The sequence below is a fragment of the Cellulomonas cellasea genome, assembly GCF_030372105.1.
Classification (GTDB): domain Bacteria; phylum Actinomycetota; class Actinomycetes; order Actinomycetales; family Cellulomonadaceae; genus Cellulomonas_A; species Cellulomonas_A cellasea_A.
The window spans coordinates 1-56,750 of sequence record NZ_JAUDBQ010000003.1 but is presented as its reverse complement, the minus strand read 5'-3'; the positions used below and the strand labels follow the sequence as shown (position 1 = coordinate 56,750).

Sequence of the window (56,750 nt, the reverse complement as noted above, 5' to 3'; positions counted from 1 at the left end):
TGCCCGCAGCCATCAGTGGTCGACCTCGCGGAGACGGAGATCGTCGCGACGTCGACAGTCGCCATCCCCACCGGCAACGGCGAGAGCACCTCGACCCGCGTGGTCAAGCAGCGCCTGCTCGTGCAGCCCAGCGGGTCCACGCAGCCGGTGTTCGCCTACGGGGTCTACAGCGGCGACAACCTCACCACGACGAACGGCTTCGAGGTCGATGGTGGCGACGTCCACACCAACGGCAACTACGCGTGCTCGGTGCTCGGCACGATCATCGGCAATCTCACGGCCGTGGGATCCGTGAGCCTCACGAACGCCTGCGAGATCAAGTCCGTGCACAGCGGGGGGACGTTCACCTGCTCGTCTGGCGCCAAGGTGGGTGGCGACGTGGTCGCTGCTGGCACCGGCATGTCCAACATCTCGAACACCTGCACCGTGGCTGGGAAGTTGGTCACCGGCGGCAGCATCAAGGCGCCGAACTCGCTCAAGGTCGGCGGCAACATGATCTCGGCCACCGGCTCGATCTCGATCGGGCCGGCCGGGCGGGTCCTCGGGTACGGCCAGGCGGCCGGCGCCATCTCGCTCGACGGCGGCGGCTCGCTCGCCACCGTGTTCTCGAGCGGTCACACGCCCAACGCCCCCAGCGGGGTCCCGGATGCGCCGTCGCCCATCACGATGCCGTCGATCACATGGACGGACGTCGTGCCTCCTGGCTCGCCGACGCCGAAGCCCTTCGGCGAGTGGACGAAGGAGAACGCCGAGGCGAACAACGCGCCGAGCTGGTCTGAAGTCCGATCGGGCACGAAGTGCGACGTCGCGAAGGCGAACTACAGCCTCAACGGCCGGCTCGTGAGCCCGCCGGCCGCGACAGTGCTCGACGCCCGGGCCTGCGATGTGAAGCTGTTGGGCGGGAGCGCGAGCGACCCGATGGAGCTCGTGCTGCAGGACGACCTGACGATCGTCGCGCGGTCCTTCGAGAGCACGAACGGCTTGCACGTCAGCTCGACGAAGGTCGGCAGCGACGCCAAGCTCCGCATCATCGTCCCGCTGCCCACCGGCGCGGCGAGCTGCAGCGGTGTCGCCCAGGGGGACATCGTGGTGCAGAGCGGTGGTGTGGTGTTCGACAGCAACGTGGACACGTTCTTCTACACGAACGGCACCGTGCGGCTGACGAACGACGTGAATCTCGAGGGGTCCATCTACGCGTGCAAGACCAACTTCTCGGTCAACACCAAGGTCAAGTACAAGGACATGACCCCGCCCGGCATGGTGAACCCGCCCTCGCCGCTGTACTCGTTCAGCCCGACCGTCCGCCACGACGTGCGCAACTGACGGCGCAGCCGCCGACTGTGCCACCCTTCCAGCCGTGATCGTCGCTCTCGCCGCACTGTTGGGCCTGCTCGTGGGCTCGTTCCTCAACGTGGTCATCTGGCGGGTGCCGCGGGGCGAGTCGGTGGTGAGCCCGCCGAGCGCGTGCCCGCGGTGCGGTGAGCGGGTGCGCTCCCGCGACAACATCCCTGTGCTCTCGTGGCTGCTGCTCAGGGGCAGGTGCCGCGATTGCCAGGCGCCGATCGCGGCGCGCTACCCGCTCGTCGAGGCGGCCACGGCCGTGCTGTTCGCCCTCACAGCCTGGTACGTCGGCGCCTCCTGGGCGCTGCCCGCGGCCCTCTACCTCGTTGCTGTGTCCATCGCGCTCGCGCTGATCGACATCGACGTGAAGCGGCTGCCGAACGCCATCGTCTTGCCGTCCTACCCGGTCGCCGTGGCGTTGATCGTCCTCGCGACCTGGGCTCCTGGCGGCAGCGGGGACGGCGGCGCTGTGGTCCGGGCGCTGCTGGGCTGCGCCGTCATGTTCGGCGTCTACTTCGCGCTGTGCCTGGCCTATCCGCGCGGCATGGGCTTCGGCGACGTCAAGCTCGCCGGGCTGCTCGGGCTCTACCTGGGCTGGGTCGGATGGCCGGCGTTGATCGTCGGGTGGTTCGCCGCCTTCTTGCTCGGCGGGGTCTTCTCGATCGGCCTGCTCGCGATGCGGCGGGCGGGCCGCAAGACCGGCATCCCGTTCGGCCCGTGGATGCTCGCCGGGGCGGCGGTGGGTGTCGTCGCGGGCGCGGCGGTCGCCGACTGGTACTTGGCGCTGCTGTCGACTTCCGCCGCCTGAGGGCTCAAGGACCGCACGCCGCGACCCGATAGCAAGGGGGTCACACCACGGCGTCGGAAGGATCCTCTGTGGCCACCACACGAGTCATCGGACTCGATATCGGCACCACGTGCGTCCGGGCTGCAGAGCTTGAGTTCGGTCGCGGCGGGCCGGGCGGGAAGACCGTGCCGACGCTGGTGCGACTCGACCAGGTGCCGTTGCCGCTGGGCGCGGTCCGTGAGGGCGAGGTCGCCCAGCCGGCACAGGTCTCGGGAGCGCTGCGACAGCTGTGGCAGCAGGGGAAGTTCGACTCGCGTGACGTCGTCATCGGAGTCGGCAACCAGCGTGTGGTCGTGCGGGAGCTCGAGTTGCCGTGGATGCCGCTGCCGCAGTTGAAGGAGTCCCTGCCCTTCCAAGTGCAGGAGTTGCTGCCTATGTCCGCGGACGAGGCGCTGCTCGACTACTACCCGACGGGCGAGATCGACGGCCCGCAGGGGCGGATGGTGCAGGGCATGCTCGTCGCGGCGCAGCGGGACACAGTGAACGCGAACGTGCTGGCTGTCGAAGGCGCTGGCCTGCGACCTCGGATGGTCGACCTCAACGCCTTCGCGCTCGTCCGCGCCCTCGCGCGTGCGGACCTGGCCGACCGGGTCGTGGCCTTCGTCGACATCGGGGCGAGCATCACCACTGTCGTCATCTCCGATCGCGGCGTGCCGCGCTTGGCCCGGTCGCTGGCCAGCGGGGGTCACAACGTGACGCAGGCGATCGCGAGCACCATGGGGATCGCGGGCGCCGAGGCGGAAGGGCTGAAGCGTCAGATCGGCGTCGGTTACACAGTCGCTCCTGAGCTCGCCGCGGCGGCGGAGGTCGTCAACTCGATGGCACAGACGCTCATCGAGGCGATTCGCAACACGTTCGTCTACTTCGGCGCCAACCACAGCTCGGGCATCGAGGCCGTGGTGGTCACCGGTGGCGGTGCGCACCTCCCGGGCCTCGGGCAGTACCTGTCCAGCGCCAGCCGGTTGCCGGTCAGCCTGGGCGACCCCTTCGCCGGCCTGAAGGTGGCCAAGTCCTTCCCCCGCGACCAGCTCAACGGAGCCGAGTCGCTCGTCGCCCTCGCAGTCGGCCTGGCCTACGGAGCTGCCGCATGACCAGTACTGTCTCCCGCCCGTCGCCCTCACGTGGCGCCGCGTTCGGCGGGCCGCCGCTGCCACAGGTCAACCTGCTCCCACCCGAGGTGCGCGCCGGACGCCAACTGCGCCGCGCGAAGCTGTGGATGGGTGTGGGCGTCGCCGCGACGTGCCTGCTCGTCGCGGGTGGCTATGTGTTGAGCGCCGTCGGCGTCGTCATGGCCGAGCGCGAGCTCGCCGCCCAGCAGGAGCGCACCAACGACCTGCTCGCCGAGAAGGCGCTGTACGCCGAGGTGACGCCGGTGGTCACCGAGCTCGCCCGGGTCGCGGCGGCGCAGCTGGCCGTGTCCACCACCGAGGTCCTGTGGGCCGACTACCTGGGCGCGGTCACCGCCGTCCTGCCGGCCGACGCCTCGGTGGCGACCATCGCCGTCGAGGTGTCGAACGGGGAGCCCACTGACGACCCACTCGTGTCGCCGCACTTCGGCCGCGTGACGTTCACCGGCTATTCGACGACCACGCCGGACACCATCGCGTGGCTCGAGGGGCTCTCGGCCATTCCCGGGTTCGCCGACCCGACGCTGACGGTCACTCAGAAGACCGCTGTCGAGGACGTCGAGCTCTACGAGTGGACGGTGCGGGTGCACCTGTCGCAGGACAGCTTCGCGGGCCGGTTCATCGAAGGGGAGGGTTGATCATGAGCTCGCTCAAGACTTGGGTGGCGGGCACTGTGCTCACCAGCGTCCTCCTGGCCGCCGGTGGCTGGTTCCTGCTGATCTCCCCGCAACGCTCGTCAGCCGAGGAGATCCGCTCGCAGACGGAGTCGACGGCGCAGTCCAACGACGTGCTCGAGGTCGAGATCGCCGCCCTCAAGCGGCAGCACGCGAGCATCGCCGAGTTCCGCGCAGCGCTGGCAGAGGCGCGCCTCGCGATCCCCGCCGACGCGGAGATCGCAAGCCTGCTCCGGCAGATCGACGCGGTGGCGGTGTCCACCGGGGTGACGTTGATCTCCGTGACGCCGGGCGCGGGCGCGTCGGTGACGTTGGTGGCTGTGCCGAGCGACGAGCCAGCGGCGCCAGCGGCGGCCGACGGCGAAGGGGAGGCCGCCGAGGGGTCTGAGCCGGCTCCGGACGCGACTGCCACACCGGAGATCCCGGCGATCGACGGGCTGTATGGCATCCCGTTGGCCATCGACGTCATCGGCTCGTATGAGGCGACGACGGCGTTCCTCGCCCAGATTCAGACCGGTGTCGAGCGGTACATCAGAGTGGCCCAGATCTCGTCGACCGCGCTCGAGGCGCGTGCCCCCGAGGGCGGCCGCCCCGAGACCGTGAAGGGAGACGTCGAGCTCGTCGCCTCAGGCTTCGCCTACGTGGTCACGAACGCGCTTGTCCAGCCAGAGGCCGTGGCGCCGGGTCCGCTTCCCGTCGCCCCGCCCGGTCGCAACCCGTTCCTGGCCCCGGGCGGGCAGGCTGCGGGCTGACCTGGCGGCGCGTCCATCGAGCGGACCTCCGATCGGCCTGTGCCGACCGCGTGGAAAGATGCCCTCATGCTCCGTTGGTTGACCTCAGGTGAGTCGCATGGCCAGGCCCTCGTCGGCATCCTCGAAGGCCTCCCGGCCGGTGTCGAGGTGCAGAGCGCGGACATCCAGGCCGCTCTCGCGCGCCGTCGGCTCGGTTATGGCCGCGGCGCCCGGATGAAGTTCGAGCAGGACGAGGTGCGCGTCCTCGCGGGCGTCCGGCTGGGGCTCACGCAGGGCGGCCCGATCACCGTGGAGATCGGCAACACCGAGTGGCCCAAGTGGGTCGATGTGATGTCGTCTGACCCGGTGGAGGACCCCGAGCTGCTGAACCGGGCGCGCAACGCCCCGCTGACGCGGCCGCGCCCGGGCCACGCCGACCTGGTGGGCATGCGCAAGTACGCGTTCGACGACGCCCGCCCGGTGCTCGAGCGCGCGTCTGCCCGGGAGACGGCCACCCGCGTGGCGCTCGGCACGTTGGCTGCGAAGTTCTTGGAGCAGGCGGCGGGCATCCGGCTGGTCTCGCATGTCGTGGGCATTGGGCCCGTCGCTGCCCCGGATGGCGCCGACCTGCCGACCCCTGACGATGTGGCGGCGCTCGACGCCGACCCGGTGCGCTGCTTCGACGCGGCGACCTCGGCGGCGATGGTCGCGGAGATCGACGAGTGCCACAAGGACGGCGACACCCTCGGCGGCGTCGTCGAGGTGCTGGCCTACGGCGTGCCGTCCGGCCTGGGCTCCTACGTCCACGGCGACAGGCGCTTGGACGCGCGCCTGGCCGGCGCCCTGATGGGCATCCAGGCGATCAAGGGCGTCGAGGTCGGGGACGGCTTCCGCACGGCCACCCGCCGCGGCTCCCAGGCGCATGACGAGATGGAGCGGGACGCCTCCGGGCAGATCGTCCGGCGCTCGAACCGCGCGGGCGGCATTGAGGGCGGCATGACCAACGGCGAGATCCTGCGGGTGCGGGCCGCGATGAAGCCCATCTCGACGGTGCCGCGCGCGCTGGACACGGTGGACACCGCGTCGGGCGACCCGGCGAAGGCGCAGCACCAGCGCTCGGACGTGTGCGCGGTGCCGCCCGCCGCTGTCGTGGCGGAGGCGATGGTCGCCCTGGTGCTGGCTGACGCGTTGCTCGAGAAGACGGGCGGCGACTCGGTGGGCGAGGTGCGCCGGAACCTCGAGGGCTACCTGGCGGCGATCCCCGAGCTGCAGCGCTGATGCCCGCGCCGGTGGTGGTGTTGGTCGGGCCGCCCGGATCGGGCAAGTCGACGGTCGCGGCCCAGCTCGCCTCGCGGTGGGGCGTCCCCGCGCGGGACACGGACGCCGACGTCGAGGTGGTGGCGGGCAAGTCCATCGGGGAGATCTTCGTCGAGGACGGCGAGCCGCATTTCCGCGCTCTCGAGCGCGACGCGGTGCTGCGGGCCCTCGGCGAGCATGACGGCGTCCTGGCCCTGGGTGGCGGCGCGGTGCTCGACGAGGCCACCCAAGAGGCGTTGGCGGGCTACGCGGCGGGCGGCGGCGTCGTCGTGTTCCTCGACGTGAGCCTCGCGCACGCGGCCCCCCGGGTCGGCTTCAACACCGCGCGGCCGTTGCTGCTGGGCAATCCGCGCGCGCAGTGGCAGGCGCTGATGGAGGCCCGTCGGCCCGTCTACGAGCGGGTGTCGACGTTGCGGGTGTCGACGGACGCGCGGGTTCCGGCTCAGGTCGCCGCGGAGATCGACGAGGCCGTCCGGCAGCGGCCGGGGAGCGTTTCGCAGGACGAGGGGAGCGGTTCGTGAGCAGCGAGCAGGGCATGCGCGTCGTCAGGGTCGAGGGCGAGCAGCCCTACGACGTCGTGATCGGCCGGCACCTGCTCGGTGAGCTGCCCCGCCTGCTGGGCGAGGGCGTCAAGCGCGTCCTGGTGATCCACCCGACGGCGCTCGCCACGTCCGCCGAGGCGATGCGCGAGGACCTGCTGGGCAGCGGCTTCGAGGCGATCCTCGCGGAGGTGCCCGACGCCGAGGCGGCGAAGACGGCGCAGGTGGCAGCGTTCTGCTGGCAGGTGCTCGGGCAGGCCGACTTCACGCGGTCCGATGCGATCGTGTCGCTCGGCGGTGGCGCCACCACCGACCTGGCGGGATTCGTGGCCTCCACCTGGCTGCGCGGGATCAAGGTCGTGCACGTCGCCACGACGCTGCTCGGCATGGTCGACGCGGCTGTGGGCGGCAAGACGGCGATCAACACAGCCGAGGGCAAGAACCTCGTCGGGACGTTCTTCCCGCCGGCCGGGGTGCTGTGCGACCTGGCGGCGCTGGAGACCATGCCGCGCTACGACTACATCGCGGGCCTCGCCGAGGTCATCAAGGCCGGCTTCATCGCCGACGCCCGCATCCTGGACCTGGTCGAGGCCGACCCGGAGCTGGTGTGCGATCCGGTGCGGGCTGCGCAGTCGCCGGTGCTGCTCGAGCTGGTGGAGCGGGCCATCGCGGTGAAGGCGCGGGTCGTCAGCGCTGACCTGCGGGAGGCGGGCGACCGCGAGTTCCTGAACTACGGCCACACGTTCGCGCACGCGATCGAGCAGGTGGAGCGGTACTCGTGGCGGCACGGGGCGGCGGTGTCGGTAGGCATGGTGTTCGTCGCCGAGCTCGCGCGGCTCGCCGGGCGCCTGGACGACGCCGACGTGGACCGGCACCGCGCGATCCTCACGTCGGTGGGCCTGCCGGTCTCCTACCGCGGGGACCGCTGGGAGCAGCTCCTGGCGGCGATGCGGCGCGACAAGAAGACCCGCGGCGACCTGCTGCGTTTCGTGGTGCTCGACGGCATCGGCCGCCCGAGCCGCCTGGAGGGGCCCGACCCAGCGCTGCTCGCCGCCGCGTACGCCGAGGTCAGCGAGGGCGCCGCGCCGGTGGGCACGGCGATCCCGCTGTGATCGCCGCGTCCCCTAGGCTCGCGGCATGACGCGCGTCCTGCTGCTCAATGGTCCCAACCTCGGCCGCCTCGGCGTCCGCGAGCCGGACGTGTACGGCTCCGCGTCGTACACGGACCTCGTGGCCGCGGGGGAGCGGTGGGGCGCCGAGCGGGGCCTCGACGTGGTGGTGCGGCAGACGGACTCCGAGTCCGAGCTCGTCGGGTGGCTGCATGAGGCGGTCGACAGCGGCGCGCACGTCGTGCTGAATCCCGCGGCCTTCACGCACTACTCGTATGCGGTGCGCGATGCGGCCGCGCAGGTGACCAAGGCCGGGCTCGTGCTCGTCGAGGTGCACCTGTCCAATCCGTACGCCCGCGAGGAGTTCCGGCACACGTCGGTGATCGGCGCCGTCGCCACGGGGACGATCGCCGGGTTCGGCTTCGACTCGTACCGGCTGGCGCTGGACGCGGTCGCCGCGCGCGGCTCCGCGGCTCAGTCCTGAGGACTCCGCGAACAAGGCTCTACCCTTGTAACGGATGGAACAAGGCTCTAGCCTTGTGCGATGTTCGTCCTGACGATCGACCAGCAAGGCAGCCGTCGCGTCGGCGACCGTGTGGGCGAGCTGCTCGCCCACCTCAGGGCCCGCGGTGACATGCACCGGGGATCTGCGGGCGTGCTCGCCCCGTTCGAGCGCACCGTGGGCGACGAGGTGCAGTGCGTCCTCGACGATCCCGCCCTCGCCGTGGACGTGGTGCTGGCAGTGCTGCGGCTGAAGGACTGGAGCGTCGGCATCGGCGCCGGCGACGTGGACCTGCCGCTGCCCGCGTCATCACGAGCCGGGTCGGGCCCCGCCTTCGTCATGGCGCGAGACGCCGTCGAGCAGGCCAAGAGCCGCATCCGCGCGGTGCCGCTCGTGGTGCACGGCGCCGATGAGGCGCGGGCGCGCGAGGCGGAGGCGGTCCTCGTGCTGCTCGGCGCCATGGTGCAGCGCCGCACGGCAGCCGGGTGGGAGGTCGTGGACGCGGTGGAGCGCACCGGCGAGACGAGGCAGGACGTGATCGCGGCCCGCGTCGGCGTCACCCAGCAAGCGGTGAGCCAGCGCCTGCGCACGGCGCTGTGGCTCGAGGAGCAGGCCGCCCGGCCGGTGGCCGCACGGCTCCTCGCCGAGGCGGCATCGGCCCCTAGCCGTCCATGACTGACCGGCCCCGCACGTGACCAGCGCCGACGGCTGGGCACACCGCCGCTGATCCGCCAGACTCGTCCCGCCGCAGTCCGCGTCAAAGGAGATCCCGTGCACCCCCTGCTCATGCTGCTGACCGTCCTGGCGATGCTGGCGGTGAGCGCCGCGGGCGGATGGGTGCTGACGGCGGGGGTGCTGCACCTGGCGGGCCGGTCGTCAGACGCGGGGTCCCCAGAGGACGAGGCGGCGGCACACGACGACGAGGCGCCCAGGGCCACAGCCCTCTCCGACGGCCCGGACGGCGACCGGGCGCGCGCGGTCCTGCGCGGGGGGACGTGGATCGGCCTGCTGGAGCGCGTCGCCGTGACCGGGTGCCTGCTGGCGGGGGAGTCGAGCGGCATCGCGATCGTGGTCGCCGTCAAGGGCCTGGGTCGCTACCCGGAGCTGCGGGAGAACCCCGGCGCATCCGAGAGGTTCGTCATCGGGACGCTCACGTCCATGATCTGGGCCGCCCTGGTCGGTCTAGCGGGACGCGCGCTGCTCATGTCCTGAGGCTCGGGGGCGCCGCTGGCTGTACGATGGTCGGCGGTCTGGTCGCCCCCTCCTGTGCAAGGGCGGGCGTGGCGACAACGACTCGCACATTCTCAACTCGACAGGAAGCAGCTCTCGTGGCCACCACCAACGACCTCAAGAACGGCACCGTGCTGAAGATCGACGGCCAGCTCTGGACTGTCGTGGAATTCCAGCACGTGAAGCCCGGCAAGGGTGGGGCGTTCGTCCGCACCAAGCTGAAGAACGTCCTCTCGGGCAAGGTCGTCGACAAGACGTTCAACGCCGGCCTGAAGGTCGAGACGGCGAACGTCGACAAGCGCGACATGCAGTACCTGTACAAGGACGGCTCGGACTTCATCTTCATGGACACCGACACGTTCGACCAGCTCCCCGTCTCGGAGACGGTGGTCGGCGACGCCGCGAACTTCATGCTCGAGAACCAGAGCGTCATGGTCGCGACGAACGAGGGCGCGCCGCTGTACGTCGAGCTGCCCCCGTCGGTCGTGCTGGAGATCACCTACACGGAGCCGGGCCTGCAGGGCGACCGCTCCACGGGCGGCACCAAGCCCGCCACGGTGCAGACGGGCTACGAGATCCAGGTCCCGCTGTTCCTGGAGGCCGGCACGAAGGTCAAGGTGGACACCCGCGACGGGAGCTACCTCGGCCGCGTGAACGACTGACGTGGGAGCTCGCACCAAAGCCCGCAAGCGGGCGATCGACGTCCTCTTCGAGGCGGAGCAGCGCCGCCTCGACCCGGTGACGCTGCTCGCGCAGCGCATCGCCGAGCCAGGCACCGAGTCGGCCCTGCCGCAGTACTCCGTGGACCTGGTCGAGGGTGTCGCGGCCCGGCAGGCGCGCATCGACGAGCTGATCTCGACGCACGCCCACGGCTGGACCATCGAGCGGATGCCCGCCGTGGACCGCGCGCTGGTCCGGCTGGGCATCTGGGAGGTCCTCTACAACGACGACGTCCCCGACGCCGTCGCCGTGGACGAGGCCGTCGAGTTGGCCCGCTCGCTGTCGACGGACGACTCGCCGACCTTCATCAACGGCCTGCTGGGCCGCATCGTCGACTTGAAGCCGACCCTGCTGGCCTGAGTGCGCAGTCCTGCATGCGCGCCCCGGAGCCTGACGGCCCGGGGCGCGTGTGCGTCTGGGGCTCCTACCGCGCGCCGAGCGCCCCGTGGCGACGCGGTCGTGGTCCGCGCACGGGGAGCCCCGGCGCCGCCCTGCCCAGCAGGTTGCCCTGCACCCGGGAGACCCCCAGGTCGACGAGCGCGGTGAGCTGGGTGGCCTTCTCCACACCCTCGGCGACCACCTCGAGGCCGTGGGCCTCGGCGAGCCCGAGAATCGCGCGGAGCACCGCGAGGCCGCGCGGGGTGCCGATCTGCCGCACGAAGGACTGGTCGATCTTCAGGATGTCCACGGGAAGTGTCGCCAGGCGGGACAACGAGCTGTAGCCGGTGCCGAAGTCGTCGAGCGCGATGCGCACGCCCCGCTCACGCAGCGCCTGCAGCTTGATGGTCGCCGCGGCGTCGTCGGCGAGCAGCGCGCTCTCGGTGACCTCGATGGTCAGCCGCACCCACTCGCTGTCGCCCCAGGCGCGCTGCACCTGGTCGAGGAAGTCGGGCTCGGAGACCTGACGCGCCGCGACGTTGACGGCCACCGGGAGCTGGAACTTGTCGTAGCCGGCGCGGGCGCTGGCCATGAGGGCCTCGCCGATCGGGATGATGAGGCCTGACTCCTCGGCGAGGGGCAGCCACTCGGCGGGCTGGAGCATGGTGCCCCGGTGCGACCAGCGGGCAAGCGCCTCGAGCTCGACGACCTCCAGGGTGCGGGCGTCGACGATCGGCTGGAAGTGGGTGACGAACTCCCGGTCGGCGATCCCCACGTCGAGCGCGCGGCGCAGGCGGGTCTCCGACTGGACCCGGCGGCGCAGTGGGCGGTCGAACAGCAGCACGCCGACGCGGGTGCGCTTCGCCTCCAGCATCGCGGTGTCGGCGTGGCGCAGGAGTGCCTCGGCGTCCAACGGCTCACCGGGCTCCCACGCGGCGATGCCGACAGTCAGCCGAGGGGCGTTGCTGGACGGCCCCGGCCCGGTGAAGCCGTTGCGCAGCCGGTGGCCGAGCTCGCGCAACGCGTCGTCCGAGGGCGCCCGGGAGATCACCGCGACGAACTCGTCGCCGCCGAGCCGCGCGACGCTGGAGCCCGCGGGCACCTGGGACCGCAGATGGTCGGCGACCTGCACGAGCAGCGCGTCGCCCCAGGCGTGGCCGTGGTGGTCGTTGGCCTGCTTGAAGTGGTCGAGGTCACAGTAGAAGACCGCCACCCGGGTGCGCTCCACCTCGGCCTGGTCCAGCGCCCCAGCGAGCTGCTGGTCGAGGGCGTGCCGGTTGGGCAGCGAGGTGAGGGAGTCGGTGAACGCGGCCCGTCCGAGCCGGTCGGCGAGCTCGGTGCGCTCGGCGTGCGCCGAGACGAGCTGGGCGAGGTCCATCAGGAAGGCCCGCTCGCGGGGGTCGAGCGGGCGGCCCTCGAGGGGGAACAGCTCGGTGACGAACCTCCCACGCGGCAAGTTGCGCAGCGACCCCTCGATCTGCGGGTTGTCGAGCAGCTGGCGGGCCTCCTCGCGGGCGCGCAGCAGCAGCGCCTCGGGGTCCTTGAGGAACCAGGCGGCGTTGGCGATGCGCGCGACGGCGTCCCGCATGCCGTTCTGCCGGTCCGCCTCCCACTGCGAGCGGCGCAGCCGGTGCAGCGCGAGCGCCTCCAGGCCGATGCACAGCGGGATCGCCCACGAGCTGGTGAGGAGCTCGCGCAGCGCGGCGTCGGCCACGAGGAACGAGGTGACGAGCGCCAGCGTGGAGAGGGACGAGACGGCGAGGAGGGCGACGCCCATGGCGGTCAGGCGCGCCTTGCCGACGGCGACCACCACGTACACGCCCACGATCATCACGGGGATGAGGAAGGTGAGGGCGTCGACGGGTCCGCGGGTCGGCGCCGTCCCGTCGTGGCGGACCACGAGGTCGGTGCCCAGCCAGAGCCCGGCGCGCAGGAGGTACAGCCCGGTGGCGGCGAGGACGTACGCGCGCACGGGAGGCCCGGCGGAGTAGGCACGGGTGGCGGGCAGCGCCAGGACGACCGCGGCCGCGAGCAGTTGGGCGCGCACGAAGGGCAGCACCTCGCCGGCGGGCAGCACAGCCAAGAACCCGTTGGTGAGGAACAGCAGGGCGAGCGCGGCGGACCAGACGAGCGTCCACGCGGCGCCGGCGCGGCGCAGGCGCCCACGCCACCACACCCAGTGCAGCATGCAGAAGCCGCCCACCAGTCCGGCGGCGGAGAACTGCACGAGCGCCGCCCACGTCGGCGCTGAGATCTCCATGTTCGCTCAATCGGTCCATTCGCCCGCGGCATTGAGTCGGCATCTGGGTGATGACCCCTCGCGAGGCGTTGGGTGTCCAGGAAGTGGCGGCGCGTCGGGGCGCCCGCCGCGGGGCGGTATTGTCGAGTCCTGACAGACATTCCTTTAAGGCCCGTCCAGAGAGGCGGGGAAGGAGGCTGCCAGATGAGCTCTGGCACTGGTGCGCCCATTGACGGCGCACAGCCCGCAGACCTGACCGCCGCACCGGACGCCAATGTCGTCCTGGGAGCCGCTGAGATCAGCCGGGCGCTCACGCGCATCGCCCACGAGATCCTCGAGCGCAACAAGGGCGGCTCCGACCTGGTGCTGCTGGGCATTCCCACCCGTGGGCTGCCGCTGGCGCACCGCTTGGCGCAGCGCCTCGCCGACGTGGAGCCGGGGCTCGACGTCGCCGACCTGGTGGGCAGCCTCGACGTCACGATGCACCGCGACGACCTGGCCCTGCACCCCACCCGCACGATCGGCCGGACGGCGCTGCCCGACGGCGGCATCGACGGCAAGGTCGTGGTGCTGGTGGACGACGTGCTGTACTCCGGCCGCACGATCCGCGCCGCGCTCGACGCGCTGAGCGACCTGGGCCGCCCCCGTGCGGTGCAGCTCGCCGCGCTGGTGGACCGTGGCCACCGCGAGCTGCCGATCCGCGCGGACTTCGTCGGGAAGAATCTGCCGACCTCCACCTCGGAGCGGGTGCGCGTGCTCGTCGCCGAGATCGACGGCCAGGACGCCGTGCTCATCTCGGGAGGCGCGCGATGAGGCATCTGCTCTCCGCCCAGGACCTCGACCGCGACGCGGCGATCCGGGTGCTCGACACCGCGGGCCAGATGGCCGCGACCCAGGCCCGCGAGATCAAGAAGCTCCCCACGCTGCGCGGCCGCACCGTCGTCAACCTGTTCTTCGAGGACTCGACGCGCACCCGGATCTCCTTCGAGACGGCCGCCAAGCGGCTCTCGGCCGACGTGATCAACTTCTCGGCGAAGGGGTCGAGCGTGTCCAAGGGCGAGTCGCTCAAGGACACCGCGCAGACCCTGCAGGCGATGGGCGCGGACGCGGTGGTCATCCGCCACCAGGCGTCCGGGGCCCCGCACCGGCTGGCGCACTCTGGCTGGACGAATGGCGCCGTCGTCAACGCGGGCGACGGCACCCACCAGCACCCCACGCAGGCGCTGCTCGACGCGTACACGATCCGCCGCCACCTGGTGGGCGACAGTGGGCGCGCGGACGTCAGCGGACGCGACCTGCAGGGGCTGCGGGTCGCGATCGTCGGGGACGTGCTGCACAGCCGCGTCGCGCGCTCCAACGTGCAGCTGCTGCACACCCTGGGCGCCGACGTGACGCTCGTGGCGCCGCCCACGTTGGTCCCCGTCGGGGTCGAGGCGTGGCCCGCCCGCGTGTCCTACGACCTCGACGCGGTGCTGGCCGACGAGCAGCCGGACGCCGTGATGATGCTCCGCGTGCAGCGCGAGCGGATGTCGAACGCCGGCGGCGGGTTCTTCCCGAGCCCGGTGGAGTACTCGCGCGGCTACGGGCTGGACGGCCGACGCCTGCGCAACCTGGCCGAGCACGCCATCGTGATGCACCCGGGCCCGATGAACCGCGGGCTGGAGATCTCGGCGGAGGCGGCGGACTCGCCCCGCGCCGTGATCGTCGAGCAGGTCGCCAACGGGGTGGCTGTGCGGATGGCTGTGCTGTACATGCTCCTCGCGGGGGAGCAGACGACGAACGTGAAGGTGGACGCAGCGTGAGGACGACGTATCTTCTCCGGGCCGTGGCGCCCCTGGGCGGCGAGCCCGTGGACGTGCTGCTCGCCGACGGCGTGATCGCCGCGATGGGCCCCGACGCGGCGGCCCGCGCGGGCGACGACGCCGTGGTCGTGGACGGCGCCGGCCTGGTGCTGCTCCCCGGGCTGGTGGACCTGCACACGCATCTGCGCGAGCCGGGCCGTGAGGACGCCGAGACGGTGCTCACCGGCACGCGTGCGGCGGCGCTCGGCGGGTTCACCGCCGTGCACGCGATGGCCAACACCACCCCGACGCAGGACACGGCCGGCGTCGTCGAGCAGGTCTGGCGCCTGGGCCGGGACGCCGGCTGGGTGGACGTGCACCCGGTGGGCGCGGTGAGCGTCGGGCTGGACGGCGAGCACCTCGCCGAACTCGGCGCGATGGCCGCCTCGGCCGCCCGAGTGCGGGTCTTCTCCGACGACGGCAAGTGCGTGAGCGACCCGGTGTTGATGCGCCGCGCGCTCGAGTACACGAAGGCCTTCGACGGGGTGGTCTCCCAGCACTCGCAGGAGCCGCGCCTGACCGTCGGCGCCCAGATGCACGAGGGCGTCGTGTCCGCGGAGATCGGGCTCGCGGGCTGGCCCGCGGTCGCCGAGGAGGCGATCATCGCCCGCGATGTGCTGCTCGCCGAGCACGTCGGCTCGCGCCTGCACGTGTGCCACCTGTCCACGGCCGGCTCGGTGGAGATCATCCGCTGGGCGAAGTCGCGCGGCATCGACGTGACCGCCGAGGTCACCCCGCACCACCTCATGCTCACGGACGAGGAGGCCCGCGGCTACGACCCGGTGTTCAAGGTCAACCCGCCGCTGCGCACAGCCGCCGACGTCGAGGCCGTGCGCGCTGGCCTGGCCGACGGCACGATCGACATCGTCGCCACCGACCACGCGCCGCACCCGCGCGAGGACAAGGACTGCGAGTGGGCCGCCGCCGCGTTCGGCATGACGGGCCTGGAGACCGCCCTGTCGGTGGTGCAAGAGGCCATGGTCGACACCGGCCGCATGACCTGGGCGGACGTCGCCCGGGTGCTGTCCACCACCCCGGCCGCGATCGGCCGGGTCGAGGACCAGGGCCGGCCGATCGCGGTGGGGGAGCCGGCGAACCTGACGCTCGTCAACCCGTCGGTGCGCCGCACGGTGGTCCCCGAGGAGCAGGGCACCGCGAGCGCCAACTCCCCGTTCGGTGGGCGTGAGCTGCCGGGCGCGGTGGTGGCCACGTTCCTGCGGGGCCGGGCGACGGTGCTCGACAGCCGGGCGCAGGACGACCCGGACGGCAGCCAGCGCGCCGCCGGGCGTGAGGCGTCCGCCTGATGCGGACCGCGGTCACGATCGCCGTCCTGCTGGCCTTGGGCCTGCTGGTGTTGTGGTCGATGCGGCGGGGGTGGCGGAGCCGGGGCGCGAGCACGGCGGCCGAGGTCCCCGAGCTTCCGGCGACTCCTGCGGAGGGTTTGCGCGGGGCGCCGGTCACCGGGCCGATGGAGGCCACGTACATCTCCTCGACGCGGGCTGGCGACTGGCTCGACCGGGTCGTGGCGCATGACTTGGGGGTGCGCAGCGCCGCGCAGGCGCAGGTGTTCGAGCGCGGGGTCCTGCTGGCCCGGCGTGGCGCGCGGGACGTGTGGGTGCCGTCGCAGTCCCTGCGGTCGGTCGGCACGACGTCCGGCATGGCTGGCAAGTACGTCGGGGGCGACGGGATCGTCGTCCTCACCTGGGCCCTGGCGGGCGACGAGCGCGGGCTGGACACGGGTGTGCGCCCGCGTCGGGCCCAAGATCGCACGCGCCTGCTCGAGGCGGCCCGTGACCTGATCGACCCGACGTCCGCCGTGGCGCAGAAGGAGCAGCAATGACCGACGCAGTCCTGATCCTGGAGGACGGGCGGACGTTCCGCGGGCGCGCGTATGGCGCCACCGGGTCCACTGTCGGGGAGATCGTCTTCAACACCGGCATGACCGGGTACCAGGAGACGCTCACCGACCCGAGCTATCACCGGCAGATCGTCGTGATGACGGCGCCGCACATCGGCAACACCGGCGTGAACGACGAGGACCCGGAGTCGAGCCGCATCTGGGTGGCCGGCTTCGTGGTGCGCGACCCTGCGCGCCGCCCGTCGAACTGGCGCTCTGAGCGGACGCTGGACGAGGAGCTCGCCGCGCAGGGCGTGGTCGGCATCTCGGACATCGACACTCGTGCGCTGACCCGTCATCTGCGCGAGCGCGGGGTGATGCGCGCCGGCGTGTTCTCGGGTGACGCCCTGCTGGGCAAGGACGGCTCGCGCCTGCCCGACGATGTGCTGCTCGAGGCGGTCAAGTCCGCCCCGGCGATGCAGGGCGCCGACCTGGCGGGGGAGGTCTCGACGGCCCAGGCGTATGTCGTGGAGGCTCTGGGCGCCGACGGGCTGCCGCTGGCCGAGCCGGTGGCCACCGTCGCGGCGGTGGACCTGGGCATCAAGGCCATGACGCCGCAGCGGCTCGCCGAGCGCGGGGTGCGCGTGCATGTGCTGCCCTCCGACTCGACCATCGAGGAGGTGCTGGCCACCGGCGCGGACGGGGTGTTCTTCTCGAACGGCCCCGGCGACCCGGCCGCCGCCACCCATGAGGTCGAGCTGCTGCGCGAGGTCCTCGACCGCCGCATCCCGTTCTTCGGCATCTGCTACGGCAACCAGCTGCTGGGCCGGGCGCTCGGCTACGGCACGTACAAGCTGGGCTACGGCCACCGCGGCGTGAACCAGCCGGTGGTGGACCGCCTGACCGGCAAGGTGGAGATCACCGCGCACAACCACGGTTTCGCCGTGGACGCCCCGCTGGACGGCGAGTCCACGGCGCCCCATGACGGCGGCCGCTACGGCCGGGTCGTGGTGTCCCACGTGAACCTGAACGACGACGTCGTCGAGGGCCTGTCCGCCCTGGACCTGCCGGCCTTCTCGGTGCAGTACCACCCCGAGGCCGCTGCGGGCCCGCATGACGCCGCGTACCTCTTCGACCGTTTCCTTGAGCTCATGCGCGCCTCGGGCGCGCAGAAGGGTGCCGACGACTGATGCCCCGTCGCACAGACATCTCCAGCGTGCTCGTCATCGGCTCCGGGCCGATCGTCATCGGGCAGGCGTGCGAGTTCGACTACTCCGGCACGCAGGCGTGCCGCGTGCTGCGGGACGAGGGCATCCGGGTCGTCCTGGTGAACTCGAACCCCGCCACGATCATGACGGACCCCGAGTTCGCGGACGCCACGTATGTGGAGCCCATCACCCGCGAGGTGCTGACCTCGATCATCGCCAAGGAGCGCCCGGACGCGGTGCTCGCGACCCTGGGCGGGCAGACGGCGCTGAACGCGGCCATCGAGCTCGACGAGGCGGGCGTGCTCGAGGAGTACGGCGTCGAGCTGATCGGCGCGAACATCGCGGCCATCCAGAAGGGCGAGGACCGCCAGCAGTTCAAGGAGGTCGTGGAGGTCTGCGGCGGGGAGAGCGCCCGCTCGGAGATCATCCACACCGTCGAGGAGGCCGTCGCCGCGGCGGACGTGCTGGGCTACCCGATGGTGGTGCGCCCGTCGTTCACGATGGGCGGGCTGGGCTCGGGCATGGCCTACGACGAGTCGGACCTGCGCCGCATCGTCGGGCAGGGCCTGCACTACTCGCCGACCACCGAGGTGCTCCTGGAGGAGTCGATCCTCGGCTGGAAGGAGTTCGAGCTCGAGCTCATGCGCGACAAGGCCGACAACGTCGTGGTCGTGTGCTCGATCGAGAACGTCGACCCGGTCGGCGTGCACACCGGCGACTCGGTCACCGTGGCCCCGGCCCTGACGCTCACGGACCGCGAGTTCCAGCGCATGCGCGACATCGGCATCGCGATCATCCGCGAGGTCGGCGTGGACACCGGCGGCTGCAACGTCCAGTTCGCGATCCACCCGGACACGGGCCGCATCATCGTCATCGAGATGAACCCGCGCGTGTCGCGCTCCTCGGCGCTGGCCTCCAAGGCCACGGGCTTCCCGATCGCGAAGATCGCGGCGCGCCTGGCCATCGGCTACACGCTCGACGAGATCCCCAACGACATCACGGGCTCCACCCCGGCGTCCTTCGAGCCCACGCTCGACTACGTCGTGGTCAAGGTGCCCCGGTTCGCCTTCGAGAAGTTCCCGGCGGCCGACGACACGCTGACCACCACCATGAAGTCGGTGGGCGAGGCGATGGCGCTGGGCCGCAACTACACCGAGGCCCTGGGCAAGGCCATGCGCTCGATCGACAAGAAGGGCTCGACGTTCCACTGGGACGGCGAGCCGCTCACGGGCGCCGCGCTCGACGCCCTGGTCGAGTCGCTGTCGCGGCCCACCGAGGGGCGTCACGTCGACGTGCAGCAGGCGCTGCGCGCCGGGGTGAGCGTCGAGGAGGTCTACGCCCGCACCGGCATCGACCCGTGGTTCCTCGACCAGGTCGTCCTGGTCAACGAGGTCGCGCAGGCCACCGCCGACGCCCCGGCGCTCACCGCCGAGGTGCTCGCCCACGCCAAGCGGCACGGCCTGTCCGACCCGCAGATCGCGTCGCTGCGCGGCGTCACCGAGGACGAGGTGCGCCGCACCCGGCACGCCCTCGGGGTCCGCCCGGTCTACAAGACCGTCGACACCTGCGCCGCCGAGTTCGAGGCCCGCACCCCGTACCACTACTCGTCCTACGACGAGGAGACGGAGGTCGCCCCGCGCGACCGCCCGGCGGTGCTGATCCTCGGCTCGGGCCCCAACCGCATCGGCCAGGGCATCGAGTTCGACTACTCGTGCGTGCACGCCGCGCTGGCCCTCAAGGGCGAGTACGAGACCGTCATGGTCAACTGCAACCCGGAGACCGTCTCCACGGACTACGACACCTCCGACCGGCTCTACTTCGAGCCGCTGACCTTCGAGGACGTCCTGGAGGTCTACGAGGCGGAGCTCGCCGCGGGGCCGGTGGCCGGCCTCATCGTGCAACTCGGCGGCCAGACCCCGCTGTCGCTCGCGCAGCGCCTGGCCGACGCTGGCCTGCCGATCCTGGGCACGTCGCCCGCGGCCATCGACGCCGCCGAGGACCGCGGCGCGTTCGGCGCCGTCCTCGCCGAGGCGGGGCTCCCCGCGCCGGCCTTCGGCGCCGCCACGACGCTCGAGGCGGCCCGCGAGATCGCCCGCGGCATCGGCTTCCCGGTGCTCGTCCGCCCGTCGTACGTGCTGGGCGGGCGCGGCATGGAGATCGTCTACGACGAGGTCCAGCTCACCGAGTACGTCGAGCGGGCCCTCGAGGCGGCGGTCGACCACACGGGCCGCGCCGGCGCGCTGCCGCCGCTGCTCATCGACCGCTTCCTCGACGACGCGATCGAGATCGACGTGGACGCGATCTACGACGGACACGAGCTGTTCCTCGGCGGCGTCATGGAGCACATCGAGGAGGCCGGCATCCACTCCGGCGACTCGGCATGCGTGCTGCCGCCGGTCACGCTCTCCACCGCCGAGCTCGAGCGCATCCGCCGCTCCACCGAGGCCATCGCGCGCGGCGTCGGGGTGCGCGGGCTGCTCAACATCCAGTTCGCGCTCGTCTCCGACGTGCTCTACGTGCTGGAGGCCAACCCGCGCGCGTCGCGCACGGCGCCGTTCGTCTCCAAGGCCACCGGCGTCTCGCTCGCGAAGGCCGCCGCCCTGGTCATGACGGGCCACACGATCGCCGACCTGCGCGCCTCGGGCGTGCTCCCGCAGACCGACGCCAGCGTGCTGGACCTGCGCGCGCCCATCGCCGTCAAGGAGGCCGTGCTGCCGTTCAAGCGGTTCCGCACCGCCGACGGCACAGTCGTCGACACCGTGCTCGGGCCGGAGATGCGCTCCACGGGCGAGGTGATGGGCTTCGACGTGGACTTCCCCACGGCGTTCGCCAAGTCGCAGGCCGCGGCGTTCGGCGGCCTGCCGACCTCCGGGTCGGCGTTCATCTCGGTGGCGGACCGCGACAAGCGCTCGATCGTCTTCCCGGTGAAGCGGCTGGCCGAGCTCGGCTTCGAGATCCTCGCCACCGAGGGCACCGCCGCGGTGCTGAGCCGCAGCGGCATCGAGTCCCGGGTCGTGCGCAAGCACTCGGAGGGCCGGGGCGACGCGGGGGAGCCCACCATCGTCGACCTCATCACGCAGGGCCGGGTGGACATCGTGGTGAACACCCCCTCGGGCCAGGGCGCCCGCGCGGACGGCTACGAGATCCGCGCGGCGACCACCGCCGCCGACAAGGCGATCGTGACGACGGTGCAGCAGCTCGGCGCGGCCGTGCAGGGCATCGAGGCGGCCCTCGCCGGGCCGTTCCAGGTGACCAGCCTGCAAGAGCACGACGCCGCCCGTGGGGCCCGCCGCGTCGCCGGGCCGGTGGCCTGATGGGCGCCACGTTCGGCGCGCGCCTGGCCGCCGCCATGGACGCCCATGGCCCGCTGTGCGTCGGCATCGACCCGCACCCCGGCCTGCTGCGGGCGTGGGGGCTGCCTGACGACGCGTCAGGGCTGTCAGCGTTCGCGCGCGCCGTCACCGACGCGCTAGGCGGCCGCGTCGCGGCGCTCAAGCCCCAGTCGGCCCTCTTCGAGCGGCACGGCTCCGCAGGGGTCGCCGTGCTCGAGGAGGTCGTCGCGGCGGGACGCGACTCCGGGACGCTGGTGATCGTCGACGCGAAGCGCGGCGACATCGGCTCCACGATGGCCGCCTACGCCGACGCGTACTTGCGGGACGGCTCCCCGCTCGCCGGCGACGCGTTGACGGTGTCGCCCTACCTGGGCTTCGGCTCCCTGGCGCCCGCGGTCGAGGCGGCGCAGGCCACCGGGCGCGGCCTGTTCGTGCTCGCGCTGACGTCGAACCCCGAGGGCGCGTCCGTGCAGCATGCGCGCGACGCGCACGGGGTGTCGGTGGCGGCCCGGATGGCGCTGGAGGCCGGGGCCCTCAACGAGCGTGAGATCGCCGCGTCCGGCGCAGAGCTGGGCTCGGTCGGGCTCGTCGTGGGCGCCACGATCGGGGACGCGGCCGCCCGCACAGGGGTGGACCTGGCCGCCGTCCGGGGGCCGTTGCTGGCCCCCGGGGTAGGCGCCCAGGGCGCTGGCGCGGACGAGCTCGCAGCCGTGTTCGGCGCCGCTCGACGCGCTGTCCTCGCCTCCTCGTCACGCGGTGTGCTGGCCGCTGGGCCGGATCGCGACGCCCTGCGACGGGCTGCGGCCGACGCCTCGGCGGAAGCCGCCGCCGCGCTGCGATGACGTTCGCGTTGCCGACCTGTGCGAATGCTCGCTAGGTTCGGTGGACGATCACGTCCCACTGACGAGAAGGTGACTCGAGTGGCTCTTCCACCGCTGACTCCAGAACAACGTTCCGCCGCTCTAGAGAAGGCCGCCGCAGCGCGGCAGGCCCGTGCCGAGGTGAAGAACCGGCTGAAGTACTCCCAAGGGACTCTCTCGGAGGTGATCGCCCAAGGCCACGAGGACGACACCATCGGCAAGCTCAAGGTCGTCGCGCTCCTCGAGTCGCTCCCCGGGGTCGGCAAGGTCAAGGCGCGGGCCATCATGTCCGAAGTGGGCATCTCCGAGACGCGCCGCGTGCGCGGCCTGGGCCCCCACCAGATCAAGGCGCTGGTGGACAGGTTCGGGTGAGGTAGCGTCAGTGGGTCCCCCCACCACTGGCCCAGGAGTGCTGCACCCTCATGACGACGACGCCTGCCCGGCTCACCGTTCTCGCCGGACCGACTGCCGTCGGCAAGGGCACCGTGTCCGCCGATGTGCGGTCGCGGTACCCCGAGCTCTGGCTCTCGGTGTCGGTGACGACCCGGTCGCCGCGGCCCGGGGAGGTCGAGGGGGTGCATTACCACTTCGTCTCGGGCGAAGAGTTCGACGCGATGGTCGAGCGGGGCGAGATGCTCGAGTGGGCTGTGGTCCACGGCCGCAACCGCTACGGCACGCCGCGCAAGCCGGTGGAGGAGCACCTCGCCGCCGGTGAGCCGGTGCTCCTCGAGCTCGACCTGCAGGGCGCCCGCCAGGTGCGGGCGTCCATGCCCGACGCCCAGTTCATCTTCCTCGCGCCGCCGAGCTGGGACGAGCTGGTGCGCCGGCTCGTGGGCCGGGGGACCGAGGACGCCGAGGAGCGCGAGCGCCGGCTGGAGACGGCGCGCGTCGAGCTCGCCGCCGAGCCGGAGTTCGACCACACGATCGTCAACGACGACGTTCGGCGGGCGACGGACGAGCTGGTCCACCTGATGGGACTTCCGACCGGGTAACATGGCACCAGTCCCACCCCTGCAACGTGCGGAGTTCACCGTGTCCGGAACCGTCGCCGCCCCAGTCGGCATCACCGACCCGCCCATCGACCAGCTGCTCGAGCGCGCGGACTCCAAGTACGCGCTCGTCATCTACTCGGCCAAGCGCGCGCGTCAGATCAACGCCTACTACTCGCAGCTCAACGAGGGCCTGCTCGAGTACGTCGGGCCCCTCGTCGAGACCCGCCCGCAGGAGAAGCCCCTGTCGATCGCCATGCGCGAGATCGACGCCGGCCTCCTCACCGTCGAGTCGACCACCGAGGCCTGAGCCGCCTCGCCTCCGGGCAGGCGCCCTCTCGGCGGACCCACATGCGCATCGTCCTCGGCGTCTCCGGCGGTATCGCCGCCTACAAGTCGGCCTTGCTGCTGCGCCTGCTCACCGAGGCCGGCCATGACGTCCGGGTGGTGCCCACGCGGGCGTCGCTCGAGTTCGTCGGGCTGGCCACCTGGGAGGCCCTGTCCGGGCATCCGGTGAGCAGCGAGGTCTTCGAGGACGTCGCGCATGTGCCGCACGTCTCCCTGGGGAAGTCGGCCGACCTGGTCATCGTCGCGCCGGCCACCGCGGACCTGCTCTCGCGCGCGGCCACCGGCCGTGCCGACGACCTGCTGACAGCCACCCTGCTCACCGCGCGTTGTCCCGTGCTGGTCGCGCCCGCGATGCACACCGAGATGTGGGAGCACCCGGCGACCGTCCAGAACGTCGCGACGTTGCGCGAGCGTGGCGTGCACGTGCTCGAGCCCGCGTCCGGGCGCCTCACCGGGGCGGACACCGGCCCCGGCCGGATGCCCGACCCGGAGGTCGTGGCCGCCGCGGCGCTGGCCCTCGTGGCCCCTGCCGAGCAGCGCCCGCAGGACCTCGCCGGCAAGCATGTCGTCGTCTCCGCCGGAGGCACCCGGGAGCCGCTCGACCCCGTGCGCTACCTGGGGAACCGGTCCTCCGGGCGGCAGGGGTACGCCCTCGCCCGCACGGCCCAGGCCCGCGGCGCGCATGTGACATTGGTCGCCGCCAACGTGTCGCTGCCTGCTCCGGACGGCGTCGAGGTCGTGCCGGTGGAGACCACCGAGCAGCTGCGGGACGCGGTGCGCGCCGCGGCGAAGGACGCCGACGTGGTGGTCATGGCCGCCGCCGTCGCGGATTTCCGCCCGGCGACGAGCGCCACCTCGAAGATCAAGAAGTCCGGGGGCGACCCGCTCGTGCTGCGACTCGTGCAGAACCCCGACATCCTCGCCGAGCTGGCCGCCGAGCGGCTGCGGCCCGGGCAGCTCGTGGTCGGCTTCGCGGCGGAGACCGGCGACGACGGGGCCTCGGTCTTGGAGCACGGCCGCGCGAAGGCGCTGCGCAAGCGCGCCGACCTCCTGGTGGTCAACGCCGTGGGCGCCGGGCGCGGTTTCGGCACTGCCGACAACGACGTCACGATCCTCGACCGCGACGCCCAGGTCGTGGCCACGGCCAGCGGCAGCAAGGATGCCGTCGCCGACCGCGTCTGGGATGTGGTACTCGCACATGTGTGACCTTCGGCCGCATTAGGCTGTTCCGCATGACCGAGCCTGACATGCGACTGTTCACCTCCGAGTCCGTCACGGAAGGTCACCCGGACAAGATCTGTGATCAGATCTCCGACGCGATCCTCGACGCGATCCTCGAGCAGGACCCCGCGGCGCGGGTGGCGGTCGAGACGATGGTCACCACCGGCCTGGTGCATGTCGCGGGTGAGGTGACGACCAGTGCGTACGTCGAGATCCCGCAGGTCGTGCGCCAGGTGGTGCGCGGCATCGGCTACACGTCCTCCCACATCGGCTTCGATGGCGACTCGTGTGGTGTGTCCGTCTCCATCGGGCAGCAGTCGCCCGACATCGCGCAGGGCGTCGACAAGGCGCTCGAGGCGCGTCAGGACGACGCCGACCACGACCCGCTCGACCTGCAGGGCGCGGGCGACCAGGGCCTGATGTTCGGCTACGCCAGCAACGACACCTCCGCGCTGCTGCCACTGCCGATCTTCCTGGCCCACCGGCTCGCCGAGCGGCTCGCCGAGGTCCGCAAGTCCGACGTGATTCCCGGGCTGCGCCCCGACGGCAAGACCCAGGTGACGATCGGCTACGAGGGCGACCGCGCGGTGCGCCTCGACACGGTGGTCCTCTCCACTCAGCACGACCCCGACCTGAACCTCGAGTCGGTGCTCGCCCCTGCCATCGCCGAGCACGTCGTCACCCCCGTCCTGGCCGAGCTCGACCTGGACCTCGACGTGCGCGGCCACCGCCTGCTCGTCAACCCGACGGGCACGTTCGTCGTGGGCGGCCCCCAGGGCGACGCCGGCCTCACCGGCCGCAAGATCATCGTCGACACGTACGGCGGCATGGCCCGCCACGGCGGTGGCGCGTTCTCCGGCAAGGACCCGTCGAAGGTGGACCGCTCGGCCGCGTACGCGCTGCGCTGGGTCGCCAAGAACGTCGTCGCCGCCGGGCTCGCGACCCGCTGCGAGGTTCAGGTCGCCTACGCCATCGGCAAGGCGCAGCCCGTGGGCCTGTACGTGGAGACGTTCGGCACCGAGACAGTCCCGTTGGATCGCATCACGCGGGCCATCCGCGAGGTCTTCGACCTGCGCCCGGCCGCGATCATCCGGGACCTGGACCTGCTGCGGCCGATCTACCAGCGGACGGCCGCCTACGGGCACTTCGGCCGCGAGCTGCCGGAGTTCACGTGGGAGCGCACCGACCGCGCCGCCGACCTGGTCAGCGCCATCGGCTGACTCTGTGCCAGCGTGAGGGCCGTCATGGGGGCGGTCACGCGGCTCTGGCGTGTGCGGCGCACTGGTGTCAGTAGCGCGCTGGAAGATGGGACGCGCTGGAGGATGAGAGGTGTCGGTGGGCGGGCAAGGGCAGGAGCAGGGTGAGCAGCTGACCCTGCTCGACCTGCCCACCCCGCCCCCCGCCAAGGGCCGTGGCGCCCGGGCCCTCGCCCGAGACGGCGTGCAGCCCGCCGCCGAGCTGCCCGTCGCGCGGGTGTGCGTCGACTTGCCGCCCGCCCACCTGGACCGGGCGTTCGAGTACGTGGTCCCCGCCGCGCTGAGCGACGCCGCGCAGCCCGGCACCAGGGTCAAGGTCCGCTTCGGCGGCCAAGACGTCGACGGGTACCTGCTCGAGCGGATCGAGCACGCCGAGCACGACGGGACCCTGGCTCCGCTGCGCCGGGTCGTCTCACCCGAGCAGGTGCTGACGCCCGAGGTGCACGCGCTCGCCCGGGCAGTCGCGGACCGCTACGCGGGCACCCTGGCGGACGTGCTGCGGCTGGCGATCCCGGCCCGGCACGCGCGGGTCGAAGGCGCGGCGATGCCTGCGGCCCCCACCACCGCGGATGATGTGGCTGGCGAGCCCGAGCCCACCGGCGCCGACGCGCCGGGAACTGCCTCGGCGTCCCCTGACTCGACATCGGCGTCGGCCGCCGAGCCCGCAGACACGCTCGACTCAAGCGCCTGGCGGCCCTATCGGGGCGGTCCGGCGTTCCTGCAGCACCTCGGCGCCGGGGGCGCGCCGCGTGCGGTGCTGTCAGCGCTGCCCGGCCCTGCGGGGGAGCGGTGGCCCGACGCGATCGCGCAGGCGGCGGCCGCCTGCGTCGCCGGCGGGCGGGGCGCGCTGGTGGTCGTCCCGGACGCCCGGGACGTGGTGCGGGTCTGCGCGGCGCTCGACGCGGTGGGCATCGGCCCCTGGTCGGGCGGCTCCGACGACGGCTCCGCGGGCGGCTACGTCCGGCTCCTCGCGGATGACGGCCCCGCGCCCCGCTACCGGGCGTTCCTCGCCGCCCTGCGCGGTCAGGCGCAGGTGGTGGTCGGCACGCGGGCGGCCGCGTTCGCGCCGGTGTCCCGGCTAGGCCTGGTGGCCTGCTGGGACGACGGCGACGACCTGCATGTCGAGCCCCGCGCGCCGCACCCCCATGTGCGCGAGGTCCTCGCCCTGCGCGCCGCCCAGCAGGGCGCGGCGTTCCTGCTCGCGGCCCACGGCCGCACGGTGGAGGCGCAGGCGCTGGTGGAGCTCGGCTGGGCGCATGACGTGGCCGCCGATCGGGCTGTGGTGCGCGCCCGCACACCGCAGGTGCGCGCGCTGACGAGCGTGGAGCTCGCCCGCGAGGGCGCGGCCGGCGCCGCCCGGCTGCCCGGCCCCGCCGCCCGGCTCATCCGCGAGCGCCTCGCGGATGGCCCGGTGCTGGTCCAGGTGCCCCGCGCCGGCTATTTGCCGGTGGTGGCCTGCGACAGGTGCCGGGCCGTCGCGCGCTGCGGCGCCTGCCATGGCGCCCTCGCGTTGGGCTCGGCGCAGGGTGTGCCGCAGTGCGAGTGGTGCGGGCGGCTCGCGACGGGCTGGCGGTGCGCGGAGTGCGGCGCGTCGTCGTTGCGCTCGGTGCGGGTGGGGTCGGATCGGACTGCGGAGGAGCTGGGGCGGGCGTTCCCGGGCGTTCCGGTGCGCTCGTCGGGGGCGCGCTCGGCGGCCGGGGTCATCGCGACGGTGCCGGACACCCCTGCGCTGGTGGTGGCGACGACGGGCGCGGAGCCGGTGTGCGAGGGCGGGTATGCCGGGGCGGTGCTGCTCGACGCGGGGGTGGGCGCCATGTCGACGTCGCTGAGCGCGGGGGAGGACGCTGTGCGACGCTGGCTCGCCGCCGCCGCGCTGGTCCGGTCGCATGCGGACGGGGGCGTGGTGGCGCTCGTCGGGGACGGGGCGCCGGGGCCGACGCAGGCGCTGGTGCGATGGGATCCGGCGGGACTCGCGTCACGCGACCTGGTGGAGCGCCGAACGCTCGCGCTGCCGCCGGTGGTGCGGGTGGCGGCGGTGACGGGAACCCGTGAGGCGGTGCAAGCGGTGGTGGACCGGTTGGAGCTGCCCCCGGGCGGGGGAGTGCTGGGCCCGGTGCCGGTGACCGGATCGTCGCAGATCGGCGTGGCCCGGAGATCGACCCGCGCGCCCGCGCAGGAGACGCTGGACGCCGAGGTCAGGGTGCTGGTGCGCGCGCCGCTGTCCGAGGGTGGCGCGTTGGTCCGAACGCTGGCAGCCTCGCTCGCGGTGCGCAGCGCACGACGCGAGGGCGGGACCGTGCGGGTGCAGGTCGACCCGGCGGAGATGCTGTGACGTCCCTGCGTCCGCCCAAGGCGGTGGTGTTCGACCTCGGCAACGTGCTAGTCCGGTGGGACCCGCGTCTCCCGTTCGTGGGGAGCCTGACGAGCGACGAGGTCGACGCCATGTTCGAGGAGGTGGACTTCGCCGCGTTCAACCACCTGCAAGATGCCGGACGGCCGTGGGCGGTCGCGCTGGCCTCGATCCGCGAGCGGCATCCGCAGCACGCGGCGGCGATGACGCTCTATCGGGACAACTTCGCCGCGTCGTTGGCGGGCCCGGTGCCGGGCTCCGAGCGCGTGGTCCGTGATCTGCGCGCCACGGGGGTGCGGCTGCTGGGCCTGACGAACTGGTCGGCGGAGACCTTCCCGCATGCGGAGCCGGCTGCGCCCGTGATCGGGCTGCTCGAGGACGTGCTGGTGTCGGGCGAGGTGGGCTTGGCGAAGCCGGATCCCCGGATCTTCCGGCTGCTCGCGGAGCGCCACGGGCTGGACCCGGAGGCCACGGTGTTCGTGGACGACTCGGCGGCGAACGTCGAAGCGGCCGCGGGCGAGGGGTTCGACGCGCTGCTGTTCACCGATGCGGAGCGGTTGCGAGCCGACCTCGCCGAGCGTGGCCTACCGGTCTGAGCCCGCCGGCGGGCGACGGCCGCAGGCCGGGAGGCTCGGCCGAGGCACCTAGGATCGTGGGATGCGACTGCTCTTCGCCGGCACCCCCGAGGTGGCTGTTCCCGCGCTCGACGCCCTCCTCGACTCACGCCATGACGTGGTGGCGGTGCTGACCCGTCCGGACGCCCGGTCGGGGCGGGGGCGCACCCTCGCCCCGAGCCCGGTCAAGCGCCGCGCGCTGGACGCCGGGATCGAGGTGCTGACCCCCGGGAGCCCCCGTGACGTGGACTTCCAGGCCCGCCTGGAGGAGCTCGCCGTCCACGCGGCCCCGGTGGTGGCGTACGGCGCCTTGGTGCCCGCCGCGGCCCTGCGCATCCCCACGCACGGCTGGGTGAACCTGCACTTCTCGGTGCTGCCAGCCTGGAGGGGCGCCGCGCCTGTGCAGCGCGCCATCATCTCCGGCGACGAGGTCACGGGCGCCAGCACCTTCCTGCTGGAAGAGGGCCTCGACACCGGCCCGGTCTTCGGGACCCTCACGGAGACGATCCGCCCCCGGGACACCGCGGGCGACCTGCTCGGGCGGTTGTCGGTGGCGGGCGCGGGCCTGCTGGTCCGCACGCTCGACGGCATCGAGGACGGCATCCTCAGCCCGATCCCGCAGCCCCATGACGGGGTGAGCATCGCGCCGCGGCTCGAGGTGGAGGACGCACGCGTGCGGTGGCAGCACCCCGCCTACGCGGTGGACAGGCTGATCCGCGGCTGCACCCCCGCGCCGGGCGGCTGGACGACGCTGCCGGATGGCACGCGGCTCGGCCTGGGACCAGTGGCGCCCGACGCGGAGGTCGTGGACCTGGCCCCCGGGGAGGTGCGCCTGACGAAGCGGCATGTGCTGGTGGGCACGGGGACCTCGGCGGTGCGGCTGGGCGAGGTGACCCCCGCCGGCAAGCGGACGATGGACGCGAGCGCCTGGGCGCGTGGGGCGCGGCTGGCCGATGGCACGCCGCTGCGCGACGGCCTGCGGCTCGGCGACGACTCCGCCGCCCACGGCGCCCACGACGGCGCGTTGGAGGGTGACGCGTGAGCGGCGACAGCGGGCGCGGCCCGGACTCCTCGCGTCGCGACGCCCGCGGGCGGCAGCGCGGCGCCGCGCGCGTCGACGGCAGGGGTGGGCGGACCGCCAGCGCGCCGTCCCAGCGGCGCCGCGAGGCTGACGCCGCGCGCACTGCGGCGTTCGACGTGCTGCGGGCGGTGCGTGAGACGGACTCCTACGCGAACCTCGTGCTGCCGCCGCTGCTGCGCGAGCGGAGGATCAACGGCAGGGACGCCGGATTCGCCACCGAGCTCGCCTATGGGGCGCTGCGCCTGCAGGGCCGCTACGACGCGATCATCGAGCAGTGCGCCGCGCGGCCGGTCACCGCGATCGACGCCCCCGTGCTGGACGTGCTGCGACTCGGCGCCCACCAGCTCCTCGGGATGCGCGTCCCCGCGCACGCCGCGGTGTCGGAGACGGTGGGCCTGGCCCGGCAGCAGGTGGGGGCGGGCGCCGCGCAGTTCGTCAACGCGGTGCTGCGTGCCGTCAGCAAGGAGCCGCTCGAGGTGTGGCTGGAGCGCATCGGAGACGCCGCCGACCCGGCGGGCGACGCGCCGTTCGAGCGGCTGGCCGTGGTGGAGAGCCACCCGGTGTGGGTCGTGCGCGCCCTCCGGGAGGCGCTGGTGGCCCATGGCCGCCCCGCCGACGAGATCGACGCGCTGCTGCGCGCCGACAACGACGCGCCACGGGTGACCCTGGTGGCGCGGCCCGGCCTCGCCACCGCCGACGAGGTCGTCGCGGACCTTCCCGAGAGCCGCGCGGGCCGCTGGGCGCCCACCGCCGTCGTGCTCGACTCCGGCGATCCCGCGTCACTGGCTGCGGTGCGCCGTGGCGCGGTGGGCGTGCAGGACGAGGGCAGCCAGCTCACCGCGCTGGCGTTGGCCGAGGTCCCCGTCGAGGGACGCGACGAGCGGTGGCTCGACCTGTGCGCGGGGCCGGGAGGCAAGGCGGCACTGCTCGGCGCGCTGGCAGGAGTCCGCGGCGCCCGCCTGGTCGCCAACGAGGTGCAGCCGCATCGGGCCCGGCTCGTCGAGCGCGCCCTGGCAGCGCTGCCCGACGGCGCCGTCGAGGAGGTGCGTGTGGGCGATGGGCGCGTGGTCGGGGAGCAGGAGCCCGCCGCGTATGACCGGGTGCTCGTGGACGCGCCCTGCACCGGGCTCGGAGCCCTGCGCAGGCGCCCTGAGGCGCGGTGGCGGCGCAGCCCGGCAGACCTCCAGGGCCTGGGGGAGCTGCAGCGCGCGCTGCTCGGGTCGGCGCTCCAGGCGGTGCGCGTCGGCGGCGTCGTCGCCTACGTGACGTGCTCCCCGCATCTAGTGGAGACCCAGCTCGTGGTCAAGGACGCCGTGCGCGCGGCGGGCAGGCACGGGCTGGAGGTCGAGGTGCTCGACGCTCGTGAGCCGGTGCGGCGGCTCGCGCCCGGCATCGACCTCGCGGACCGCGTGGACGTGCAGCTGTGGCCGCACGTGCACGGCACTGACGCGATGCACCTGACACTGCTGCGCCGCGTGGGCTGACCCTGCCCCGCGTGCCCCGCCCGGCGGCGGCCTGCCACGCGGATACGCTGGTCAGGTGGCCGCACTGATCAGTCCCAGCATCCTGTCCGCCGACTTCGCGAACCTCGAGCGCGACCTCGCGGTGATCCGCGACGCCGACTACGCGCATGTCGACGTGATGGACAACCACTTCGTGCCGAACCTCACCTTGGGCCTTCCGGTGGTGCGCCGCATCGTCGAGGTCTCGCCGGTGCCGATCGACGCGCACCTGATGATCGAGGACGTCGACCGCTGGGCTCCGCTGTACGCCGAGGCGGGCGTCGCGTCGGTCACGTTCCACGCCGAGGCCTCCCAGGCGCCGGTGCGGCTGGCCCGTGAGCTCCGGTCGCAGGGAGTGCGCGCCTCCGTGGCGCTGCGGCCCGCCACGCCCGTGGAGCCGTTCCTCGACCTGCTCGACGAGCTCGACATGATCCTCGTGATGACCGTGGAGCCCGGCTTTGGGGGGCAGGCGTTCATCGAGGGCACGCTCGCGAAGATCCGCCGGGCCAGGGCCGCGATCGACGCCAGTGGCGCGTCGACGTGGATCCAGGTCGACGGCGGTGTCTCCCGGGGCACGATCGGGGCCATCGCCGCGGCCGGCGCGAACTGCTTCGTGGCTGGTTCCGCGGTCTACGGGGCGCCCGACCCCGCCGCGGAGATCGCCGCGCTGCGCGGGCTCGCCGACGCCGCCTCGCCGGAGGCCGGCATCTAGCGCCCAGCGTGCGGTCCCTCGGGCCAGGGGGAATGACGCGTGTGGCATCATCGTTGAGAGAACGCACACACGTGCTCCGGGGTCGGTGTAATTCCGAGCCGGCGGTGACAGTCCGCGACCCGAGCGCCCCTCACAGGGCGCCCGGTTGACCTGGTGGAATTCCAGGACCGACGGTGAAAGTCCGGATGGGAGGAGACGTGGCGGTGCGCGCCCGCATGGGCGCGCTCCGTGGGATCAGGACGCCCTCGACGGGGCGTCCCCTCCCGTCAGCCCCCGGAGCCCTCAGCGGCACGGGAGGCGACGATGGACCAGGCGGACGAGCCACTGCGGCGCGCGATGGCGCGAGCCCTGGAGCTTGCCGCGCGTGGTCCCGCGCATGGACCCAACCCCCGTGTCGGCTGCGTGCTGCTGAGCGCTGACGGCCGCACGCTCGGTGAAGGCTGGCACCGTGGCGCCGGGACCTCGCACGCCGAGGTCGCGGCCCTGGACGACGCCCGCGAGCGCGGCCACGACGTCCACGGCGCGACGGCCGTGGTGACCCTGGAGCCGTGCGACCACACCGGGCGCACCGGCCCGTGCTCGCAGGCGTTGATCGCCGCGGGGGTCGCCCGCGTCGCGATCGCCGTCGAGGACCCGAACCCTGTCGCCTCGGGAGGCGCCGCGCGGCTGCGCGCCGCCGGCGTGGACGTGCTCACCGGCATCGCCGCCGTAGCGGGCCGGGAGGTGCTGGGGCACTGGTGGCACGCCGTGGAGCGGGGCCGCCCATTCGTCACCCTCAAGCTCGCGACGTCCCTGGACGGCCGGGTGTCCGCTGCCGACGGGTCGAGCCGGTGGATCACCTCGCAGGCGTCCCGCCAGGACGCGCATGCGCTGCGCGCGCAGGTGGACGCGATCGCCGTCGGATCGGGCACCGTGCAGGTGGACGATCCCGCGCTCACGGCCCGCGACGCGGACGGCGCCCTGGCGGCGCATCAGCCCCTACGGGTGGTGGTGGGCCGTCGGCCCGTCCCCGCGAATGGTCGGCTGCGCGGCGAGGGCGGCGAGCTGGTGCACGTCCCGACGCATGACCCGCATGAGGTGCTGGCCGTGCTGCACGAGCGCGAGGTCCGCCATCTGCTCGTGGAGGGCGGGCCCACGTTGGCGGCCGCGTTCCTACGCGCGGGGGTTGTGGACGAGGTGCGCGCGTATGTGGCTCCGGTGCTGCTCGGCGCCGGGTTGCCCGCCGTGGCGGACCTCGGCATCGCGTCCATCGACGGCGCGTTGCGCCTGGAGCCCTCGGAGGTGCGTCGGCTGGGACCCGACGTGCTCGTCATCAGCCGACTCGGCGCGCCCCACACCAGCCACCCGAACGGGCCGTCTGACCCGGCCCACCTGATCCGCACGGCCAGCGAGGAGAGTTGATGTTCACCGGAATCGTCGAAGAGGTCGGGGTCGTCACCGCGATCACCACGCAGGACGGCGCCGCCGACGCGCGCGTCACGGTCAAGGGGCCGTTGGTGGTGTCCGACGCGGCGCTGGGCGACTCGATCAGCGTGTCGGGTGTGTGCCTGACGGTCACGGGCCTGCCGGGCGACGGGACGTTCACCGCCGACGTGATGCCGGAGACGTTGCGCCGCACCGCGCTGGGCGGCCTGGCGGCCGGGTCCCCGGTCAACCTCGAGCGGGCGCTGCGCGCCGACGCGCGCCTGGGCGGCCACATCGTGCAGGGGCACGTGGATGGCGTCGGGGTGCTGCGCTCCCGCACGCCGGGGCCCCGTTGGGACGACCTGGTGTTCGAGGTGGGCCCCGACCTGGCGAGGTACATCGCCGAGAAGGGCTCGGTGGCCGTCTCGGGGGTGTCGCTGACCGTGACGCAGGTGACGGCGGACTCGTTCGGGGTCTCGCTGATCCCCACGACCCTCGCCGCGACGACGTTGGGCGGGCTCACCCCGGGCGCGCTCGTGAATGTGGAGGTCGATGTGCTCGCCAAGTACGTGGAACGCCTGCTGCAGGCGGGGGAGGTGGCCCGATGAGCGCCGAGATCCGCATGGGGACGATCGAGGAGGCCCTCGACGCGCTGCGCGCGGGCCGCCCAGTGCTGGTGGCCGACTCGCCCGACCGGGAGAACGAGGCCGACGTGATCCTCGCGGCGGCGTCCGCGACCCCCGAGTGGGTGGCCTGGACGATCCGGCACTCCTCGGGCTACCTGTGCGCGCCCATGCCGGCGGCGCGGGCCGACGCGCTGCAGCTCCCGCTGATGGTGCCGCACAGCCAGGACCCGCGCCGCACCGCGTACACCGTGACGGTGGACGCGGCGACCGGCGTGACGACGGGGATCTCCGCCGCGGACCGGGCCCGCACCCTGCGCGTCCTGGCCGACCCGGCCTCCGGCGCCGAGAGCCTCATCCGCCCCGGCCACGTGCTGCCGCTGCGGGCGGTGCCCGGCGGCGTGCTGCATCGGGCCGGCCACACGGAGGCCGCCGTGGACCTGTGCCGTCTGGCCGGGCTGGAGCCGGTGGGCGCGATCGCGGAGCTGGTCCACGACGACGGCACGATGATGCGGCTCGACAGCGCCGCGCGGCTCGCCGCCGACGAGGGGCTGGTGCTCATCACCATCGCCGACCTGGTCGCCTGGCGCACTGAGCACGGCGACGTGGTCGAGCCCGCCGAGGAGTCCGCCCCCGAGCCCGCCCCGGCGCCCCGCGTCCACGCGACGCACACCGCGTACCTGCCCACCCGGCACGGCGAGTTCCGCATCCACGGCTACCGCGACGTCCGCACGGGCGCTGAGCATGTGGCCCTCGTCGCCTCCCAGGGCCTGTCGGAGCAGCCGGTGGTGCGGGTGCACTCCGAATGCCTCACCGGCGACGCGTTCGGCTCGGCGCGCTGCGACTGCGGGCCGCAGCTCGACGCCGCGCTGGAGCTCGCGGCGCGCGAGGGTGGCGCCGTGGTGTACCTGCGCGGCCATGAGGGTCGCGGGATCGGCCTGCTGGCCAAGGTGGCGGCCTATGCGCTGCAGGACCAGGGCCGGGACACCGTCGAGGCGAACCTCGACCTGGGCTGGCCGGCGGACCGCCGCGAGTACGGCGCCGCGGCGGCGATCCTCGCCGACCTGGGCGTGCGGCGCCTCACGCTGCTGACCAACAACCCGGCGAAGGTCGCCGGGCTGCGCGCGCACGGCATCGATGTGGACCAGGTGCGGGCCCTCGAGGTGGGGCGCACGCCGCACAACGAGGCGTACCTGCGCACCAAGGCCGTGTCGATGGGCCATGTGCTGACCTTCCCGCCCGGCACCGAGCAGACCGAGCCGCTGCGGCTCGACCCGGTGGAGGCGGCCCCCGCAGCCCCCGGCACCGACACCAGCGACCACGTCCTGTCCGAGGACGACCTGAGCACCATCCCCACCAACGAGGAGATCACGTCATGAGCGGCGCCGGAGCACCTTCCCTGGACGTCGACGGCGTCGGCCTGCGGGTGACAGTCGTCGCCGCGAGCTGGCACACCGTCGTCATGGACGGGCTGATCGAGGGCGCGCGACGCGCCCTGGAGGCCGCCCACGTGACGGACGTCACCTGGGTGCGCGTCCCGGGCACTTTCGAGCTGCCCGTGGCGGCCCGTCACGCGGCCGAGCACGCCGACGCCGTGGTCGCCCTGGGCGTCGTCATCCGGGGCGGCACCCCGCACTTCGACTACGTGTGCCAGGCGGCCACCATGGGCCTGACCGACGTGGCGGTGCGCACCGGGGTGCCCGTCGGCTTCGGGGTGCTCACCTGCGACGACGAGGCGCAGGCGCTCGACCGCGCGGGGCTGCCCGGCTCGCACGAGGACAAGGGCGCCGAGGCCGCGGAGGCGGTCATCGCGACCGTCGCGGCGCTGCGTGCGTCTAGGCTCCTGCCGTGAAGACGTTCGACTCGCTGTTCGCCGAGCTGGCCGACAAGGCCGCCACCCGCCCCGCCGGTTCCCGCACCGTCGTCGAGATCGACGCCGGTGTCCATGCGATCGGGAAGAAGGTCGTCGAGGAGGCGGCCGAGGTGTGGATGGCCGCGGAGCATGAGGGCGACGAGCGCACCGCCGAGGAGATCTCGCAGCTGCTGTACCACCTGCAGGTGCTGATGCTCGCCAAGGGCCTGACCCTCGAGGACGTCTACACCCACCTGTGAGCCACACGGCCACACCATCTGCCTTCTTGCCGAACCACCCATCGTGAGGACCCCGTGCTGAGGATCGCCGTCCCCAATAAGGGCTCGTTGTCGGAGCCCGCCGCCGAGATGCTGCGCGAGGCGGGCTACCGCCAGCGCCGCGACTCCCGTGAGCTCGTGCTGCCCGACCCGGACAACGACGTCGAGTTCTTCTTCCTGCGCCCCCGCGACATCGCGGTGTACGTCGGCGCCGGCACCGTCGACGTCGGGATCACCGGGCGCGACCTGCTGCTCGACTCCGAGTCGGCGGCGACGGAGCACCTGCGGCTCGGCTTCGCGCGCTCCACGTTCCGGTTCGCCGCCCCGGCGGCCCAGTCCCTGGAGAACGCGTCGCAGATCGCGGGCCGCCGCGTCGCGACGTCATACCCGGTGCTCGTGCGCGACTACCTGGCCGAGCGTGGTGTGGCCGCCTCGGAGGTCGTCCGCCTCGACGGGGCCGTGGAGACCGCGATCCGGCTCGGCGTGGCCGACGTGATCGCCGACGTCGTCGAGACCGGCACGACGCTGCGCGCCGCCGGCCTGGAGATCTTCGGCGACCCGATCCTGCGCTCGGAGGCCGTGCTGATCAAGCGCACCGACGGCGAGGAGCCCGCAGGCCTCGACGTGCTGACCCGCCGCCTGCAGGGCGTGATGACGGCCCACGAGTACGTGCTGATGGACTACGACGTGCCGCTCGCCCTCGTGGACGCTGCCGTGGCGATCACGCCCGGGCTGGAGTCCCCGACGGTCTCGCCGCTGCACAACCGCGAGTGGGCGGCCGTGCGGGCGATGGTGCGCCGCACCGACACCAACAGGGTGATGGACACCCTGTACGACCTGGGGGCGCGGGCGATCCTCGTGACGTCGATCCACGCCTGTCGACTGTGAGCCACCCGGGCGGCGGCGAGGACCGCGACTCGGCGGACGCCCGTCGCGCCGCCCTGTACGCGCCGTTCCGCCCCCGCTACGCGCGCATCGTGACGCTCGCGTTCGCGGGGGTGGTGGCGGCGTTGACGGTCGTGCTCATCGTGACTTTCCCCCAGCTCTCGCCCGGCGCGGACGTGCTGGGCGACCAGATCGGCTTCGGCCTGGTCGGCGCGGCCATCACCCTGTTCCTGTGGCGCCAGGCCACCGTGTCGGCGCGCGTGTCGCCGCAGGGGATCGCCGTCCGCAACCTGGTGTTCTCGCGCCGGCTGGAATGGGCTGAGGTCGTCCTGGTGCGCTACGGCGAGGGCCGCCCGTGGGCGCAGCTCGACCTCGCGGACGGCACCACCCTCGCGGTGATGGGAGTGCAGCGGGCCGACGGCGCGCACGCCGAGCGTGAGGCGCGCAGGCTGGCGACCCTGGTCGAGTTGCACACGCGCACCGAGCGCGACGACTGAGCCTCAGGCGGCGGTCAGCCGACGCGGCCGGCTGCGAGGTGCTCCGCATGGGCCCCCGCCGCGGCGGCCGCGAGGAAGGCCGCGGGATCGGCGTCCAGCCCGCGTCCCATGGTGGACAGCCGCACCGGCGAGGAGGCCAGCGCGGCGAGCAGTGCCGCGTGCGCGGGAACCTGCACCAGGCGGTGGCGCCCGTGCGGGCTGACCAGCGCGGACGCCTGCTCACGCACCCGCTGGCCGAGCTCCGCGAACGACAGGCCCGTTGCGGGGCCAGCTGAGCCGAGAGCGGGATCGAAGACGGGGACCACTAGGTCCGCGGGGGCCAGTGCGACCCGCCCGTAGGCGGTCAGGGAGTGGTGCGACACACCCAGGTGCCGGTCCCGGGGATCGGCGCCCGACACACGCAACGACGCCACCGGGGCGCCGTGGAGCGTCGCCGCGGCATTGACCGCCTCACCCGCCGCGACCCCGGAGAAGCCCCACCGGGTGCCCGTGCCGAGGTTCCCCGGCCCCTGCGCCACCACCACCAGGTCCGCGCCGACCACATGCCGGGCGGCGAGCAGCCCGGTGTGCACCGTGACCGCCTCGAGGTCGCCGCCGAAAGCCTGCCCGGTGGTCACGCACGCCTCGATCCAGCCCGCAGCCCGCAGCCCCGCCACAGCCTGGGAGAACCACGCCGGCAGCGCGCCCCCGTCGGTCATCACATACGCCACCCGGGGCGCGGGGCGACCCGCCTGCTCCGCCGCGTGCCGTGCGCCCGCGATGATCGCGGGGAGCGCGGAGTGCAGGTCCGCGACCACCACCGGCAGCCCGGCGAGGTCGTCCGCGTCGCGCAGCACGTCATGGTGCGCGGACTCCTGGTCGTCGACGCCCAGCACCATCTCCTGCAGCGGCGTGTACCGCGCCTTGACCAGGTGGCCCGGACCAGGCGCCGGGTCCTCGGGCAGCGTGTCGGCGAGGGCGACCACCATCGCGTACCCGCCGGTGCCGAGCCCGCGGGCCAGCGCCGTCACGTTGAGCAGCACCCGCTCACCGACCGCAGGCAGCCCGACGAGGCCTGGGTAGGCCAGCGCCCGCACCGACGCTCCGGCGGCGAAACCGCCGACCCCCTCCTCGAGGGTGGCCTCGAGCTCCGCCGCACCCGGCCAACGCCGTCCGTGCGACACCACGACTGCTGAACGCCAGGTGATCACCGGATCACGCTACCGGCCACTAGCGTGGTGCCGATGCCAGAACAGATCCATCCCGCCGAGCGGCTGCTCAACCTGGTCATCGCGCTGGTCAACACGTCCGCGCGCATGACTAAGGACCAGATCCGCACGAGCGTCGCCGGCTACGGCGACGCTCCCTCCGACGACGCCTTCGAGCGGATGTTCGAGCGCGACAAGGACACCTTGCGCGAGCTCGGCATCCCGATCCTCACGGTCACGGGAGCGGGGCACGGCGACGACATCGGGTACCGCATCGACCAGGAGGCGTACGCGCTGCCGGCGATCGACCTGACGCCCGCCGAGCTGGGCGTGCTGTCGCTGGCCTCCCAGTTCTGGCAGGACCAGTCCGTGCGCACCGACACCACGCGGGCGCTGACCAAGCTGCGCGCAGTCGGCGAGGCCCCCGAGGCCGCGGACCTCGTGGCCGGGCTGGCGCCCCGGGTGCGCGCCGCGGGGGACAGCTTCGGGCCACTGCTCGAGGCCGTCCAAGCCCGCCGCGTCGTGACGTTCACCTACCGCGCGGCGAGCACCGGCGAGGTGCGCGCCCGCACGGTGGAGCCGTGGCGGCTGCTGGCGCGCCGTGGCGGCTGGTTCCTCGTGGGCCATGACCGCGAGCGCGGCGAGGCCCGCTCGTACCGCCTGAGCCGGATCGAGGGGCCAGTGCGCGTCACGGGGCCCGAGGGCGCGTTCGACGCGCCGGACCCGGACGTGCTCGAGGCCGCGATGCGGTCGTGGAGCGGGGGCTCCCAGCAGATCGCGGTGCTCGCGGTGCGCCCTGAGCGGGCCGAGGCGCTGCGTGCGCGCGCGGTGGCCGCGGTGGACGGGGCTGTGGTGTCGCCCGATGGCGAGGGCCTGGCCGAGCCGGGCGTCGCTGCGGTGCTCGCCGATCGCGACCTGGTGCGCGTGCCGTTCACGTCGCTCGGGGAGATGGCCGAGGAGGTGCTCGGCTACGGCGACGCCGTCGTGGTGCTGGCGCCCCTGGCGCTGCGCCACGCGGTGCTGCGCCTGCTGCGCGTCGCCGCCGCGCTGCCCGCGTCGTCTGGAGGGCCGTCCGATGGCTGAGCGCGCGAGTGAGCGGCTGCTGCGGCTGCTCGGCATGATCACGTACCTCGACCGCCACACGGGCGTGCCCGTCGAGCAGGTGGCGGCGCACTTCGGGGTCAGCCCCCGCCAGGTCATCGACGATGTCGACACGCTGTGGATGACGGGCACGCCGGGGTACTACCCGCATGACCTGATCGACTTCGACGCGGCCTCCTATGAGGAGGGCGTCGTGCGGCTCACCGAGGCCCGGGGGATGACGCGGCCGCTGCGGCTCGGCACCCGCGAGGCGGTGGCCCTGGTCGCGGCGCTGCGGGCCATGCGGGAGGCGCTCGACCCGAGCCTGGACGCCGAGCGCTCCCAGGTGCTGTCCTCCGCGTTGGAGAAGTTGACGGCCGCGACCGGCGAGGCCGCCGCGGGAGTCGACGTGCGCCTGGCGGTGGACGGGTCGCCGCAGGTCGTCGCGGCCATCGGCTCGGCGCTGCAGGCGGGCCGGCGCATGTGGCTGCGCTACGTCAACGCGTCCGATGTCGCGAGCGAGCGCGAGGTCGACCCGATCCGCCTGGTGACCTCCGACGAGCGGTCCTACCTGCTGGCCTGGTGCCTGCGGGCCGACGGCGAGCGCCTGTTCCGCGTCGACCGCGTGGTCGCCGCCACAGTGCTCGACGCGCCGGCCGAGCCGCACCCGGTGAGCGCCGGGGCGACGGACTTCCGCCCGGACGCGTCAGGCGGCCTGGTCACGCTGCGCCTGGCGAGCCGGGCGCGGTGGGTCGCGGAGAGCGTGCCCGTCGAGGCGGTGCGCAACCACGAGGACGGGTCGTTCGAGGTGGACCTGCGGGTCGCGAACCAGGCGTGGTTGCGCCACCTGGTGCTGCGCGTCGCCGAGGATGTGCTCGAGGTGCGGCCCGCCGAGGTCGCCGCCGCTGTCGCCCGCTTCGCCCGGGAGGCGCTCGAGGCGTACGGGCCGCTGGGGGAGCCGGCGCCGCCGACGGCCTGAGCCGCGCCCTGCCGTCCCGTGGGCGGCGGGCTGCGCGCTCGCACTAGGGTGGGCGCGTGCTGTGGTTCCTGGTCTGGACGGCCCTCATCCTGGGCGCGCTCGTCGGCGCGTTCCTGCTCGGGCGCGACCTGTGGCGCAAGGGGCTGGCGCTCCTACGCGAGCTGGGGCGTGCCGCGGAGGCGCTGAGCGTGCTCGCCGAGCGGGTCGAGGAGTTGTCCGACGCCGCCGCGGAGCTCTCCGCCGTCCGGCCGCAGCTCCTCGACGATCCGGGCGAGCACCGGGCCGCCGTCGACCGGTTGCGCGCCGAGCGTGAGGAGCGCTCAGCGGCCCGCGCGGAGCGGCGCGAGGCGACGTACGCACGCTGGCGCGCGTACAGCCGCTGAGCCGCCGCGGGCAGGACCAATGGGCGCATCAACCACCCGTGTCGGCCCGTTAGTATCGGGGCACCATAGGTTCGAGGGAGACATCCGATGAACGCGCTCAAGCCCATGCACATCCTGGTCCTGGTGATCATCGTGCTGCTCCTCTTCGGGGCCAAGCGGCTGCCTGACCTCGCCAAGAGCGTGGGCCAGTCGTTGAAGATCTTCAAGAACGAGGTCAAGGACCTCACCGAGGACAACGACACCCGCCCGTCGGCGGCCGAGCCCGCCACAGTGGTCGTGCCGCCCGCCGCCGCCCCGCAGGCCGTGGCCGACCCGCCCGCCCCCGCCCCGCATCCTGAGCGGCCGGCGCAGGCGCCTGCGGCCGGGGGCGACCAGCCCTCGAGCTGACCCCCATGAGCGACAAGGCCCGCCGGCCAGCCGCCGGCGGCCGGATGCCCCTGCGCGAGCACCTGCGTGAGCTCCGCAAGCGGTTGTTCCTGGCCGCCTGCGGCCTCGTCGTCGGCGCAGTGGCCGGGTGGCTGGTGTTCGACCCGGTGTTCCACGCGCTCCAGGAGCCGCTGCTGAACGCCGCGGCCGAGCGCGGCGCGACCGCCTCGGTGAACTTCGGCGGCTTGGCGACGGCGTTCGACATGCGGATCAAGATCTCGCTGTTCCTGGGCGCGATCCTCACCAGCCCGTGGTGGCTGTTCCAGCTCTGGGCCTTCGTGACGCCCGGGTTGACCCGCCGCGAGCGCGGGTACGCCATCGGCTTCGTGGGGGCGGCGGCGCCGCTGTTCCTCGCCGGCTCGTACCTGGCCTGGACGACGATGCCCACGGCGGTGCGCGTCCTGACGGACTTCATCCCGCAGGAGGCCACCAACCTCGTCGACGCGCAGACGTACCTGAGCTTCGTGATGCGCTTCGTGCTCGCCTTCGGCGTCGCGTTCGTGCTGCCGGTGATCATGGTCGCGGTCAACCTGGCCGGCCTGGTGCGGGCGTCCACCTGGGCCAAGGGCTGGCGGTGGGCGGTGCTGCTGGCCTTCGTCTTCGCGGCGGTCATGACCCCCACCCCCGACGCGATCACGATGGTGGTCATGGCGCTGCCGATCTGCGCCCTGTACTTCATCGCCCTGGGCATCTGCCTGCTGAACGACCGCCGCGTGAACAAGGCGCGGGTCGCCGCGGGCCTGCCCCGCCTCGACGGCACCATGGCGGACGAGGACGACGACGCGGCGGGGGCCGCGACCGCGAGCGCCGACGAGCCAGGGCGCGCGTGACGCACATCGGCGTCGTGGTCAACCCCACCGCAGGGCAGGGCAGGGGCCGTGGCGCGGGAACCGCAACCGTCGACGCGCTGCGTCGTCGGGGGCACCATGTCGAGGACCTGTCCGCCAGGGACCTCGAGGGCGCGAGCGCACGCGCGCGGCATGCGGCGGTGCGCGGCCTCGACGCCCTGGTGATGGTCGGCGGGGACGGGATGGTCAACCTCGGCGCGAACGTGGTCGCTGAGACGGACCTGCCGCTCGGCATCGTGGCCGTCGGCACGGGCAATGACCTGGCACGCGCACTCGAGCTGCCACGCGGCGATGTGGACGCCTCGGTGCGCGCCATCGAGCACGGCCTCGCTCAGGGGCCGCGGGCGATCGACGCGGTCAGCGCCGGGCCCCCGTTGCACACCGCGCGCACCTGGTACTTGGGGACGTTGTCCTGCGGGGTCGACGCGGCGGTGAACGCGCGGGCCAACACGATGCGCTGGCCCCGGGGGAGTGGCCGGTACGTCCGCGCGCTGATCGGCGAGCTGCGCCACTTCGCGCCTTACGGCTACCGGGTGACCCTCGACGACGTCGTGTGGGAGTCGGCGGGTTGCGTGGTCGCGGTGGCGAACGCCCCGTGGTTCGGCGGCGGTGTGAAGGTCGCCCCGGACGCCCGCGTCGACGACGGGCTGCTGGACGTCGTGGTCGCCGGGCCGTTCACCCGCGCCGGCGTCGTGCGGATCTTCCCGGGGATGTACGCCGGGCGGCATGTGCGCCACCCCGCCGTCCAGGTGTTCCGCTCACGCACGGCGCTCATCGAGCCCGTGGAGCGACTGGGCGCTTTTCCGCCCGACGCGTTCGCGGACGGCGAGCGACTGGGGCCCGCGCCGCTGCTGGCCCAGGTGCACCCCGGCGCGGTGCAGGTGCTCGCCTGACCGGTCGCCTAGGGTTGACAGGTGGCAGGTCGTCTTGAGCAGTCCCCGGCAGAGCGGTATGCGGCGGCACGTCAGCGCGCGGCAGCCGCAGAGAGCGACCTGACCCGATTCCGGGAGGTCCTCGACTTCCCGCTGGACGACTTCCAGGTCGAGGCCTGCGAGGCCGTCGAGCGGGGCAGCGGGGTCCTGGTCGCGGCGCCCACGGGGGCCGGCAAGACGGTGGTGGGGGAGTTCGCCGTGCACCTGGCGCTCGCCCAGGGGCGCAAGGCGTTCTACACCACCCCCATCAAGGCGCTGTCCAACCAGAAGTTCAACGACCTGGTGGCACGGCACGGCGCCGACAACGTGGGCCTGTTGACGGGCGACACGTCCGTCAACGGCGACGCGCCGGTGGTGGTGATGACCACCGAGGTGCTGCGCAACATGCTCTACGCCGGATCGGGCGCGCTGGCCGGGCTCGGCTACGTGGTGATGGACGAGGTCCACTACCTGGCCGACCGCTTCCGCGGGCCGGTGTGGGAGGAGGTCATCCTGCACCTGTCCGACGACGTGCAGCTCGTGTCGCTGTCCGCCACCGTGTCCAACGCCGAGGAGTTCGGGGACTGGCTCACCGCAGTGCGCGGCGACACCGCCGTCGTGGTCAGTGAGCACCGCCCGGTGCCGCTGGGCCAGCATGTGCTGGTGCGCGGCGCGCTGCACGACCTGTACGCGGGGCACGTGGACCCCACCGACCCCGGCGTGAACCCGCCGATCAACCCCGAGCTGGCCAGGGTCGCGCGCCGCGACCGCGACCTCCCGCTGCACCAGGGCCGTCGGGGCCCCGGCGACCGTGGGTATCGCGGCCGGGGGCAGGGCTCCGGGCAGGGCCGGGGCCGCCCGACGCCGCGGTTCATGGTGGTGGACCTGCTGGAGGAGGCGGGCCTGCTGCCCGCCATCGCCTTCATCTTCTCCCGGGCGGGCTGCGAGGGGGCTGTCGCGCAGTGCGTCGCCGCCGGGCTGCGGCTCACGGACCAGGAGCAGGAGGCGGAGATCCGCCGCGTCGTCGAGCAGCGGTGCGCGTCCATCCCCCCGGAGGACCTCGACGTGCTCGGGTACTGGGGCTTCGTGGACGCCCTGTCCCGGGGGGTGGCGGCGCACCACGCCGGGATGCTCCCGCTGTTCAAGGAGACCGTCGAGGACCTGTTCGCGCGTGGCCTGATCCGCGTGGTCTTCGCCACCGAGACGCTGGCCCTGGGCATCAACATGCCGGCCCGCTCGGTGGTGCTCGAGAAGCTCGTGAAGTGGGACGGCTCCCGGCACGTGGAGATCACGCCGGGGGAGTACACCCAGCTCACCGGGCGCGCGGGCCGGCGCGGCATCGACGTCGAGGGCCACGCCGTGGTGGTCGACCATCCGGGGCTGGACCTGGTGGCGTTGGCCGGGCTCGCGTCCAAGCGCCTGTACCCGCTGCGCTCGAGCTTCCGGCCCACGTACAACATGGCGGTCAACCTGACCTCCCAGGTGGGCCGCCCGCGCGCGCGGGAGGTCCTGGAGCAGTCCTTCGCGCAGTTCCAGGCCGACCGGGGCGTGGTGGGCCTGGCACGGGAGGCGCAGAGCCACTCCGAGGCGCTTGAGGGCTACGCCGAGGCGATGCAGTGCCACCTCGGGGACTTCCGCGAGTACGCGGCGCTGCGACGGGCGATCTCCGACCGGGAGCGCGCGCTGTCCAAGGAGGCCGCCGCCGAGCGCCGCAGGGACGTGGGCCGCTCCCTCGAGGGCCTGCGCGTCGGGGACGTCATCGAGATCCGGGCGGGGCGGCGCTCGGGCCACGCCGTGGTGCTCGACCCGGGGACCGTGGCCGGGTTCGAGGGCCCGCGCCCCACAGTCCTGACCACCGACCACCACGTGCGCCGGCTCGCCGTGGACGACGTGGGCGACGGCGTGCGCAAGCTCGGGTTCCTCCGGGTGCCGAAGTCCTTCAACGCCCGCACCGCCGCAGGGCGGCGCGAGCTCGCGGCGACGCTGCGGCGGACGTTGGCCGACCTCGACGTGGACGGCCAGCACCGTGAGCCGAAGGCCGCCGGGCGGCGGGCGGGCCGTCGTGGCCGGGCCCAGGGGTCAGAGGACGCCGTCCTGCTCGACCTGCGGCGCCAGCTCCGGGCGCACCCGTGCCACCGGTGCCCCGAACGCGAGGATCACGCCCGCTGGGCGGAGCGCTGGTCGCGCCTGAAGCGCGAGCACGACGCGCTGGTGGCGCGGATCGCGGGGCGCACGGGGTCGATCGCCAAGGTCTTCGACCGCATCTGCGAGGTGCTGCTGCGGCTCGGCTACCTGCGCACCGTCACGGAGGACGACGGCAGCGCGCGCACCGTCGTCACCGAGGACGGGCGCTGGCTGCGGCGGATCTACGCCGAGAACGACCTGCTCGTCGCCGAGTGCCTGCGCCGAGGGGCATGGCAGGGCCTCGACCCGGCCGGGCTCGCGGCGGCCGTCTCCACCGTCGTGTACTCCGCGCGCCGGGACGACCGCGAGGGCGCCCCGCCCATCCCCGGCGGCCCTCACGGCCCGTTGGGCCAGGCGCTCGACGAGACCGTGCGCATCTGGTCCGAGCTGGACGACCTGGAGGCAGGACACCGGCTGGAGGCGACCGGGCCGATCGACCTGGGGCTGGTGCAGTCCGTGCACCGCTGGGCCTCGGGCCGGTCGCTCGACTCCGTGCTGCGCGGCAGCGAGCTCGCCGCGGGGGACTTCGTGAGGTGGTGCAAGCAGGTCATCGACCTTCTCGACCAGATCGCGCAGGCTGCCCCCGACGCGCGCCTGCGGCAGACCGCGAACCGCGCTGTGCAGGCGCTTCGCCGTGGGGTGGTCGCGTACTCCTCGCTGTGACGGCGATATCGTGAGCCCTCGTGAGCTCAACCCTGTATCGCCACGGCGTGGTGCACTCTCCCGCAGACCCCTTCGCCGAGGCGCTGGTCGTCGAGGACGGCGTGATCGCCTGGATCGGCGCGGACGACACCGCTGACGGCATGGCAGATCGCGCGGACGAGGTCGTGGACCTCGACGGCGCGCTGGTCGCCCCGGGCTTCGTGGACGCCCATGCGCACCTCCTCGAGACCGGCTTCGCGCTCGACGGCGTCGCGCTGACGCCCGAGGCGGGGGTGCTGTCGCTGGCCGACGCCCTCGCCGCCGTCCATGAGGCCTCACGGACCCGTTCGGGCTCCGAGCCGCTGCTGGGCTATGGGTGGGACGAGCAGGCCTGGCCCGAGGGGCGCGCGCCGCGTGTCGACGAGCTCGACCAGGCCGCCGGCGGGCGCCCGGTGTACCTCGCGCGTGTCGACGCGCACTCGGCGGTCGTCTCGTCGTCGTTCGCCGACGCGGCAGGCCTGCGCGGGCTGCCCGGCTGGTCCGAGGACGGCCGCGTCGAGCGGGACGCGCACCACCGCGCGAGGGAGATCGCCCGCGACGTCGGCGCGGTGCGCCGCGACGAGCTGACGCTGCGGGCCATGCGCGCCGCCGCGGCGGCCGGAATCGTGTCGCTGCATGAGCAGAGCGCGCCGTTCATCGACACCCGCGAGGGCCTGGCCCACCTGATCGCGAGCACCGCCGACCCTGCCAGCGGCCTGCCGCTGGTGGTCGGCTACCGCGGCGAGCTCTGTGTCACGAGTGATGACGCGCGCGAGCTGATGGCGGCCATCCCCGGCCTGACGGGCATCGGCGGCGACCTGTCCGTGGACGGCTCGCTCGGCTCGCGCACGGCGGCGCTGCGCACGCCGTACAGCGACGCGCCCGCGGGCGCCGAGCACCCCAGCGGGGTGCTGTACCTGGGCGCCGAGCAGATCTGCAACCACCTCGGCTCCGTGACGCGCGCGGGACTCCAGGCGGGCTTCCACGTCATCGGCGACCGCGCCATGGACGAGCTGCTGATCGGGCTGCGGGCAGCCGTGGACGTGGAGGGGGTCGACGCGATCCGCGGCGCCGGCCACCGCGTCGAGCACGCCGAGATGATCGACGCGCACGCGCTGGCCACGCTCGTGCTGCTCGGGGTGCGCCTGAGCGTGCAGCCGGCGTTCGACGCGGCCTGGGGCGGCCCCGACGGGATGTACGCGGCCCGACTCGGCGCGGGACGGGCGGCCGCGCTCAACCCGCTCGCCGACCTCGCCGCGGCCGGGATCCCCCTGGCGTTCGGCTCGGACGCGCCGGTGACGCCCTTCGACCCGTGGGGCGGGGTGCGCGCCGCGATCAGCCACCACGCCGCCGACCAGCGGATCTCCGCGCGCGCCGCGTTCCGGGCGCACACCCGGGGCGGGTGGCGCGCGGCAGGGCTGGACCACACGGGCGCTGGCGAGATCCGGGTGGGCGCGCCCGCGCATCTGGCGATCTGGCGGGCGGAGCACCTCGCCGTGCAGGGCGCCGGCGGGCGCGTCGCCACCTGGAGCACCGACGCGCGCGCGGGCACGCCGCTGCTGCCCGACCTGGAGCCGGGGGCTGTGGCCCCGCACTGCGTGCGGACCATCCGATCCGGTGTCGTGCTGCACGACGAGCTGGGCTGACGGCGTGGCCGAAATCACCCGGTCGGCGCAACGCTCGGAGCGGGCCACGACACTCCGAGCGACACGCCGGGCCATCACATCCGACAAGGCGCAAATCGGGACAGACTGACCAGCGCGTATGCGCCTGAGCAGTGCCGATCCTTGCTTGACACGACCTCTCCAGACGGTAGGTTCTCCAGGTGTTCCGCATCTGCGGATGACCGGTCGGCCGGGTGTTTCCCAGCCCTCCGCCCGCGGACCAGGACCCGGCTGGGCCCGCGTGTTCAGTAGAAAACGGATGGCGTCGTCTCGGCGCCATCCGGCACGAAGGACACGCGGGCCGGTCGGCCCGGACCTGGGCTCCGGCGCTGACGTACCCTGCTCCGGTGCCCCTTCGCGAGCCCTCACGCTGGTCGACGCTCCTCCTCGCAGTCGTCGGCGGCGTCCTCACCTGGGCGGCGTTCCCCGACGTCGGATGGTGGGGGACGGCCTACCTGGGCGTGGCAGTCCTCTTCCTCGCGATGCGCCGGGACAGCGCCTGGTGGAACGCCCTCGTCGGCCTCGTGTGGGGTGTGACGTTCTTCGCGCCGCACATCACCTGGGCCGATTTCGCCGTCGGACGCGTGCCGTGGCTCGCGCTCACCGTGTTCGAGGCGCTCTACATCGCGTTGTTCGGCGCCGCATGGGCGTGGGCCCGCCGCGGCAACGCCGTCTGGCGCAGCGCCGGCCTCCAGCTCGTGGTGTTCATCGTCCTGTGGGTCGCGATCGAGGAGCTGCGCTCCGCGTGGCCGTTCGGGGGGTTCCCGTGGGGGCGGCTGGCGTTCTCGCAGGCGTCGTCGCCCATGGTCGCCTTCGCGTGGATCGCCGGGGCGCCCCTGGTGTCCGCCATGGTCGTCGCCGTCGGCGTGCTGCTCGCCCAGACGTGGACCGCGATCCGCACGGGCGCGGTCGGTCTCGCCGGGCTGCGTGGGGCCGTCGCCGTCGTGCTCGTCGCGGTGGGCGCGCTCATTCCGCTCGACAGCCGCGCGCAGTCCGGCGACCTCCAAGTCGGCGCCGTGCAGGGCAATGTCCCCAGATCCGGGCTGGACGCGTTCTCCCAACGCCGCGAGGTGCTCGACAACCACCTCGACGGCACCCATGCGCTGCTGGAGCGGGTCGAGCGCGGCCAGCTCGACCTGGTGGTCTGGCCGGAGAACGGCAGCGACATCGACCCGCAAGTCGACGCCGAGGCCGCCAGCCTCATCGACGAGGCAGCGCGCGCCGTGGACGCGCCCGTGCTGGTCGGCACCGTCGAGTACCCGCCCACCGGCGGCCGTTACAACACGGCGGTGCTCTGGCAGCCGGGGATCGGCGTCGTCGCGGAGTACTCCAAGCAGCACCCGGCGCCCTTCGCCGAGTACATCCCGATGCGTGACTTCTTCCGCCAGTTCTCCTCGGCGGTCGACCTGGTCAGCACCGACATGATCGCCGGCGACAAGGTGGGCGTCGTGCCCGTCGAAGTGCCGCGCCTGGGCCGGACGGTCATCGTGGGTGATGTGATCTGCTTCGAGGTCGCCTACGACAGCCTCGCCCGGGACGCGGTGCGCGCCGGCGCCGAGGTGCTCATCGTCCAGACCAACAACGCGACGTTCGGCCACACGGCCGAGTCGACCCAGCAGCTCGCCATGTCCCGGCTCCGCGCGGTGGAGCTCGGGCGCGCCACAGTGCAGATCTCCACCGTGGGCGTCAGCGCGATCATCGCGCCCAATGGCGCCGTCACCCAGGAGACGGGGCTCTTCACGGCGGAGCAGCTCGTCGCTACGCTCCCTCTGCGCGACTCCCTCACGCCGGCCGCCCGGCTCGGCGGCTGGCCCGCGTGGATCGCTGACGCCCTGGCCGTCTGCGTCGTCGTCACCGGGATGGCCGGTGCGCGGCGCATCCGGCGTGACGACCGCCCCGAGGGAGCCCGATGACGCCCGACCTCCAGCCGCCCAGCCCAGCACTGGGACGCGTGCTCGTCGTTGTTCCCACCTATGACGAGCGGGCGAACCTGCCCGGCGCGCTGGAGCGGCTGCGCGCGTGCGTGCCCGCCGCCGATGTGCTGGTGGTCGACGACGGGTCGCCCGACGGCACCGGGCAGCTCGCCGAGGACTTCGCCGAGGGGGACGCTGCCCGCCACGGGCGCACCGCCATCCACGTGATGCACCGGTCCGGCAAGCAAGGGCTCGGCACCGCGTATGTCGCCGGGTTCCGCTGGGGCCTGGAGCGCGACTACGACGTGATCGTCGAGATGGACGCGGACGGTTCGCACCGGGCCGAGGATCTGCCCTCGCTGCTCGCGGCACTCGACGGCGCCGACCTGGTGCTCGGCTCACGCTGGGTGCCGGGCGGCGCCGTCGTCAACTGGCCGCTGAGCCGCCAATTGCTCTCCCGGGGCGGCAACACCTACACCCGGCTCGCACTGGGCCTGCCGTTGCGGGACGCCACCGGCGGGTTCCGGGCATACCGGGCGCAGATGCTGCGCAAGCTGGACCTCGCGGACGTCGAGTCGCATGGGTACTGCTTCCAGGTCGACATGGCCTGGCGGGTGCTCCGCGCTGGCGGAACCGCCGTGGAAGTCCCCATCACGTTCGTGGAGCGTGCGCTGGGGGAGTCGAAGATGAGCCGCGACATCGTCGTCGAGGCGCTCACGAAGGTGACGGTGTGGGGGGCCCAGCATCGCCTCGGCCAACTCCGCTCGGCCGCCCGGCGTGTGGCAGGCCGGGCGCCGGGTCGCTGATCACGCGGCGCCCGGCCGGGCGCTGGAACGACGACGGGCGCCGGTCCCAGAGGACCGGCGCCCGTTGATCGTGCCGAACGCGTCAGGCGCTGCGACGCAGCTTGCCGGCGCGCAGCAGGTCGAGCCGCTCGTCGAGCAGCTCCTCGAGCTCCTTGACGGTGCGACGCTCGAGCAGCATGTCCCAGTGGGTGCGCGGCGGCTTGCCGCCCTTGGGCTCAGGCTTCGCGGCGTCGCGCAGGAGCGCCTCCTCGCCACAGCGGCACTCCCAGGTGACCGGGACGTCCGCCTCGACAGAGAAGGGCAGGATGATCGTGTGCCCGTTCGGGCAGTCGTAGTGCGCCTGGAGACGGGGGGCGAAGTCGACGCCGTCCTCCGTCTCCATGCTGTGTGAACCGATGCGCATTCCGCGCAGGGACCGGTTCGACATCTGGGACCTCCGTGCCGTTGCCGTGTGAATCTCTTCCGCAGGGCTCAACGACCGACCCGGCCCTGATGTTCCATAGTGCCGTGAAGGTCTCGTGAACGCGCGACGAGCCCGCCACGGTGAGACGTGCCGCTTTCCGCATGTCTGTCCCCCTGCCCGGCCGCGGGCGTGCGTGCGGCTGTGACCAGCGACACAGCCCCGACGCGGTCACCCTCGGATCACTCCGGCGCGATGCGGCCCGACTGCCACCTCGGCGCGGATGCGCAGCCCGGCGCGTGCGGCCAGCCCGCGGAGCACCCCCGACCACCCACGCTCGAACGCGCCCTCCGCGCCACCGCCCTCACGGGTGTACCCGATCAGCACAGACCCCGCGGGCGCCTCATGTCGCACGACAGACAGCAGCACGTGCACGAGCAGGGCGCCGACGGTCTCGGACGGGGCCACCGTGGCGTGCTCGACGGGCAGCACGACGGGCATGGGGCGGTCGTCGCTGTCGAGCACGAGGAACCACAGGGTGGGCGGCCCGCCGCGCTGGTCCCCGACGGCGCGCAGCACGGCGTCGACGAGCGTGGTGTTCATCAGCTCGGCGCTGATCAGCTCGGCGTCCTGCGGGGCCGGCACGAAGTCGGGTTCGCGCGGCCCCGGGGCTGGGTGGGCAGCGTCGTCGGCGCCGTGTGGGCCTGGTAGGCCGTAGTGGAACGGATCACCCCACGTCGGCGGTGTGGGGTGATCTGGGCGGGTGGTCTCGTCCGGGTTGTTGGTCATGCGGCCACGGTCCGAGCCGCCTCCCACGCGCCGGGGCGCGACGGTCAGAGCCCTGTGAACGGCCCGTCAGCCCAAGATCCCTGGGGGTGGCGGGCTCACCCGGAGGGGGTCACTCGCCCCTGGCGGGCTGGGTGAGGACGACCCCGTCGGTGAACATCACGCCGTCGCTGAATCGGGCCTGGACCCGTCCGCCGCCGAACTGCTCCGCGTACAGCCGGGCGTACAGGCCGTCCGGGGCCGCGACGAGCTCCTGATGCGTGCCGCGCTCGACGACACGGCCGTCCTCCACCACGAAGATGACGTCCGCGTCGATGATCGTCGACAGCCGGTGGGCGATGGCCAGGGTCGTCCGCCGCTGCAGCACCCGGGCGAGGGCGTCCTGCACGAGGCGCTCCGACGAGGTGTCCAGCGCCGAGGTGGCCTCGTCGAGGATGAGCACCCGCGGATCCTTGAGCAGCACTCGGGCGATCGCGACGCGTTGCTTCTCGCCGCCCGACAGCCGGTAGCCCCGCTCGCCCACGACAGTGTCGTAGCCGCCCTCGAAGGACATGATCCGGTCGTGGATGTTCGCCGCGCGGCACGCCTCCTCCAACTCGGCGTCCGTCGCGTCGGGCCGGGCGTACCGCAGGTTCTGGGCGATCGTCGCGTGGAACAGGTACGGGTCCTGCGTGACGACGCCGACGGTGTCGGCCAGGCTCGACAGCGTGACATCCCTGACGTCGTGGCCGTCGATGCGCACGGCCCCGCGGTCCACCTCGTACAGCCGGGGCACGAGGTGGCTCAGGGTCGTCTTGCCCGCCCCAGACGGGCCCACGAACGCCGCGAGCTGGCCTGGCTCGACCTCGAAGGACACGTCGCGGACGGCCCAGGTTCGGCGGGTGGGGGCCGCGGCGCCCGCGGCCGTGCGACGGCCACCGCCTGACGTCGATCGGGGCAGCCCATGCGGCATCCCGCCACCCCCGGGCGTCCCCGAGCTGGGGACGCCGAAGCTCATCATCGCGCCGCGCATCCCCCCACCCATCCCCGACCCCCGGCCGGGCGCCGCGACCGGCGCGGGCTCCTGCAGCGACGGGGGAGACGGGTACTGGAACCAGACCCCGTCGAAGGACACGCGGCCCCGGGTGGTGGCCGGGTCGAGCACCACGGCGCCGGGGCGGTCCCGGATGGCGGGCTCCATGTCCAGGTACTCGAAGATCCGCCGGAACAGCGCGAGCGACGTCTGCACGTCGAGCGCCACGCGCATCAACGACACGACGGGCATCAGCAGCCGGGCCTGCAGCGTGGAGAACGCGACGAGCGTTCCGGCTGTCAGCGCGCTCGCGCCGACGTCGCCGGTGATCATGTACCCGGCGGCGAGGTAGACCAGCGCGGGCGTGATCGCCATGAACGCGTTGACCACCCCGAAGAACCCCTGGCCCGCCATCGCCTGGCGCACCTGCAGCACCACCTGGCGGTCGTTCTCCTCGCGGTACCGGGCGATCTCCGCGTCAGAGCGGTTGAACACCTTGGTCAGCAGCACCCCGGAGACGCTCAGCGCCTCCTCGGTGATCGCCGTCATGTCCGCGAGCGACTCCTGCGTGGCGCGCGCGATCACCTGGCGACGGGCGCCCACCCGACGCTGCATGACCACGAACACGGGCATGAGCGCGACGGCGACGATGGTCAGCTGCCAGCTCAGTAGCAGCATCGCGACGAGCGAGGCGATGACCGTCACCGCGTTCGACAGGATCGACGAGGCCGTCGTGGTCAGCACTGATCGCACGCCGCCCACGTCGTTGGCGAGCCGGGATTGGATGGAGCCGGTCTTCGTGGCGGTGAAGAACGCGAGCTCCATGCGCTCCAGGTGCGCGAACAACCGCCCCCGCAGGTCGGCCATCGCGAGGTTGCCGACCTTGGTGGTCAGGTACGTCTGCCCGACGCCGATCGCGGAGCTCAGCAACGGCACCAGGATCATCGCGCCGACCAGCCACAGCAGTAGGCGCAGGTCGACGTCGCCGGACTCGGGGAACAGCGCGTCGTCGAAGACCCGCTGGGTGAGGAACGGGGTGACGATGCCGAGCACTGCACCCACGAGGATGGACAGCACCACCAGGATCAGTTCGCCGCGATATGGGGTCAGCAGGCCCCCGATCCGCCGCAGCAGGGCGCCCGAGGAGTTCGCCGCCGCGGCGGGGGCGGTCGCGATCTGAGGCGGGCCGACCGGCTCCGGCGACTCCGGTGGGGCGGGGGGAGGCGGGGGAGTCGGACCGGTCATGCGCCCAGTCTGGCCGCCGTCGCGCGCGCGGGCGAACAAGCCACGCGTTCGGGGTCGTGCCGCGCGGTCAGTCCAGGCCGGGGGTGGCAACGGGTCGGGCTCCGTGGACCACCGTCGCGTCCCGCTCCTCGTCCCGGATGACCGAGGCGGTGAGCCCGACGCCGGTGAGGGCAGCCACGAGCTCGGACACCTGGCCGCCGCCTGCCTCCATGAGCACGGAGCCGCCGCGGGCGAGCCAGCGCGGCGCGAGGAGGACCACCCGTCGCAGCAGGTCGAGTCCTTCGGGGCCGCCGTCGAGGGCTGTGCGCGGCTCATGCTGGCGGGCCTCGGGCGGCATGAGCCGCAACGCCCCGGTCGGCACGTAGGGGGCGTTCGCCGTGAGGACATCGACGCTGCCCCGCAGGCGCGCGGGCAAGGGCCCGTCGAGGTCGCCCTCGTGGACCTCGCCGATCGACGCGGGGATGTTCTGCCGGGCGCACTGCACGGCGACCGGGTCGATGTCCACTGCGTGCAGCTCGACGTCGGCGCGGCCCGCGGCGATGGCCAAGCCCACGGCGCCCGACCCGCAGCACAGGTCCACGACCCTGGCCTGGCGGCCACTGCTGTCGGCGAGCGCTCGGCGGGCCACGTCCACCAGGAGCTCGGTGCGACGGCGTGGAACGAACACCCCGGGCCGCACCAGCACCCGCAGCCCGCTGAACGCCGCCCAGCCCAGCACGTGCTCGAGCGGTTCCCCGCGGACGCGTCGCGCGGTGAGCTCGGCGAGGTGCTCAGGGCTGGTCGCGTCGCTGTGGAGCAGCTCGGCCTCATCCTCCGCGAAGACGCAGCCCGCGGATCGCAGCGCGTGGACGGTCGCGGACTGCTCAGGCCACTCGCCGCTGGCCCGGCGCGCGGGTCCCGGGGTGAGCGCCGGGATCTCAGGCATGGGTGCGCTCGACGGCCCGCTGGACGAGCTCGTGGTCGTCGGCGCCCTCGAGCCGCCACTGGCGCTGCTGCATTGCCCCGTTGCCCCGCTGCAGCACGTGCCGCACCTGCTCGGCCGCCCACTCCTGGTCGCCGGACGCCTCCAGTGCGGGGCCCACATGGTCGAGCAGCGTCTGGATGGCCTCGGCGGCGGGCAGCGGGCGGAAGGTCAGCGGGTCGAGCAGGTCGCCGGTGAGCCCTGACCTCGCGGCGCGCCAGGCGGCGACGCGGAGCGCCTCGGTGCGCGGCTCGGGGCCGAGCGGCGGGCCTCCGGCGAGGCTGATGTCGAGTGCGGTGTCGGCGAGGGCGCGGACGAGCACCGCTTGGAGGACGGCGTCAGCGGAGTCGAGGCAGACGTCGGGCACGCGCACCTCCACGGTGGGGTAGCGCGGCGAGAGGCGGGCGTCGAAGTAGACCATTCCCGGGTCGAGGATCGTCCCGCTCCCGACGAGGACGTCGACGAGGCCGTGGTAGGCCGCCGCGTCGCCGAAGGGCGCCGTCGGGCCCGCTGTCGGCCAACGGCCCCAGACCAACGACCTGTAGCTGGCGTAGGCGGTGTCCTCGCCGTGCCAGTAGGGGCTGTTGGCGCTCAGTGCGAGGAGCAGGGGAGTCCAGCGGCGCAGGTGGTCGATGATCCGCACGCCCTCCTCGTCATCCGCCACCTCGACGTGGATGTGGCACCCGCAGGTGAGCTGCTCGCGGGCGATCTCCCCGAACTCGTCCCGGATGGCCTTGGCACGCTGGTTGACGATGACTGTGGGATCGCCGCCGATGGGCGCGGTGCCGATCGCCACTGCCCGCGCGCCGACGTGCTGGGCGGAGGAGTCAGCGCGGGACCGGCCGGAGCGGACCTCGGCGAGCAGGTCGGCGATGGTGGAGCGCGGGCGGGTGGAGGTTTCGACCTGCTCTTGGGTGAACTCCTTCTCGAGCTTCCCACCTGGCGGGTCGTCGAGTGTCTCGTCGGCCGCGTGGGCCGCGGCGTGCTGCAGCGCGGGCGCTGCGACGGCCCGGAGGGTCCCGTCAGGAGACACGAGCAAGAACTCTTCTTCGATTCCGATGCGGCGCACCACCACAGTGTGGTGGGGGGCAGTGGCGCTGTCCCGTCGAATGCACTTTTACTGACATATTGTACATTATTGGCATTCGCTTTACCTTAGCCACCGCGACGGCGTCCTGTCCGCCGCTTCGAGCCACGGCGCCGACTCCGACACCAGAAGAAATGGGACAAGCGCGGCGGAGAGCGGGGGAGTGGCGCCCGTCGTCAGCCCAGGAACGCGGTGATGGCCTCCACCACCAGGTCATGGTCGTCAGCCTGCGGGAGCCCCGACACCGTCACCGTGCCCACCACGCCCACATCCGTGATCCGCACCGGGAAGCACCCGCCATGCGCCGCATAGCGCTGCAACGGAAGGTCCTGCTGCGCGGCGAACGTCGTGCCGTCCGCCCGCGCCCGCGCCCCGACCAGGTACGACGACGCGCCGAACCGCTCAGTGACCCGCACCTTGCGCTCCACCCAGGAGTCGTTGTCCGGGGTCGTGCCCGGAAGCGCGGCGTGGAACAGCTGCTGACGCCCGCGCCGCACGTCGATGGTCACCGGCAGCGAGCGCTCCTGCGCGATCTCGACCAGGACACAGCCCAGTCGCCACGCGTCGTCATTGTCGAAGCGGGTGAAGACGAGGTTGCGCTCCTGCTCCTCGAGCTTCGCGACCAGGTGGACCAGCTCGAGTTCGCTTGACGGGCTCATCCCTTGATCATGGCCGCGCTCAGGCCAGCCGTCGAGCGGACGCCGCGCCATCACCGCCGTGTCACCCCGCTGTGGGACGGTGACGTCATTGCCC

Annotated in this window: 55 protein-coding genes and 1 riboswitch (1 of these 56 running past the window's edge); of the genes, 47 read left to right on the top strand and 8 right to left on the bottom strand. The window is 73.3% G+C overall.

Going from position 1 to position 56,750, the window contains the following annotated elements; all coding sequences use genetic code 11:
- From QUV83_RS03955 to nusB, 13 genes are all read left to right on the top strand, one after another.
- A protein-coding gene (locus QUV83_RS03955; protein WP_289562879.1) for a hypothetical protein crosses the window boundary here: on the top strand, positions 1-1,323 show its 3' portion. 339 nt of this gene lie to the left of the window's left edge; the window shows 1,323 of its 1,662 coding nt (coding positions 340-1,662); its start codon lies off the left edge, out of view; the stop codon is at positions 1,321-1,323.
- Between the two features lie 34 nt (positions 1,324-1,357).
- Positions 1,358-2,149 (top strand): prepilin peptidase, encoded by a 792-nt coding sequence (locus QUV83_RS03950; RefSeq protein ID WP_289562878.1) that lies wholly within the window; start codon positions 1,358-1,360, stop codon positions 2,147-2,149.
- A gap of 68 nt (positions 2,150-2,217) precedes the next feature.
- Complete coding sequence (pilM, locus tag QUV83_RS03945) at positions 2,218-3,279, top strand: type IV pilus assembly protein PilM (protein WP_289562877.1); 1,062 nt, start codon at positions 2,218-2,220, stop codon at positions 3,277-3,279.
- A complete protein-coding gene (locus QUV83_RS03940) occupies positions 3,276-3,953 on the top strand; it encodes a PilN domain-containing protein (RefSeq protein ID WP_289562875.1) in 678 nt (225 codons plus the stop codon). The genes pilM and QUV83_RS03940 overlap by 4 nt, the downstream gene beginning before the upstream one ends.
- Before the next feature lie 2 nt (positions 3,954-3,955).
- Positions 3,956-4,741, top strand: coding sequence for a type 4a pilus biogenesis protein PilO (locus QUV83_RS03935; protein WP_289562873.1), 786 nt, complete (start codon positions 3,956-3,958; stop codon positions 4,739-4,741).
- A gap of 66 nt (positions 4,742-4,807) precedes the next feature.
- Positions 4,808-5,998 (top strand): chorismate synthase, encoded by a 1,191-nt coding sequence (gene aroC / locus QUV83_RS03930; RefSeq protein WP_289562871.1) that lies wholly within the window; start codon positions 4,808-4,810, stop codon positions 5,996-5,998.
- Entirely contained in the window at positions 5,998-6,558 is a 561-nt protein-coding gene (locus QUV83_RS03925; protein WP_289562869.1) for a shikimate kinase, read from the top strand. Before aroC ends, QUV83_RS03925 begins: the two co-directional genes overlap by 1 nt.
- 14 nt (positions 6,559-6,572) lie before the next feature.
- The gene (gene aroB, locus QUV83_RS03920; RefSeq protein WP_289563064.1) at positions 6,573-7,688 is read left to right on the top strand and encodes a 3-dehydroquinate synthase; all 1,116 of its coding nucleotides are present in this window, start codon (positions 6,573-6,575) and stop codon (positions 7,686-7,688) included.
- A gap of 25 nt (positions 7,689-7,713) precedes the next feature.
- Positions 7,714-8,169, top strand: a complete 456-nt coding sequence (locus tag QUV83_RS03915) for a type II 3-dehydroquinate dehydratase (protein ID WP_289562868.1) — start codon at positions 7,714-7,716, stop codon at positions 8,167-8,169.
- A 60-nt stretch (positions 8,170-8,229) separates the two neighbouring features.
- Positions 8,230-8,862 carry a hypothetical protein gene (locus QUV83_RS03910; protein ID WP_289562866.1) on the top strand — a complete coding sequence of 211 codons (633 nt, stop codon included), beginning with the start codon at positions 8,230-8,232 and terminating at the stop codon, positions 8,860-8,862.
- A 96-nt stretch (positions 8,863-8,958) separates the two neighbouring features.
- Complete coding sequence (locus QUV83_RS03905) at positions 8,959-9,399, top strand: hypothetical protein (RefSeq protein ID WP_289562864.1); 441 nt, start codon at positions 8,959-8,961, stop codon at positions 9,397-9,399.
- A gap of 116 nt (positions 9,400-9,515) precedes the next feature.
- Positions 9,516-10,079, top strand: coding sequence for an elongation factor P (efp, locus tag QUV83_RS03900; protein ID WP_289562862.1), 564 nt, complete (start codon positions 9,516-9,518; stop codon positions 10,077-10,079).
- Between the two features lies 1 nt (position 10,080).
- Entirely contained in the window at positions 10,081-10,497 is a 417-nt protein-coding gene (nusB, locus tag QUV83_RS03895) for a transcription antitermination factor NusB (protein WP_289562861.1), read from the top strand.
- A 64-nt stretch (positions 10,498-10,561) separates the two neighbouring features.
- Here the strand turns inward: nusB and QUV83_RS03890 are convergent, their stop codons facing one another.
- A complete protein-coding gene (locus tag QUV83_RS03890) occupies positions 10,562-12,775 on the bottom strand; it encodes a putative bifunctional diguanylate cyclase/phosphodiesterase (RefSeq protein WP_289562859.1) in 2,214 nt (737 codons plus the stop codon).
- A gap of 183 nt (positions 12,776-12,958) precedes the next feature.
- Between QUV83_RS03890 and pyrR the strand changes: the two genes are divergently transcribed.
- From pyrR to QUV83_RS03770, 24 genes are all read left to right on the top strand, one after another.
- The gene (gene pyrR / locus QUV83_RS03885; RefSeq protein WP_289562857.1) at positions 12,959-13,567 is read left to right on the top strand and encodes a bifunctional pyr operon transcriptional regulator/uracil phosphoribosyltransferase PyrR; all 609 of its coding nucleotides are present in this window, start codon (positions 12,959-12,961) and stop codon (positions 13,565-13,567) included.
- Positions 13,564-14,556, top strand: a complete 993-nt coding sequence (locus QUV83_RS03880; RefSeq protein WP_289562855.1) for an aspartate carbamoyltransferase catalytic subunit — start codon at positions 13,564-13,566, stop codon at positions 14,554-14,556. The genes pyrR and QUV83_RS03880 overlap by 4 nt, the downstream gene beginning before the upstream one ends.
- Entirely contained in the window at positions 14,553-15,899 is a 1,347-nt protein-coding gene (locus QUV83_RS03875) for a dihydroorotase (RefSeq protein WP_289562853.1), read from the top strand. Before QUV83_RS03880 ends, QUV83_RS03875 begins: the two co-directional genes overlap by 4 nt.
- The gene (locus QUV83_RS03870) at positions 15,899-16,435 is read left to right on the top strand and encodes a PH-like domain-containing protein (protein WP_289562851.1); all 537 of its coding nucleotides are present in this window, start codon (positions 15,899-15,901) and stop codon (positions 16,433-16,435) included. The genes QUV83_RS03875 and QUV83_RS03870 overlap by 1 nt, the downstream gene beginning before the upstream one ends.
- Positions 16,432-17,622, top strand: a complete 1,191-nt coding sequence (carA, locus tag QUV83_RS03865) for a glutamine-hydrolyzing carbamoyl-phosphate synthase small subunit (RefSeq protein WP_289562849.1) — start codon at positions 16,432-16,434, stop codon at positions 17,620-17,622. Before QUV83_RS03870 ends, carA begins: the two co-directional genes overlap by 4 nt.
- Positions 17,622-20,954: a carbamoyl-phosphate synthase large subunit gene (gene carB, locus QUV83_RS03860; protein ID WP_289562847.1), complete on the top strand. Its 3,333-nt coding sequence runs from the start codon at positions 17,622-17,624 to the stop codon at positions 20,952-20,954. Before carA ends, carB begins: the two co-directional genes overlap by 1 nt.
- On the top strand, positions 20,954-21,814 hold the full coding sequence (gene pyrF, locus QUV83_RS03855) for an orotidine-5'-phosphate decarboxylase (RefSeq protein WP_289562845.1): 861 nt from the start codon (positions 20,954-20,956) through the stop codon (positions 21,812-21,814). Before carB ends, pyrF begins: the two co-directional genes overlap by 1 nt.
- Positions 21,815-21,892: 78 nt before the next feature.
- Positions 21,893-22,204 carry an integration host factor, actinobacterial type gene (mihF, locus tag QUV83_RS03850; protein ID WP_066588755.1) on the top strand — a complete coding sequence of 104 codons (312 nt, stop codon included), beginning with the start codon at positions 21,893-21,895 and terminating at the stop codon, positions 22,202-22,204.
- Between the two features lie 50 nt (positions 22,205-22,254).
- Positions 22,255-22,824, top strand: a complete 570-nt coding sequence (gmk, locus tag QUV83_RS03845; RefSeq protein WP_289562842.1) for a guanylate kinase — start codon at positions 22,255-22,257, stop codon at positions 22,822-22,824.
- Positions 22,825-22,864: 40 nt separating this feature from the next.
- Positions 22,865-23,131: a DNA-directed RNA polymerase subunit omega gene (gene rpoZ, locus QUV83_RS03840; RefSeq protein WP_289562841.1), complete on the top strand. Its 267-nt coding sequence runs from the start codon at positions 22,865-22,867 to the stop codon at positions 23,129-23,131.
- Between the two features lie 41 nt (positions 23,132-23,172).
- Positions 23,173-24,375 carry a bifunctional phosphopantothenoylcysteine decarboxylase/phosphopantothenate--cysteine ligase CoaBC gene (gene coaBC, locus QUV83_RS03835; RefSeq protein WP_289562840.1) on the top strand — a complete coding sequence of 401 codons (1,203 nt, stop codon included), beginning with the start codon at positions 23,173-23,175 and terminating at the stop codon, positions 24,373-24,375.
- A gap of 26 nt (positions 24,376-24,401) precedes the next feature.
- Positions 24,402-25,610: a methionine adenosyltransferase gene (gene metK, locus QUV83_RS03830; protein ID WP_289562839.1), complete on the top strand. Its 1,209-nt coding sequence runs from the start codon at positions 24,402-24,404 to the stop codon at positions 25,608-25,610.
- A 109-nt stretch (positions 25,611-25,719) separates the two neighbouring features.
- A complete protein-coding gene (locus QUV83_RS03825; protein WP_289562837.1) occupies positions 25,720-27,978 on the top strand; it encodes a primosomal protein N' in 2,259 nt (752 codons plus the stop codon).
- A complete protein-coding gene (locus QUV83_RS03820; RefSeq protein WP_289562836.1) occupies positions 27,975-28,592 on the top strand; it encodes an HAD family hydrolase in 618 nt (205 codons plus the stop codon). Before QUV83_RS03825 ends, QUV83_RS03820 begins: the two co-directional genes overlap by 4 nt.
- 61 nt (positions 28,593-28,653) lie before the next feature.
- Positions 28,654-29,652, top strand: coding sequence for a methionyl-tRNA formyltransferase (locus QUV83_RS03815; RefSeq protein WP_289562834.1), 999 nt, complete (start codon positions 28,654-28,656; stop codon positions 29,650-29,652).
- Positions 29,649-31,175: an RsmB/NOP family class I SAM-dependent RNA methyltransferase gene (locus tag QUV83_RS03810; protein ID WP_289562832.1), complete on the top strand. Its 1,527-nt coding sequence runs from the start codon at positions 29,649-29,651 to the stop codon at positions 31,173-31,175. Before QUV83_RS03815 ends, QUV83_RS03810 begins: the two co-directional genes overlap by 4 nt.
- A 55-nt stretch (positions 31,176-31,230) precedes the next feature.
- Complete coding sequence (rpe, locus tag QUV83_RS03805) at positions 31,231-31,905, top strand: ribulose-phosphate 3-epimerase (RefSeq protein WP_289562830.1); 675 nt, start codon at positions 31,231-31,233, stop codon at positions 31,903-31,905.
- A 67-nt stretch (positions 31,906-31,972) separates the two neighbouring features.
- Positions 31,973-32,106, top strand: a riboswitch (FMN riboswitch).
- A gap of 102 nt (positions 32,107-32,208) precedes the next feature.
- Positions 32,209-33,306: a bifunctional diaminohydroxyphosphoribosylaminopyrimidine deaminase/5-amino-6-(5-phosphoribosylamino)uracil reductase RibD gene (gene ribD / locus QUV83_RS03800; RefSeq protein WP_289562828.1), complete on the top strand. Its 1,098-nt coding sequence runs from the start codon at positions 32,209-32,211 to the stop codon at positions 33,304-33,306.
- The gene (locus tag QUV83_RS03795) at positions 33,306-33,917 is read left to right on the top strand and encodes a riboflavin synthase (RefSeq protein ID WP_289562826.1); all 612 of its coding nucleotides are present in this window, start codon (positions 33,306-33,308) and stop codon (positions 33,915-33,917) included. Before ribD ends, QUV83_RS03795 begins: the two co-directional genes overlap by 1 nt.
- The gene (ribB, locus tag QUV83_RS03790) at positions 33,914-35,311 is read left to right on the top strand and encodes a 3,4-dihydroxy-2-butanone-4-phosphate synthase (RefSeq protein WP_289562825.1); all 1,398 of its coding nucleotides are present in this window, start codon (positions 33,914-33,916) and stop codon (positions 35,309-35,311) included. Before QUV83_RS03795 ends, ribB begins: the two co-directional genes overlap by 4 nt.
- Entirely contained in the window at positions 35,308-35,784 is a 477-nt protein-coding gene (gene ribH / locus QUV83_RS03785; protein ID WP_289562822.1) for a 6,7-dimethyl-8-ribityllumazine synthase, read from the top strand. The genes ribB and ribH overlap by 4 nt, the downstream gene beginning before the upstream one ends.
- Complete coding sequence (locus tag QUV83_RS03780; RefSeq protein WP_289562821.1) at positions 35,781-36,044, top strand: phosphoribosyl-ATP diphosphatase; 264 nt, start codon at positions 35,781-35,783, stop codon at positions 36,042-36,044. The genes ribH and QUV83_RS03780 overlap by 4 nt, the downstream gene beginning before the upstream one ends.
- A 54-nt stretch (positions 36,045-36,098) precedes the next feature.
- Positions 36,099-36,950, top strand: a complete 852-nt coding sequence (gene hisG / locus QUV83_RS03775) for an ATP phosphoribosyltransferase (protein ID WP_289562819.1) — start codon at positions 36,099-36,101, stop codon at positions 36,948-36,950.
- Positions 36,947-37,444: a PH domain-containing protein gene (locus tag QUV83_RS03770; protein WP_289562817.1), complete on the top strand. Its 498-nt coding sequence runs from the start codon at positions 36,947-36,949 to the stop codon at positions 37,442-37,444. The genes hisG and QUV83_RS03770 overlap by 4 nt, the downstream gene beginning before the upstream one ends.
- 14 nt (positions 37,445-37,458) lie before the next feature.
- Here QUV83_RS03770 and QUV83_RS03765 read toward each other — a convergent pair whose 3' ends face one another.
- Positions 37,459-38,634, bottom strand: a complete 1,176-nt coding sequence (locus QUV83_RS03765; protein WP_289562815.1) for a DUF3866 family protein — start codon at positions 38,632-38,634, stop codon at positions 37,459-37,461.
- A gap of 33 nt (positions 38,635-38,667) precedes the next feature.
- Between QUV83_RS03765 and QUV83_RS03760 the strand changes: the two genes are divergently transcribed.
- From QUV83_RS03760 to QUV83_RS03715, 10 genes are all read left to right on the top strand, one after another.
- Complete coding sequence (locus QUV83_RS03760; protein WP_289562814.1) at positions 38,668-39,714, top strand: helix-turn-helix transcriptional regulator; 1,047 nt, start codon at positions 38,668-38,670, stop codon at positions 39,712-39,714.
- Positions 39,707-40,690, top strand: coding sequence for a helix-turn-helix transcriptional regulator (locus QUV83_RS03755; RefSeq protein WP_289562812.1), 984 nt, complete (start codon positions 39,707-39,709; stop codon positions 40,688-40,690). The genes QUV83_RS03760 and QUV83_RS03755 overlap by 8 nt, the downstream gene beginning before the upstream one ends.
- Positions 40,691-40,746: 56 nt before the next feature.
- Positions 40,747-41,073 (top strand): hypothetical protein, encoded by a 327-nt coding sequence (locus tag QUV83_RS03750; protein WP_289562810.1) that lies wholly within the window; start codon positions 40,747-40,749, stop codon positions 41,071-41,073.
- Positions 41,074-41,160: 87 nt separating this feature from the next.
- Positions 41,161-41,460, top strand: coding sequence for a Sec-independent protein translocase subunit TatA (gene tatA / locus QUV83_RS03745; protein WP_289562809.1), 300 nt, complete (start codon positions 41,161-41,163; stop codon positions 41,458-41,460).
- 44 nt (positions 41,461-41,504) lie between these two features.
- Positions 41,505-42,329 carry a twin-arginine translocase subunit TatC gene (tatC, locus tag QUV83_RS03740; protein ID WP_289563063.1) on the top strand — a complete coding sequence of 275 codons (825 nt, stop codon included), beginning with the start codon at positions 41,505-41,507 and terminating at the stop codon, positions 42,327-42,329.
- Positions 42,326-43,240: a diacylglycerol/lipid kinase family protein gene (locus QUV83_RS03735; protein WP_289562807.1), complete on the top strand. Its 915-nt coding sequence runs from the start codon at positions 42,326-42,328 to the stop codon at positions 43,238-43,240. Before tatC ends, QUV83_RS03735 begins: the two co-directional genes overlap by 4 nt.
- Positions 43,241-43,261: 21 nt before the next feature.
- Positions 43,262-46,105, top strand: a complete 2,844-nt coding sequence (locus tag QUV83_RS03730; RefSeq protein ID WP_289562804.1) for a DEAD/DEAH box helicase — start codon at positions 43,262-43,264, stop codon at positions 46,103-46,105.
- Between the two features lie 20 nt (positions 46,106-46,125).
- Positions 46,126-47,769 (top strand): amidohydrolase, encoded by a 1,644-nt coding sequence (locus QUV83_RS03725; protein WP_289562802.1) that lies wholly within the window; start codon positions 46,126-46,128, stop codon positions 47,767-47,769.
- A gap of 365 nt (positions 47,770-48,134) precedes the next feature.
- The gene (lnt, locus tag QUV83_RS03720; RefSeq protein ID WP_289562800.1) at positions 48,135-49,700 is read left to right on the top strand and encodes an apolipoprotein N-acyltransferase; all 1,566 of its coding nucleotides are present in this window, start codon (positions 48,135-48,137) and stop codon (positions 49,698-49,700) included.
- Positions 49,697-50,506, top strand: a complete 810-nt coding sequence (locus QUV83_RS03715) for a polyprenol monophosphomannose synthase (protein ID WP_289562799.1) — start codon at positions 49,697-49,699, stop codon at positions 50,504-50,506. Before lnt ends, QUV83_RS03715 begins: the two co-directional genes overlap by 4 nt.
- An 82-nt stretch (positions 50,507-50,588) precedes the next feature.
- Here QUV83_RS03715 and QUV83_RS03710 read toward each other — a convergent pair whose 3' ends face one another.
- The 6 genes from QUV83_RS03710 to QUV83_RS03685 all read right to left on the bottom strand — a co-directional run bounded on the left by QUV83_RS03710 (position 50,589) and on the right by QUV83_RS03685 (position 56,656).
- Positions 50,589-50,933, bottom strand: a complete 345-nt coding sequence (locus tag QUV83_RS03710; protein ID WP_289562797.1) for an RNA polymerase-binding protein RbpA — start codon at positions 50,931-50,933, stop codon at positions 50,589-50,591.
- Between the two features lie 204 nt (positions 50,934-51,137).
- Positions 51,138-51,695, bottom strand: coding sequence for a hypothetical protein (locus QUV83_RS03705; protein WP_289562795.1), 558 nt, complete (start codon positions 51,693-51,695; stop codon positions 51,138-51,140).
- A gap of 109 nt (positions 51,696-51,804) precedes the next feature.
- Complete coding sequence (locus tag QUV83_RS03700) at positions 51,805-53,949, bottom strand: ABC transporter ATP-binding protein (protein ID WP_289562793.1); 2,145 nt, start codon at positions 53,947-53,949, stop codon at positions 51,805-51,807.
- 67 nt (positions 53,950-54,016) lie between these two features.
- Complete coding sequence (locus QUV83_RS03695; RefSeq protein WP_289562791.1) at positions 54,017-54,874, bottom strand: putative protein N(5)-glutamine methyltransferase; 858 nt, start codon at positions 54,872-54,874, stop codon at positions 54,017-54,019.
- Positions 54,867-55,979 (bottom strand): carboxylate-amine ligase, encoded by a 1,113-nt coding sequence (locus QUV83_RS03690; RefSeq protein ID WP_289562789.1) that lies wholly within the window; start codon positions 55,977-55,979, stop codon positions 54,867-54,869. The genes QUV83_RS03695 and QUV83_RS03690 overlap by 8 nt, the downstream gene beginning before the upstream one ends.
- A 194-nt stretch (positions 55,980-56,173) precedes the next feature.
- Positions 56,174-56,656 carry a heme-degrading domain-containing protein gene (locus tag QUV83_RS03685; protein WP_289562787.1) on the bottom strand — a complete coding sequence of 161 codons (483 nt, stop codon included), beginning with the start codon at positions 56,654-56,656 and terminating at the stop codon, positions 56,174-56,176.
- Positions 56,657-56,750: the final 94 nt, after the last annotated feature.

Bases quoted from the DNA above. Each gene is read 5' to 3' on its own strand.
- QUV83_RS03940 (WP_289562875.1), top strand. From the start codon at position 3,276: ATGACCAGTACTGTCTCCCGCCCGTCGCCCTCACGTGGCGCCGCGTTC.
- QUV83_RS03935 (WP_289562873.1), top strand. From the start codon at position 3,956: ATGAGCTCGCTCAAGACTTGGGTGGCGGGCACTGTGCTCACCAGCGTC.
- aroC (WP_289562871.1), top strand. From the start codon at position 4,808: ATGCTCCGTTGGTTGACCTCAGGTGAGTCGCATGGCCAGGCCCTCGTC.
- QUV83_RS03925 (WP_289562869.1), top strand. From the start codon at position 5,998: ATGCCCGCGCCGGTGGTGGTGTTGGTCGGGCCGCCCGGATCGGGCAAG.
- aroB (WP_289563064.1), top strand. From the start codon at position 6,573: ATGCGCGTCGTCAGGGTCGAGGGCGAGCAGCCCTACGACGTCGTGATC.
- QUV83_RS03915 (WP_289562868.1), top strand. From the start codon at position 7,714: ATGACGCGCGTCCTGCTGCTCAATGGTCCCAACCTCGGCCGCCTCGGC.
- QUV83_RS03910 (WP_289562866.1), top strand. From the start codon at position 8,230: ATGTTCGTCCTGACGATCGACCAGCAAGGCAGCCGTCGCGTCGGCGAC.
- QUV83_RS03890 (WP_289562859.1), bottom strand. From the start codon at position 12,775: ATGGAGATCTCAGCGCCGACGTGGGCGGCGCTCGTGCAGTTCTCCGCC.
- pyrR (WP_289562857.1), top strand. From the start codon at position 12,959: ATGAGCTCTGGCACTGGTGCGCCCATTGACGGCGCACAGCCCGCAGAC.
- QUV83_RS03880 (WP_289562855.1), top strand. From the start codon at position 13,564: ATGAGGCATCTGCTCTCCGCCCAGGACCTCGACCGCGACGCGGCGATC.
- QUV83_RS03870 (WP_289562851.1), top strand. From the start codon at position 15,899: ATGCGGACCGCGGTCACGATCGCCGTCCTGCTGGCCTTGGGCCTGCTG.
- carA (WP_289562849.1), top strand. From the start codon at position 16,432: ATGACCGACGCAGTCCTGATCCTGGAGGACGGGCGGACGTTCCGCGGG.
- carB (WP_289562847.1), top strand. From the start codon at position 17,622: ATGCCCCGTCGCACAGACATCTCCAGCGTGCTCGTCATCGGCTCCGGG.
- pyrF (WP_289562845.1), top strand. From the start codon at position 20,954: ATGGGCGCCACGTTCGGCGCGCGCCTGGCCGCCGCCATGGACGCCCAT.
- gmk (WP_289562842.1), top strand. From the start codon at position 22,255: ATGACGACGACGCCTGCCCGGCTCACCGTTCTCGCCGGACCGACTGCC.
- coaBC (WP_289562840.1), top strand. From the start codon at position 23,173: ATGCGCATCGTCCTCGGCGTCTCCGGCGGTATCGCCGCCTACAAGTCG.
- metK (WP_289562839.1), top strand. From the start codon at position 24,402: ATGACCGAGCCTGACATGCGACTGTTCACCTCCGAGTCCGTCACGGAA.
- QUV83_RS03815 (WP_289562834.1), top strand. From the start codon at position 28,654: ATGCGACTGCTCTTCGCCGGCACCCCCGAGGTGGCTGTTCCCGCGCTC.
- ribD (WP_289562828.1), top strand. From the start codon at position 32,209: ATGGACCAGGCGGACGAGCCACTGCGGCGCGCGATGGCGCGAGCCCTG.
- QUV83_RS03795 (WP_289562826.1), top strand. From the start codon at position 33,306: ATGTTCACCGGAATCGTCGAAGAGGTCGGGGTCGTCACCGCGATCACC.
- ribB (WP_289562825.1), top strand. From the start codon at position 33,914: ATGAGCGCCGAGATCCGCATGGGGACGATCGAGGAGGCCCTCGACGCG.
- ribH (WP_289562822.1), top strand. From the start codon at position 35,308: ATGAGCGGCGCCGGAGCACCTTCCCTGGACGTCGACGGCGTCGGCCTG.
- QUV83_RS03760 (WP_289562814.1), top strand. From the start codon at position 38,668: ATGCCAGAACAGATCCATCCCGCCGAGCGGCTGCTCAACCTGGTCATC.
- QUV83_RS03755 (WP_289562812.1), top strand. From the start codon at position 39,707: ATGGCTGAGCGCGCGAGTGAGCGGCTGCTGCGGCTGCTCGGCATGATC.
- tatA (WP_289562809.1), top strand. From the start codon at position 41,161: ATGAACGCGCTCAAGCCCATGCACATCCTGGTCCTGGTGATCATCGTG.
- tatC (WP_289563063.1), top strand. From the start codon at position 41,505: ATGCCCCTGCGCGAGCACCTGCGTGAGCTCCGCAAGCGGTTGTTCCTG.
- QUV83_RS03715 (WP_289562799.1), top strand. From the start codon at position 49,697: ATGACGCCCGACCTCCAGCCGCCCAGCCCAGCACTGGGACGCGTGCTC.
- QUV83_RS03710 (WP_289562797.1), bottom strand. From the start codon at position 50,933: ATGTCGAACCGGTCCCTGCGCGGAATGCGCATCGGTTCACACAGCATG.
- QUV83_RS03705 (WP_289562795.1), bottom strand. From the start codon at position 51,695: ATGACCAACAACCCGGACGAGACCACCCGCCCAGATCACCCCACACCG.
- QUV83_RS03700 (WP_289562793.1), bottom strand. From the start codon at position 53,949: ATGACCGGTCCGACTCCCCCGCCTCCCCCCGCCCCACCGGAGTCGCCG.
- QUV83_RS03695 (WP_289562791.1), bottom strand. From the start codon at position 54,874: ATGCCTGAGATCCCGGCGCTCACCCCGGGACCCGCGCGCCGGGCCAGC.
- QUV83_RS03685 (WP_289562787.1), bottom strand. From the start codon at position 56,656: ATGAGCCCGTCAAGCGAACTCGAGCTGGTCCACCTGGTCGCGAAGCTC.